At 46.1% G+C, this 57671-nt stretch carries 43 protein-coding genes, 1 pseudogene and 1 riboswitch (1 of these 45 cut by a window edge); of the genes and pseudogenes, 9 read left to right on the top strand and 35 right to left on the bottom strand.

Features of this window, described 5'->3' with window-relative positions:
- Nucleotides 1–141 precede the first annotated feature (141 nt).
- The gene (locus B9N86_RS23175; protein ID WP_208915481.1) at nucleotides 142–438 is read left to right on the top strand and encodes a hypothetical protein; all 297 of its coding nucleotides are present in this window, start codon (nucleotides 142–144) and stop codon (nucleotides 436–438) included.
- A gap of 478 nt (nucleotides 439–916) precedes the next feature.
- Here B9N86_RS23175 and B9N86_RS23180 read toward each other — a convergent pair whose 3' ends face one another.
- From B9N86_RS23180 to B9N86_RS23200, 5 genes are all read right to left on the bottom strand, one after another.
- On the bottom strand, nucleotides 917–1777 hold the full coding sequence (locus B9N86_RS23180; protein WP_208915482.1) for a MurR/RpiR family transcriptional regulator: 861 nt from the start codon (nucleotides 1775–1777) through the stop codon (nucleotides 917–919).
- A gap of 72 nt (nucleotides 1778–1849) precedes the next feature.
- Nucleotides 1850–2506: a hypothetical protein gene (locus tag B9N86_RS23185; RefSeq protein WP_208915483.1), complete on the bottom strand. Its 657-nt coding sequence runs from the start codon at nucleotides 2504–2506 to the stop codon at nucleotides 1850–1852.
- 17 nt (nucleotides 2507–2523) lie between these two features.
- Complete coding sequence (locus B9N86_RS23190; protein WP_208915484.1) at nucleotides 2524–4671, bottom strand: hydantoinase/oxoprolinase family protein; 2148 nt, start codon at nucleotides 4669–4671, stop codon at nucleotides 2524–2526.
- A gap of 74 nt (nucleotides 4672–4745) precedes the next feature.
- Nucleotides 4746–6038, bottom strand: a complete 1293-nt coding sequence (locus B9N86_RS23195; RefSeq protein ID WP_241932434.1) for a citrate transporter — start codon at nucleotides 6036–6038, stop codon at nucleotides 4746–4748.
- 46 nt (nucleotides 6039–6084) lie between these two features.
- A complete protein-coding gene (locus B9N86_RS23200; RefSeq protein ID WP_210190604.1) occupies nucleotides 6085–7443 on the bottom strand; it encodes an FAD-dependent oxidoreductase in 1359 nt (452 codons plus the stop codon).
- 261 nt (nucleotides 7444–7704) lie between these two features.
- Between B9N86_RS23200 and B9N86_RS23205 the strand changes: the two genes are divergently transcribed.
- Together B9N86_RS23205 and B9N86_RS23210 are read left to right on the top strand one after the other, a co-directional pair.
- The gene (locus tag B9N86_RS23205; protein ID WP_244562814.1) at nucleotides 7705–8223 is read left to right on the top strand and encodes a YobA family protein; all 519 of its coding nucleotides are present in this window, start codon (nucleotides 7705–7707) and stop codon (nucleotides 8221–8223) included.
- The gene (locus B9N86_RS23210) at nucleotides 8220–8438 is read left to right on the top strand and encodes a hypothetical protein (RefSeq protein ID WP_208915486.1); all 219 of its coding nucleotides are present in this window, start codon (nucleotides 8220–8222) and stop codon (nucleotides 8436–8438) included. The genes B9N86_RS23205 and B9N86_RS23210 overlap by 4 nt, the downstream gene beginning before the upstream one ends.
- A 38-nt stretch (nucleotides 8439–8476) precedes the next feature.
- Here the strand turns inward: B9N86_RS23210 and B9N86_RS23215 are convergent, their stop codons facing one another.
- From B9N86_RS23215 to B9N86_RS23265, 11 genes are all read right to left on the bottom strand, one after another.
- Nucleotides 8477–9565, bottom strand: a complete 1089-nt coding sequence (locus B9N86_RS23215; RefSeq protein WP_208915487.1) for a carbohydrate ABC transporter permease — start codon at nucleotides 9563–9565, stop codon at nucleotides 8477–8479.
- Nucleotides 9566–10648 (bottom strand): carbohydrate ABC transporter permease, encoded by a 1083-nt coding sequence (locus B9N86_RS23220; protein WP_208915488.1) that lies wholly within the window; start codon nucleotides 10646–10648, stop codon nucleotides 9566–9568. It lies immediately after the preceding gene.
- Between the two features lie 112 nt (nucleotides 10649–10760).
- Nucleotides 10761–12170: an ABC transporter substrate-binding protein gene (locus tag B9N86_RS23225; RefSeq protein ID WP_208915489.1), complete on the bottom strand. Its 1410-nt coding sequence runs from the start codon at nucleotides 12168–12170 to the stop codon at nucleotides 10761–10763.
- 203 nt (nucleotides 12171–12373) lie between these two features.
- Nucleotides 12374–13381: a LacI family DNA-binding transcriptional regulator gene (locus tag B9N86_RS23230; RefSeq protein WP_244562815.1), complete on the bottom strand. Its 1008-nt coding sequence runs from the start codon at nucleotides 13379–13381 to the stop codon at nucleotides 12374–12376.
- A 224-nt stretch (nucleotides 13382–13605) separates the two neighbouring features.
- Nucleotides 13606–14589 (bottom strand): DMT family transporter, encoded by a 984-nt coding sequence (locus tag B9N86_RS23235; RefSeq protein WP_208915490.1) that lies wholly within the window; start codon nucleotides 14587–14589, stop codon nucleotides 13606–13608.
- A gap of 129 nt (nucleotides 14590–14718) precedes the next feature.
- Nucleotides 14719–14876, bottom strand: a riboswitch (FMN riboswitch).
- A 297-nt stretch (nucleotides 14877–15173) separates the two neighbouring features.
- A complete protein-coding gene (locus B9N86_RS23240; protein ID WP_208915491.1) occupies nucleotides 15174–15713 on the bottom strand; it encodes a GNAT family N-acetyltransferase in 540 nt (179 codons plus the stop codon).
- A 24-nt stretch (nucleotides 15714–15737) separates the two neighbouring features.
- Entirely contained in the window at nucleotides 15738–16370 is a 633-nt protein-coding gene (locus tag B9N86_RS23245; protein ID WP_208915492.1) for a TetR/AcrR family transcriptional regulator, read from the bottom strand.
- A gap of 196 nt (nucleotides 16371–16566) precedes the next feature.
- Nucleotides 16567–17403 (bottom strand): GNAT family N-acetyltransferase, encoded by an 837-nt coding sequence (locus B9N86_RS23250; RefSeq protein ID WP_208915493.1) that lies wholly within the window; start codon nucleotides 17401–17403, stop codon nucleotides 16567–16569.
- Nucleotides 17404–17455: 52 nt separating this feature from the next.
- Nucleotides 17456–18322, bottom strand: coding sequence for a 23S ribosomal RNA methyltransferase Erm (gene erm / locus B9N86_RS23255; protein WP_244562816.1), 867 nt, complete (start codon nucleotides 18320–18322; stop codon nucleotides 17456–17458).
- Between the two features lie 255 nt (nucleotides 18323–18577).
- The gene (locus tag B9N86_RS23260) at nucleotides 18578–19255 is read right to left on the bottom strand and encodes a CPBP family intramembrane glutamic endopeptidase (protein ID WP_208915495.1); all 678 of its coding nucleotides are present in this window, start codon (nucleotides 19253–19255) and stop codon (nucleotides 18578–18580) included.
- A complete protein-coding gene (locus B9N86_RS23265; RefSeq protein WP_244562817.1) occupies nucleotides 19252–20124 on the bottom strand; it encodes an aminoglycoside phosphotransferase family protein in 873 nt (290 codons plus the stop codon). The genes B9N86_RS23260 and B9N86_RS23265 overlap by 4 nt, the downstream gene beginning before the upstream one ends.
- A 328-nt stretch (nucleotides 20125–20452) precedes the next feature.
- On the opposite strand from B9N86_RS23265, the gene B9N86_RS23270 reads away from it, so the two are divergent.
- Nucleotides 20453–24382 (top strand): copper amine oxidase N-terminal domain-containing protein, encoded by a 3930-nt coding sequence (locus tag B9N86_RS23270; RefSeq protein WP_208915496.1) that lies wholly within the window; start codon nucleotides 20453–20455, stop codon nucleotides 24380–24382.
- A gap of 78 nt (nucleotides 24383–24460) precedes the next feature.
- On the opposite strand, the gene B9N86_RS23275 is transcribed toward B9N86_RS23270, so the two are convergent.
- Complete coding sequence (locus B9N86_RS23275; protein ID WP_208915497.1) at nucleotides 24461–30571, bottom strand: phosphodiester glycosidase family protein; 6111 nt, start codon at nucleotides 30569–30571, stop codon at nucleotides 24461–24463.
- A 393-nt stretch (nucleotides 30572–30964) separates the two neighbouring features.
- Between B9N86_RS23275 and B9N86_RS23280 the strand changes: the two genes are divergently transcribed.
- Nucleotides 30965–31870 (top strand): TIGR01777 family oxidoreductase, encoded by a 906-nt coding sequence (locus tag B9N86_RS23280; protein WP_208915498.1) that lies wholly within the window; start codon nucleotides 30965–30967, stop codon nucleotides 31868–31870.
- A gap of 51 nt (nucleotides 31871–31921) precedes the next feature.
- Here the strand turns inward: B9N86_RS23280 and B9N86_RS23285 are convergent, their stop codons facing one another.
- The 3 genes from B9N86_RS23285 to B9N86_RS23295 all read right to left on the bottom strand — a co-directional run bounded on the left by B9N86_RS23285 (nucleotide 31922) and on the right by B9N86_RS23295 (nucleotide 33738).
- Nucleotides 31922–32131 (bottom strand): hypothetical protein, encoded by a 210-nt coding sequence (locus B9N86_RS23285; protein WP_208915499.1) that lies wholly within the window; start codon nucleotides 32129–32131, stop codon nucleotides 31922–31924.
- A 114-nt stretch (nucleotides 32132–32245) separates the two neighbouring features.
- Nucleotides 32246–32728, bottom strand: a complete 483-nt coding sequence (locus tag B9N86_RS23290) for a GyrI-like domain-containing protein (RefSeq protein WP_208915500.1) — start codon at nucleotides 32726–32728, stop codon at nucleotides 32246–32248.
- 68 nt (nucleotides 32729–32796) lie between these two features.
- Nucleotides 32797–33738 carry a helix-turn-helix transcriptional regulator gene (locus tag B9N86_RS23295; protein WP_208915501.1) on the bottom strand — a complete coding sequence of 314 codons (942 nt, stop codon included), beginning with the start codon at nucleotides 33736–33738 and terminating at the stop codon, nucleotides 32797–32799.
- A gap of 203 nt (nucleotides 33739–33941) precedes the next feature.
- Between B9N86_RS23295 and B9N86_RS23300 the strand changes: the two genes are divergently transcribed.
- Nucleotides 33942–34427 carry a PH domain-containing protein gene (locus tag B9N86_RS23300; RefSeq protein WP_208915502.1) on the top strand — a complete coding sequence of 162 codons (486 nt, stop codon included), beginning with the start codon at nucleotides 33942–33944 and terminating at the stop codon, nucleotides 34425–34427.
- A complete protein-coding gene (locus B9N86_RS23305) occupies nucleotides 34399–36162 on the top strand; it encodes a PH domain-containing protein (RefSeq protein ID WP_244562818.1) in 1764 nt (587 codons plus the stop codon). Before B9N86_RS23300 ends, B9N86_RS23305 begins: the two co-directional genes overlap by 29 nt.
- 232 nt (nucleotides 36163–36394) lie before the next feature.
- Here the strand turns inward: B9N86_RS23305 and B9N86_RS23310 are convergent, their stop codons facing one another.
- Entirely contained in the window at nucleotides 36395–36802 is a 408-nt protein-coding gene (locus B9N86_RS23310; protein WP_342193208.1) for a TVP38/TMEM64 family protein, read from the bottom strand.
- A 257-nt stretch (nucleotides 36803–37059) separates the two neighbouring features.
- A complete protein-coding gene (locus B9N86_RS23315; protein ID WP_244562819.1) occupies nucleotides 37060–40866 on the bottom strand; it encodes a family 10 glycosylhydrolase in 3807 nt (1268 codons plus the stop codon).
- A 360-nt stretch (nucleotides 40867–41226) separates the two neighbouring features.
- On the opposite strand from B9N86_RS23315, the gene chrB reads away from it, so the two are divergent.
- Nucleotides 41227–41820: a chromate efflux transporter ChrB gene (gene chrB / locus B9N86_RS23320; protein ID WP_208915503.1), complete on the top strand. Its 594-nt coding sequence runs from the start codon at nucleotides 41227–41229 to the stop codon at nucleotides 41818–41820.
- Nucleotides 41820–42359, top strand: coding sequence for a chromate efflux transporter ChrA (gene chrA / locus B9N86_RS23325; protein ID WP_208915504.1), 540 nt, complete (start codon nucleotides 41820–41822; stop codon nucleotides 42357–42359). The genes chrB and chrA overlap by 1 nt, the downstream gene beginning before the upstream one ends.
- Before the next feature lie 45 nt (nucleotides 42360–42404).
- On the opposite strand, the gene B9N86_RS23330 is transcribed toward chrA, so the two are convergent.
- From B9N86_RS23330 to B9N86_RS23390, 13 genes and pseudogenes are all read right to left on the bottom strand, one after another.
- Nucleotides 42405–43106, bottom strand: coding sequence for a hypothetical protein (locus tag B9N86_RS23330; RefSeq protein ID WP_210190605.1), 702 nt, complete (start codon nucleotides 43104–43106; stop codon nucleotides 42405–42407).
- 127 nt (nucleotides 43107–43233) lie between these two features.
- Nucleotides 43234–45489, bottom strand: a complete 2256-nt coding sequence (locus B9N86_RS23335) for an outer membrane protein assembly factor BamB family protein (RefSeq protein WP_244562820.1) — start codon at nucleotides 45487–45489, stop codon at nucleotides 43234–43236.
- 144 nt (nucleotides 45490–45633) lie between these two features.
- Nucleotides 45634–46857 carry a sensor histidine kinase gene (locus B9N86_RS23340; protein ID WP_208915506.1) on the bottom strand — a complete coding sequence of 408 codons (1224 nt, stop codon included), beginning with the start codon at nucleotides 46855–46857 and terminating at the stop codon, nucleotides 45634–45636.
- Nucleotides 46858–46879: 22 nt separating this feature from the next.
- Nucleotides 46880–47572: a response regulator transcription factor gene (locus tag B9N86_RS23345; RefSeq protein WP_208915507.1), complete on the bottom strand. Its 693-nt coding sequence runs from the start codon at nucleotides 47570–47572 to the stop codon at nucleotides 46880–46882.
- A gap of 37 nt (nucleotides 47573–47609) precedes the next feature.
- A complete protein-coding gene (locus B9N86_RS23350) occupies nucleotides 47610–48797 on the bottom strand; it encodes an acyltransferase (RefSeq protein WP_208920670.1) in 1188 nt (395 codons plus the stop codon).
- Between the two features lie 231 nt (nucleotides 48798–49028).
- Nucleotides 49029–50975: a stalk domain-containing protein gene (locus tag B9N86_RS23355; protein WP_208915508.1), complete on the bottom strand. Its 1947-nt coding sequence runs from the start codon at nucleotides 50973–50975 to the stop codon at nucleotides 49029–49031.
- Between the two features lie 306 nt (nucleotides 50976–51281).
- A complete protein-coding gene (locus B9N86_RS23360; RefSeq protein WP_208915509.1) occupies nucleotides 51282–51770 on the bottom strand; it encodes a cation:proton antiporter regulatory subunit in 489 nt (162 codons plus the stop codon).
- Between the two features lie 93 nt (nucleotides 51771–51863).
- Nucleotides 51864–53081 carry a cation:proton antiporter gene (locus B9N86_RS23365; RefSeq protein WP_208915510.1) on the bottom strand — a complete coding sequence of 406 codons (1218 nt, stop codon included), beginning with the start codon at nucleotides 53079–53081 and terminating at the stop codon, nucleotides 51864–51866.
- 305 nt (nucleotides 53082–53386) lie between these two features.
- Nucleotides 53387–53986, bottom strand: a complete 600-nt coding sequence (locus B9N86_RS23370; RefSeq protein ID WP_208915511.1) for a response regulator transcription factor — start codon at nucleotides 53984–53986, stop codon at nucleotides 53387–53389.
- Nucleotides 53983–55119, bottom strand: coding sequence for a sensor histidine kinase (locus tag B9N86_RS23375; protein WP_208915512.1), 1137 nt, complete (start codon nucleotides 55117–55119; stop codon nucleotides 53983–53985). Before B9N86_RS23375 ends, B9N86_RS23370 begins: the two co-directional genes overlap by 4 nt.
- 63 nt (nucleotides 55120–55182) lie before the next feature.
- Nucleotides 55183–56268, bottom strand: coding sequence for a Delta(5) desaturase DesA (desA, locus tag B9N86_RS23380; protein ID WP_208915513.1), 1086 nt, complete (start codon nucleotides 56266–56268; stop codon nucleotides 55183–55185).
- A 250-nt stretch (nucleotides 56269–56518) separates the two neighbouring features.
- Nucleotides 56519–57514 (bottom strand): Gfo/Idh/MocA family protein, encoded by a 996-nt coding sequence (locus B9N86_RS23385; protein WP_208915514.1) that lies wholly within the window; start codon nucleotides 57512–57514, stop codon nucleotides 56519–56521.
- A gap of 142 nt (nucleotides 57515–57656) precedes the next feature.
- A pseudogene (locus B9N86_RS23390) lies at nucleotides 57657–57671 on the bottom strand (ABC transporter permease) (its annotated part continues 276 nt past the right edge of the window); the annotation flags it as partial.

Genomic DNA, 57671 nt, shown 5'->3' on the forward strand with positions numbered 1-57671 from the left:
ATTAATAGAAATTTTGAATGTTCACCGAATATAATAATTCCTGAAAAGCAACATTTTGTAAAAAAACGCGTTACTATTAGTAGACTCATCTCCACAATGACCTTTTCTAATCTATTTGCATATAAGTGAGGATGATTACGGATGAAACCTAAAAATGACCGGATGAGGATAAAGCTAAGAATTCCGTTGTTTATACTCACCCTCGGCCTCTCCATTCCGGTTTCAAAGCTGATCCACATACTCGCACCGGAGTCTTGGTTGAAGCAGTTGGCTTACCCTCTGCTCGTTATTCTGTTAATTTATCTCTTTGAAAAGACCAGGCTGAGCGACAAAGTTGTTCATGTGGCGTTTGGCATTGCGATCGTGATCTGTGGATTAGGGATTGAGATGCTGACAGAGCCAGAGGATTATTGGTGGTTACAAAACTATATTTCTTAAGTTGGGTAACATGGAAGAATCATAGATTCAAACATATTTGATTAATAAAAGCGCTTCTCTTAAAGTATTCCATGCTGGGAGAGGCGCTTTAACTGTATACGCACAAATTTATAGCCAGAAAAAAATCGAAATACCATGACTACTCCTCAACAAGATGATATTAATGGCGGTCGACCACATGCGAAACGGACTCACTTTCAGTTATTTAGAGCAAATTCGTCTATAAAAGTAGGCGGCGGACTGAAAGGCCGCTATTTGCGCCATTCAAGCGGAATTGGGTATGTTTTGAAGAAATAACGGATTCTCAGTCCGTAACGATGGCAAAACTCGTCTATTGTAACAATTAGCGGAATGTGAGTCCGGAATACGTTCCGCCTAGGGCATAGTCTCGTACTAATCACTATCGTACACGCAGCGTCTTACAACAGACAAAGGGGGGTCCCAGGTCAATAGACCTTTTGGGACACCCCCTTCTCAGTTATAAGAAATAATTCGTAATCGATTGGTCGCTCGCCAGAATGGCCTCGCTATCCAGCTTTTTCTTCAAATATTTCTTGTCCGAGGAAATGAATATATTCATGATCAGATCCACAACGAACAGGAACGTGATATGGTTGGACATCAGCGCACTGTTGCTGACTGAGATCTTATCCGGCACGATAATGTCGACGACGGCATTCTCCGTAATCGGCGATGAATCGTAACAGGTAATTGCAATCGTCTTGGCCTGATTGACCTGCGCGATAGATACCGCGTCGATAATCTCCTTCGTTGATCCTGAACGTGAGAACGCAATCATCACATCTTCCGAACTGCACTGGGAAGCGGCAATCTTCATCGCACGGCTATCACTGATCGCTTCGGACATAATACCGATAATCGCCAACCGGTTCTTTAAAGCGATCGCCGCCAGAAAGGAATCGAACAGGCCGACCAAAAAAATCCTCCGTGCACCTTTCAGCAGCTCAACCACCCGGTTCAGCTGTTCTTCCGTAATGAGCGCCGAGGTGTTTACGATCAGTTCATTATAGTCCAGAGCCAGGGCATCAATTGCGTTGATCTCCCGTCTCTCTTTTTTCTTCGCCTGCATATCCCGGTAGAACGCATCCTGGGCAAAAGCAATTTTGAAATCGTTAAACCCCTTGAACCCAACCTTTTTACAAAAGCGGTTGATGCTTGTCTCTGATACACCGATCTCATTAGCGATGGCGGTAATGGTGTTGCGTGTAATAAATTCGGGATTGTGGATAACAAAATTAGCAATCTGATTTTCCCCGTATGTTAATTTTTGCGTTTGCGATACTATTTTTGCTATGACAGCCGGAACCTGTGAAGACATGATACCTCCTCCTGATCTACCTATGGAACTAGCACAATCCATTATATCACACCGAGTAAGGTATTAATAAAGCTACATCCAGGATTTCCAAGAGATAACCTGCTGTCCGAATTGTTCTTCGGAGAGCGTATTGCTCTGGATCAGGTAGACATAATCAAGCACATTCGGCAGACAGGGAAGCCCCATCACTTCCTTGCAAAAGGCGTGTGCCGCAATCTCGCTGGTCTTTACTACACTTGAGCGCTTTACAAAGAATTGCCCCAACCTGAATACCTCAATGGGTTCAAGCTCTTCATTCGTGAATTTCCCCGTTTTATATTCCAGGTAGTGATAGAACTCGTGTGCCAGATGGATATCAATCAGTCTATCCAGCTCCGTACCCTCGGCATCCGTTCCCACCACCTCTTGATAGGCCTGCCTCATCCCCGCCAAGGATGCAGAGTACACGATAATTTCCGGCGTCTTCTTGGCAAAATCGATCTGTGCGCGGAACGATACGTTGTGGAAGGTTCCTGAACGGTTCGTGATTTCATAGCGCAGCCCTTCAGCCTGACACAGCTCCCGGATATCCCTTCCGATATACGGCGCTGCTGCCTCTCTGCCTCTGGCAAGCGACGTTGACACATAGTACGGGATCTTGTCCTTCGGTATTTTATGAAAAAGAGGATCCTGTTCCAGCTCCGCACATGCCATAATCTCGTCAGATAGTATTCCTTCCCGAACCGTCATCCCTTCCCGCCCCTTTCCTACTGATAAGCAATTACGATCATTTCATCTTCCCCGCGCAGCATTTCCGTCTCGATCTCCAGAATCGACATGAGCTGCTCTTTCGTCTGCATCCCTGTCAAATCCAACATTTTTTCCTTATAAAATACAAACACCTTTGGAATCGTTGCATTCGCATCCGAATATATCGTGTTATCGTCCAAAAACTCACTAAGCTTGCCCTGAGACTGGGACTTGGTAAGCTTCGTGTACTGCACGTTGGCCTTCTTGAAACGCACAACGCCTTCTCGGTCCAGAACGCTTACCGCATTGGACTTCTTCTTAATCAAACCAAAGAACGATTTCTTCATATTCTCACTTGCAAAAAGACTCCAGCGGCCGCTTTTCGCCGCAAGCTTCGTCGATTCGAGCGACTGATCCACCGATTGGGCTGCGATGACGGCCATCTCACTATCAGACATTGCCTCACTGCCTAAATCTTTCGATCGGAGCTCGGTCGAACCTGTAGCGACAGCGCGCAAAATATTTTTCTGGCTGTCAATCTCGATCGTAACCTCAACCGTAGCCTCGCTCGCACCTGATTTAACGATGCGCTCCATAATTTCGGCCCTGATCCGCTTAATATCCTCTTCCGTCGGATTCACAACCGTCCGTTCCATCTGTTCCTTTACCATCGCCAGAGCCACGCCGATCGTGGACACGTACGGAGCATTGTTGGCAATCTTGCTCTTCATGTTTTCTCGCTCCGCCATCGCAGGAACAAGAACCGCGCCACTACCTCCGCCGCCTACCAGCGTAACAAAAGAACGGTCCAGTTCATAATCCTCAATCATTTCATTAACCGTCTTCATCGTTTTATCGATTGCGATGTTCATGACCTGTCTGGCGGCTTCTTCCACACTCAGTCCGACATGGGCAGCGAGCGCTTCCCAAGCCTTTACCGCCGCTTCCTTATTCCCTTGTGCATAATCGCCTTCCGGAATATAGCCAAGAATGTTGGCTGCCCCGGACAATGTATAAGAGTAATCTTTACCGTTCTCGCTCTCAAGGATAATGTATTCTGCTGGGTCACCTTGCCGAGGGCTAACAAACTTCACCTTGGGATTTACAATATCCTCCGTCTTAGCGAAAGCCTCATATTCCTTGCCGGCAATGTGCGCGCTTCGCGGGCCTACATCGGTGATCTTGCCGCCCGCCACTTTGATCATGCTGCCCCCCGCAATACCAAGCGTACGCACATCAAGCGATTGAAGGTAAGTCCGGTGTCCACCTACCTGAGCGTTCTTGATCATAACTTTACCGTTCTTGATCACGGAAATGTCGACACTGGTACCGCCGACCTCGAAGAAAATGCCGTCCGAGATTTTCTCATACATGAGCGCACCGGCCACCCCGGCCGCCAACCCGGACAACATCGTCAGAATCGGCCGCTTGCGCACCTCATCAATGCTCATAACCCCGCCGTCACAACGCATGATCATAAGCTGTGATTTAATGTTGGCGTTCTTGACGGACTTCTCCGTCATGTTGGCCGTCTCCATCATCTTCGGTATGAGCGAAGCGTTGACGACCGCTGTTCTTGTCCGTGTCTTAAGCCCATAAAGCTGGGAAATCTCATGTCCGCCAGTTGCATAAATCCCTTTACGGTTGGCAATTTCCACGACACGCAGCTCGTTCGCAGGGTCATCTACGCTGTAGGCCTCGGAAGCCACAATGACTTCCGCCCCCTGCTTCACAAGATCATCGATTGCCGTTTCAATCTGCTCATCCTTTAATTCCTTGGAATCCACATACGTATGATACGTCTTCAAATACTTTCCTGGGGCGAGCTCAATATCACCCGGGTTGGACTCCGAGCGTGCACTGAGACCATCGAGACCGGAACCCATTCCGATAATACCGACAGATGCCACGTCCCCCTCTAGCAGCGCATTCGTTGCTTGCGTTGTTCCGTGAGCGATAAACGTTACATCATCTGGCAGGATTCCCCGGCTAGCCAAAATTTTATTCAAAATTTGCACGATCCCCTTCGCCACGCCGTCTTCATCGTGGTGAGTGGTCGGAATTTTCATTTTCTCTATAACTTCATACGTTTCATTATCAATAACAGCCGCGTCCGTAAACGTGCCCCCGACATCAATGCCTACCCTTACTTTTTTTCTCTCCATTGTTCTCCCTCCTGAAGTAACAGGCGGGGTTCGCACATGCTATGCAACGCCCCGCCCGAGTTCATGTGCCGGATTTAAAAGACCATGAATGATCCGATCAGCATCGAAATGAGTACGGCAACCATCATCCAAGGCAGTGTCTTTTTCAAAATTTCGTTAATGTCACTCTTCGTAAAGTCTGCAACCCACACGTTGTGCGAGTTCGTTGGGTCAGAAACCGCTTGCACGTTACTCACTACACGCAGCGCCAGCATCGCAGCAATCGGAGTCATCCCAGCCGTTACGAACAAGGCAGCAATACCACTTCCGAGGCCCCATACGTTCAGCGGTCCACGATAAATAGCGAGTGGTGACAAGAGAGTAAAGAAGAGAACGTACATGATCGGGTTCGTCGGCAGAACCGCTTCAATCAGAGGCGAGATGAGCGACGACACCTGCGGCGCCATAACAGAGTTCAAGAGAATACCGATACCGATCATCAGCGCCATCGCTCCAGCAATGTCCTGAATCCCTTCCACCAGCGCACTGGATAGTACGTGAACTGGACGCTTAGGCCATGTTAGTAAAATGGTTACCAGAGCACCGATAACAACCGCCGGTACGATATCGAGCTTAAAGGCAAATACGAGAACAACCGGTACAATCGGGCTGATCAGTGCAATGGTTGGAACTTTCTTTCCTTCTCCGCCAGTAGCGTTTGGCATAGCCCATGCCTTACGGCCTTTGCCGTCTCTTTTAATGTAGAAAATAATCATGGCTAGTGAAATAAATATAAGTGGCAGAGCCGCTACAAGTGTGTAGTCAGCAATCTCAGCAACGGAAAGGCCGAGAACGTCCACATACACAGCCCAGTTGGAGACGTTAAACAGAGCCCCCACCCCGACAGCCGAAAGAACGACGATCGAAGCGACAAACTGGGATATACCTGCGGTAAGCATGATCGGAATGACGATCGTACCGACCAAGATGACCATACCAAGTCCGCCTGCTGCGGAGAAAATAATCGATGCGGTCGCAAAGAACAAGACCGCGATCAGAACCGGTTTGTCGCCGGCAAGTTCAGCTGCTTTACGTATAATCGATTTTGTAATACCGACTTTGTTCAAAATCTGTCCGAACCAGGCACCAAACACGAGGCCTGCAATCGCACCAGACAATCTCATAGATCCGGCTGACAAAATCGTTTTTGCTATTGTAGCCGTTTCCGGATCATCAGACATCCAAGGAACGCCCGCAATGACCGCAAACAATACAGCCATTAAAGGCAAAGCCAGAATTGTCGGAAGTTTCCGAGTCATCATCAATCCTACAAAGATCAGGAAGACGAGTAAAATGCCGATGGCTTGAAACCACATTAAAGTTGTCACTTTAATTTCCCCTCTCGATATGGTTACTGCTTATAACGAGTTATCACTAAATTTCCAGAAAAGCACCCTGCTCTTTAAGACTCTGCTGTACTTCTTTGATATTGACATCCTGTACGTCAACTCCGCTCTTGGCAGCAATCGCTGCCGCTACACCCCCGGCATGACCGATGGCACCTGTTGTCGGTGTCGTTCTCATCGCAGACTGTGCTTCAAATGTTGCCGAGATACAACGTCCGATTACGATCAGGTTCCTTACGGACTCTGTTATCATGCAGGAGTAAGGAATGCTGTACATACCGCCCCACTCCAACTTCTGATGCTTCGTTCCTTCCCCGTCCGGACTGTGAATATCAACAGGGTAACCTGAATGTGCAATGGTATCCTCGAACAACCGCTGCTCCATCAAATCTTCAACCGTCAGTGTGTACACTCCCTTAATCTGCCGGGAACCGCGCACACCGATGCTTGGACCGGTCGATTCCACCACGGCGTTCTCAAAGCCTGGAATGTACTTCCGAACAAACAGTTCAAGCTCACGGCATTGTTTACGACCTACCATCTCCGCCTGGCTCAGGCTCATCGCATCCGTTGCGTCATGACCCAGTATACGGGTCGTGTTCATGATGACTTCACCTGGATTGTTCGTCTCGAAGAAGAGGATATTTTCCCGCGGGATGGAGATTTCACCCTTCGCCTTGGCTTCCTTGAACAGGCTGTCAAACCCGCCAACCGACAGTCGCGGCGCTTTCTCTATGATTGATGTATCTCCGTTGTACAGTGGGAAATCATCGGGATGACTATGGATGTATTCTTTAACCTTCGGAATGTCCACATTGTACATTTTCATCTTCAAAGTCATCGGCTGCATCGCCCCGTCGGACTCTCTTCCCTTTGTAAACTCCGCACCTGCTCCAACAGACAAGTCTCCATCTCCCGTACCGTCGATAAATACGGATCCTTGAATTTCGCTCAGCCCCGACTTGTTGCACACTGTTATGCTAACGATCCGGCCATTCTCTGTCTTCACTCCTGCCAACATCGTGTGATACAAAATCTCTCCGCCGCTCTCGGTCACCATCAGCTCAAGTTCATGTTTCATGGCCTCCGCATCAAATGGAGTTACCGAATACGTAAACCCGACGGTATCAAAAATATGTCCCGGTGATTTGCCCAGCTTCTTCAAGCGCTCAATCAACTGATTGGTATATCCCTGTATCGCCAACTTCTCACCCGCATGAAAGGTCATCATCGGACCGACGCCGTTCGCGGTAAGCGTCCCTCCCAAAAACCCGTGGGATTCAACAATCAATGTTTTTGCCCCTGAGCTGGATGCCGCAACCGCAGCCATCGCCCCGGAAATGCCTCCGCCCATTACGACAACGTCATACTTTTGCATACTCTCCATTTCCATATTCGCTCCTTCTGGTAATGATGTATGATGATTTCTTGACCTTAGAGTAACAGACCACTTGGATTATGTAAATGCTTTCAGGAAAATATTTTTCTAAATATCCGGAAATTCAGAAAATGATTTTCCATCATGAGTGAAGGGGTGTATGAACTATTTTTCAGAACAGCAACTTTCTGTAAAAAGAGGACGTCAATATCAGTAGAAATGCTTGATTTATATTATAAATCGGTTTCATAGAGCGGGGAGGCATAACAATTGAATAAATTAATAATCACTGTAATCATGCTATTATTCAGCTTATCGTTAATCGGTTATAATCCGGATACGACTGCTATTGAACCGGGGATTGAAGGATATGTCGTAGGGAAAGCGGACGACCAGATCCTTGTCGTGAGCAGTGTGCCAAAGGATTACAGCTCAACAGGCGGTGTGAAAGAATTCTATAATGCGATCTGGTTTTCGAATGCTCCAAAAGACATTTCAATCGGCCAAAAGGTGCAGGTGTGGTACGATATGGTGCTGGAATCCTACCCGGGAAAATCGAAAGCTAAACAAGTTTCTGTTGTGCCAAGCAGTCAACCGGAACACGCAAACTTGACCGAGCCAGAGGTCATTCGTAAAGCTTTGACGTCACAAGGATTGAGTAGCGCAGAGGTTCCTGTTATAAAAACAGTAAATTATATTGCTGAAAAGGATATTTGGATTGTTCATATCAAACAAGGAGAAGCTGAATTGAACGTACAGATTATAGACGAAAAACAGAATTCGGAATGAACGGTCCACCAAGACACGGGACGTTCCGCGAATACGTCCAATCCATACAAGCTTATGGCTGCACAACACAAATAGACCATGATAAAGGGCATAAACGCCAAGGATCACGATCTATATTCTTGTTATTGCTGTATGAAATGGTTCAGCAGGACACCTCTTTCGCAACCGGTGCCGCGCATGCCGATATATCCGTTACCGAGCTCACGTTATCGTAAAATGTAATACTAACTGCCCGCATTACACCATTACCCGCCTAGCCCTTCACCGAACCACCCATCAAGCCGCGCACGAAATACTTCTGCAGCAGGAAGAAGATGGAGAGCGGCATGAGCATCGATATAAAAGCGGCTGAGGTAAGCAGATGCCAGTCGTTGCCGCGGGAACCGACCAGATCGGCGATTTTCATGGACATCACCTGCACGCTCGGCTGGTTGCCGATGAAAATGAGCGACACCAGATAGTCGTTCCATACCCACAGAAATTGAAAAATCCCAATGGAAGCAAGGGCCGGAACAGACAGCGGAAGAATCAGTTTACTAAAGATCGTAAAATGGTTCGCACCGTCCATAAAAGCCGATTCGAATAGATCCTTCGGCAGCTGGCTGATAAAGTTGTACATGAAATAGGTAACGAGCGGCAGACCAAAAGCGGTATGCGCCAGCCATATTCCCAGGTACGTGCCGTTCAGCCCGAGCGCGGTGTAATCCTTAAGCACCGGAATGAGCGCGACTTGAAGCGGAATGACCAGCATCGCGATGATCAGGACAAACAGCGTTTTGCGTCCCGGAAACCGCAGCCAGGCAAAGGCGTAAGCCGCAAAGGATGCGATAAGCACCGGAATAACCGTTGCCGGGATTGCAATCGTCAGCGTATTCCAGAACGCCTGGGACAAGCCCGTGCCTTTGTCCTTCGTTTCGCTGCCGTCGGCGTTCTTAATCGTATACTCTTTGCCGCTGATCACATTTTTATAGTTGTCCAGCGTCAGCTCAGAGCTGCCCACCCAGCCCTGCTCCTGCACGCTGATTTCACGAGCGCGCCGGTTTTGCCAGATCAGGCGGCTGTCTTCCGCCATGACACCCGATTTCAACTGATCATCGCTGAAGGTCTTCCCATTCACTTCAATCGGTTCCCGGAGATCGATATCCTTGGAGAGCTTGATCGTATCCGCTGTTTTCCATTCCTGATGCGGAAACACGTTCCACCAGCCGGATTGCATAATATCCGCCGCCGGACGGAACGACGAGACCAGCAGTCCCAGAGTCGGAAGCAGCCACATGATGCAGATGACGCCGAGGACCAAATTGACGATCCAATTGCCCTTTCTTTTCTTTTTGCCCGCCATTTAAAATCCCCCCTGCTTGCGGAATTGACGTAGGTTGAAGTAAATCACAGGAAGAACGGCAATCAGTAGCACGATGGCCAGGGTTGAGCCGTAACCGAAATTCCGGTACATAAAGAACTGTCGGTAAAACTGCGTCGCTACCACCTCGGTGCCATATTGGCCCCCTGTCATGACCATGACCACGTCGAAAATTTTCAGCGTAAACACGATAATCGTGGTCGTGACGGTAAGAATGGTTGTCGAGATGAATGGAATGATGATCTTGAAGAAAATCCGGATTTCCCCGGCACCGTCCACCCTGGCCGCCTCCAGAATATCCTCGGGCACCCCTTTGATTGCGGCCGAAAAGATCACCATCGCAAATCCCGTCTGCATCCAGATCAGGATCATAATCAGGAAAAAGTTGTTCCACGGTTGCAGCAGACTAACCCATGCCTGCGGTTCACCGCCGAAAGCGGTGACGATGGCGTTCAGGAGACCGATCTGCTCATCTCCCGGCTGATAGTAGTACACAAACTTCCAAATAACGCCAGCGGCCACAAAAGAGATGGCCATCGGCATGAAAATAATCGATTTTGCAATCCGCTCATAACTGCTCCGGTCTGCAAGAATGGCAATCAGCAGCCCAAAAGCCACGCAGAACAAGGTTCCGACGAATACCCACAGCAGGTTGTTACGCAAAGCCGTCGCGAGCAGCCGGTCGCTGAAGATTGCAATGTAGTTGCCGAGACCGACGAACTTATCAGAAGATGCATTAAAAAAGCTTAAATAAAAGGTGCGCAGCGCCGGAAGCACCAGCAGCCATCCAAGAACAATAACTGCAGGTCCTACAAAAATATACGGCAGCACCCTCCTCCGCACCATATCCGGAAACTGCTCAACCGCCCAGCTCAGGGAGTAATAGATAAGGTAAACCCCGAGAATCCCCCACAATACAGCGAAAAATGCCGTGAGAAGCGGATTAAGCGTGGAATCCCGGAAGAACATAAATATCAGGCCGTTGATTACGATGTTGGCGGCGACCACGCCCAAAAAGAGCAGCACTGCTCTGAGGCTGATCCCCCGTTTGGCTTGTGTGTTCATTGAATAACCTCCTAAATAGACCTGAAGGATGCAAAAAGAGAGGCAGACCTTCTTGCCAAACGACTGCCCCTCTTTTTGTCATACCAAACTTACAGCTGTTATCTCTAATTCGTCAGTTCTTCCAGCCGGATTGGATTTGCTCCAGCACTTCATCCATAGTGGCCGTTCCGCTCACGTAGTCGGTCATCCCCTTCCAGAACGTGCCCGCACCTACTTTACCCGGCATCAGATCCGAGCCGTCAAAACGCAAGGTCGTTGCATCCTGTACAAGCTGCGCCATCCGCTTGTCGGATTCAGAGGAATACCAATCGAGCGAAGCATCGTTCATTGGGGCGATGACGCCACCGGACTGTATCCATGTCTTAATGGATTCACCGGTTGTGAAGAACTCCATTACCGCACGGACTTCCGGACGGTCGTTGAACATGGCGTAAATATCACCTGCTACGAGCACCGGCTTGCCATACTGCTCATCAATCGGCGGCAGATAGAACCAGTCATAGTCTTCATCCACCTTGGCGGTTTCCGGGAAGAAACTTGTAATAAAGTTGCCCAACAGGTTAAACCAGGCTTTAGGCGGATTATCAAACATCGGCTTCACGGCATCCCCGAATGATGTGGTAACGATAGATTTGTTGCCGCCGTATACATAATCAGGATTCATCCAAATTTTAGACATGATTTCAAATGCGTTTTTGACTTCCGGTGAAGTGAACGGAAGCTCTCCCTTCACCCACTTGTCGTAATTTTCCGGTGTGGTCGTACGAAGCATAATATTTTCAATCCAGTCTGTCGCCGGCCAGCCTGTAGCGGCTCCGCTCTCGATCCCGATTGCCCACGCCGGATCGCCGTCCTTGGCAATCTGCTCGGTAAGCTGCATCATTTCATCCCAAGTCTCAGGAACCTTATAACCGGCTTCCTCAAATTGCTTCTTCGGATACCAGACCAGGCTCTTCACGTTGCTGCGATTCCAGATACCGGTCATAATTTTACCGTCTTTGCCGTCCATCATGGACATATCAAGCCAGCTTTGGTTGTAGTTGCCTTTCAATTTGTCCTGGTCCAGCACACTGGTCAGGTCGATGACTTTGCCGGTTTTGGCGATTGAAGCCAGTAGGCCGGGCTGAGGGAAGTCGGCGATATCCGGAGCGTTTCCTCCGTCTACGCGGACGTTGATCGTAGCTTCAAACTCTTTCGAGCCCTCATACTGGATGTCAATGCCGCTTTTTTCCTCAAAGTCCTTAATGCTTTCCTCGAACTTCTTCTGGTCCACGTCCACAAAAGGCCCGTACATCGTTACCTTTGTGCCTTTGTACTCCCCTTTAAGCGCTTTTTCTAGCGGCGATCCCTCAGCTGCATCCGTACCCGTATCCTTGTTCCCTTCATTGCTGTTATTGCTTGGCGCCGGTGGCTCTGTTGTAGGTCCCGCTTCACCCGATCCTCCGCAGGCGCTCAGTATCATTACAAAGGATAACAGGAGCACCATCACCAGTGACATTTTGGATTTTGCAGCTTTTCTCATATTTCCTTACATCCCCTTTGAAATAAATGTTGGAAAACTGACATCCCTTACAGTCCAATTTATGAGATTCTAAGATCAGGAGTTTGCGGATCACCTCCTTAATAGAGCTTTTCGAATGGCTATGTCAAACCAAGCTTGAACCCTTTATAAAAGCGTTTATATTTATAATATGAAAAGCTTTTCAAAACAGCCGAAAAGCAAGGCTATTTTTCCCTGGAAGACTCTCTGACAATGAGTTTATGCGCCATCCGCTCCCTTAGAACGCTAACGTTTCCTGTGGTCGCAAGCTCGTGAAGCTTCTCGGCTGCACGGTATCCCAGCTCATAGATCGGTTGGGCAATCGTGGTGAGCTTAGGAATAAACATATTCGCCATCCGCAAATTGTCAAAGCCTACGACAGACACCTGCCCTGGAACAAGCACATTCCGGTCCTTTAAGTAGGAAATGACGCCCATGGCAAATTCATCGGCTACACAAAACACCGCGGTCAGCTCCGGATAATCCGTAAACAATTCGTGCGCAGCGTCATAGGCGTGCTCGAAGCGGTGTGTTGCGAACCGAATCTTCCCGACATTACGCTCTAGGCCCGCTTCCGTTAGCGCCCTTGCAAAGCCTTCATATCTGGGAGGCCCTGAAATCGAATTGTCATGATTGAACCCGATCATTCCGATTTCCCGGTGGCCAAGCTCGATCAAGAACTTCACCGCATCGTAAGCCGCTGCCTCGTCATCGATTTCCACACAAGGGATATCGTATTCATCCGAATGTGTGGACAGGAGAACAACAGGTATTTTGGTACGGACCAGCTTTTCGTAATATTCGGGATACAGGACATCACTGGCAAATACAATCCCATCGACCTGCTTCTCATGAAAGGTGTCAATATACGAGAGAAGCCGGTCCTTATCGCGGTCCGTATTGCATATCATCAAGCTGTAACCAAATTTAATGCACGCATCCTGCATTCCCCGTATAATCCCGGTATAGTAAAAATTCTCGATATCGGGAATGAGCAGGCCCAGTGTAAAGGACTTCTTATAGATCAGGCCGCGTGCAAAAGAGTTCGGCTGATACTGCAGCTTCTCAATGGCCTCGAGTACCCTGTTTCGTTTACTCTCCGCCACAGAGTCCGGTGTATTCATAACTCTGGAAACGGTGCTTATAGACACCTGCGCCATTCGGGCTACATCTCGGATCGTTGATTTTATCATATTAAACATCCTCTTCTGAAAACCTTTTCAAGGCGATTATAGCAAGGTAGTTAGTCATTAGCAATATATTTTTAAAGCGCTTTCATAAAAAGTTTTAAGGCAGGTCACCCACGGATGAAGTCATGGGACGGCCTGCTTTTTTTTCTCAGAGATGACACTGTTACGAGCCCTCGGATGAAAAAAAGCTGCCGAGTTGCCTCGACAGCTTGTTCATACACATATTCTTATCCCTGCTCTCCCGCCAGAGAGCTGGAATCTGATTGTCTGGAGATCATAAACAGTGCGAACCAGATCAGCAGGAAGCCCGTAATTTGAGCGTAAGTTATAACCTCGCGGAACACGATCCAGTTAATCAGCACCCCTACCATTGGGAAGCTCAGCTCCCCAAGCGTCGCTACCGACGCTTTCGTTGTCGTAAGTCCTTTGTAATACACTAGCAGACTAAGCAATCCCGGCAGCAGTGCTTGACCGATCAGATTAAGCATAACCGCGGCAAAATCCGTTGTTCCGGCAGCCGGCAAATTCCATGCTGCTCCTTCACTCCATGTAATGACGCTGAGCAGTGGAAGAGCCAGAACAAACCGCAGAGACGTGACCGTCTCATATTTCATCTGACCGACCATCAAACGTCCCATCACTGTCGATCCGCCCCACAGTGCAGCAGCACCTAGTGAGAGCAGACTTCCGACCTGTATAAACTCGCTCCAATGGCCAATCGGAAGCGTGAATCCGAAGGTGAGTAAATACGTACCGCCAAGTGCCAAGATAAAGAGAACTGAAAAATGACGTGGAAGCTTTTCCTTAAGTAGCAGACTGGCCAAAATAATGGCAAATAACGGTTGTAGCTTCTGCAGTAATAGCACGGCGTTCAGGTTCCCGCTCGTCAGTCCCATCGTGAACAGGATGGTGGCTATACCCGAGCCGCCCCATGATATGAAGAGCAGCGCACCAACATGCCGCCAACCGAGACTCTTGAACTCGTGACGATTTTTCCAGATAACCGGTATCGCAATAAGAGATATAATAACATGTTCAAGCAGTACGATCTGAGAGGAAGTCATATTCTTCAGAAGAATGATCCGGAACAGGGGATCTACACCCCACAGAGCCGCTCCCAATACAACCAGCCAAAATCCACCTTTAAAGCTGCTTTTCCCTTTCGCCGTTGAGGTCGGCTGCACCTTAACACTTGAGCTTACATTTTCCATCTTGCTGTCTCCTGTCCTGAATACGGAGTCTTACCAGCAGAAAGCCCCCGTAATCGACTATGTCGAAAGATACGGGGGCTGACCAAATAAGCCTGCCGAAAGCTTAAAAAAGCCCGCGACAAACTCATGTTTGATCTTCTCCCATCCGGACTATACCGTCGGCCTTGGAATTACACCAAGTCAGTCGCCATCTCAATCTCGAAACAGCGAGTCGCGGGCTAAAGCACGTTCACAAGTAACGCACCATCACCGCCGGTTAGGAATTTCACCTTACCCCGAAGATCCATATTCATTTATTATATTTTGTAATGCATGATTAACTTGAACTTATGATACTAAAATTTAGGACAATTCGCTGATACAAAGATCACACTGAAATTATATCACGAATAGTTTCATGTAAATACATTTTTTTTTGCAGAAAATCATGATAATTTCATATCATAAGTTTGTTACTGAGAATTATACAGCAAATATCGATAAGTTACCACTATAAAAATTCTCTATTTATTTACAACACTATGGTCGATAGGTCCCTTTTAAATATTCGTACGTTCCCCGTATGGCCTGCTTAACGGTGCGTATTATCTAGCTGTCAGATACTCATGCTGAAGAATCCCCATCTGGACAATGTCGCCCCATGCACCGTCCCGGAAGATCGCTTGCCGGGAAGCCCCTTCATGCTTGAACCCTATTTTTTCATATAAGTGTATCGCTTTCTGATTAAAAGAGAACACCCTTAAAGAGACCCTGTGCAAATTCAGCTCCAAAAATGCATAATCCAGCAGCAATCGGAGCGCCTCGGTTCCATAGCCCTTGCCCCAGTAGTCTTTTTCGCCAATATCGATAATACACTCCGCATTGCGGTTTTTGTAATCCAACTGAATGAGAGAAATGATGCCAATCGGCCGATCGCTTTGCTTGTCCAGGATGATATAGCTTTTGGAAGTGTCAGATCCCAAAATCACATGGCTGACAAATTCGTGTGTATCTTCCTCAGTAAACAAATCTAGTGAAGGACTGGTCGTTGTCATGACCTCAAGGTCATTTCTCCATTGGTTGTACATCTGCACATCATTCGTTGTCATCTTGCGGAATTTAATTCTAGCAGATTCAAATAGCATTGCTTATTCTCCTTCCTAATATGTTCAATCTCCCTTATATCCGTCCCGGAACAACATGGACTTCAAAGAAAACACCAGCATTTCCATCTGTTCATCTACCTTTGTTATGTCATGACCCAGGCGAGCAGTATTAAGTACGATTCCATCCATACATGAAATAAGATAGCGAGCAATATGACCGATGGGCACACTTGGGTTGAATTCGCCTTGCGAAGCTCCTTTTTGAAAAAATGAGGTTAATACCTCAATTAGTCTCTGGTAACGCATGTTCATGTAACTCTCGTTTCCTGAATCCGTTCGATAATGTAACGACAAAAAGTACTCGGCATTAGCCAATGCAAGCGATGGCTCTCCAGCTTCCATCCCCTTCTGCTGCGTTAAGAGCCATCCCGTCAGCTGCTTCCAGTACGTCTGTGTGCCATCTTCGATTTGAAAAGACAGAGCATCTTCTTCATCCTCCAACCGAAGCAGCTCTACATAGACATGTTCAATATTGTCAAAATAGGCATACAGCGCCCCTCTGGACACTCCAGCTGCATCCATCACATCCTGCATCGTAGCGCGATGATACCCTTTGGCAGTAAACACTTGTTTTGCCGCCTTCAGCAAGTCCGTTTTTTTCTGCTGCTTGTATTGTTCGCTCACTCTCGGAGACATCTCTTCCTGAACCCCTTTACAAATTAGACATGAATGTCGTTTTATGAATTTGATTATAACCGACATTGATGTCGGTTTTCAAGAACGAACGAGCTGCAGTTGAATTCAAATGACAATATGGCTTTCTCAGAAAAAAAAAACGGACTGCTCAAAGTAAAATCGAGCAGTCCGAGTCCGTTTATTTTTCAAATTCACCTCAAAACGTAAACCAGTATATCTTATAACGATGCGTTCTTACCAAGCCTGCTTTTTCCGCTGTTTTTTGCGAGGCGATGTTACTGTCCATACAGTCCCACCATGCCATAATCCCATGCTCATGGAAATCGTTCAACAGTAGTTTCACAAGCGAGCTCGACAGCCCCAAGCGCCTATAGTCCTCCAATGTCTCTACACCAATAGTATGAGTCATTCCGAACTTCGCAGAGGATATGGCCAAACTTGCGATAACATTACGGTCAGTAATGGCAGCGTAACCGTGTCCTTCAGCTAAGAAATCGCTCACTGTCCCCCAATACTGCTCAATATACTGAACTAAAAAGTCAGCATTTCCCGCTCCATTTCGTTCCCATTCATCAAGCTGCTGCGCGTCTAACCTGGCAGCCGTAAATGATTCCGGAAAAACAGGGTTTCCGTTGCCTTGATACTGCCCGGCAATTGGATCCGTTTTATATACATATTGATAACTGTCTTTCATCCCTCGGTTACCAAGCGTATCTTGGATAATCGACTGCCACCCCTCACTATCCACCGAAAACTCAAAATAATGAGTATCCTTCTCTTTCAGAAACGGAATGATCTCATTGTCTATCAACCTTTCCAAGGTCGCATTTGATATTCGCGATGAAGGGCACCCCATAAAACAAAAACTCTCCAAACCTCCCGACCAGACGAGAGCTGATGAAGGATGATCACGATCGTCCACCCACACTTTACCGGGATTATGTCCCGTTACAACTCCTCCAAACATGGCATCACTGTCCATACGAAGCAGCTGTTCACCCAATTTTTCATTACGTTCTTTTATTAAAAACATTTGAATACACGTCCTTTATCATAAGGCCGACTCATCCCGCAAAACCTGATGTTTATCGCCTATATTTATTTTTTGGTGAAACGTTATTTCGTAATCTTGGTCGTCGATAAGATTCTACATGCCGCATCATGGAAAGAAATACTTCCCCCCATTGCTGCTCGTTGAGCGTACAAATAGACACATTCCTCTCCAGCTTAAGCACTCTTGCCAGCTTTGTGATCTGTGCAGGTGAGAATACATCTCCCAATGCTGCAGAGAATGGAAGCCGTGGATCACGTAAGCCGTGAACTGCTAGTGCCATAAATTTGGCATGGTCCTGCGGCAGCACCGCTGGATTTTTCTTTTTGCGGATGATCAGCACGGCCGAATCCACTCTCGGACGAGGTGAAAAATGTTCAGGAGAGACGGTCCGTACGATCTGGAATTCAAACCACATTCTCCATTTCAATATGCGTGGATCAGTTATCGGTACCGACGTAAACCTCCTGGCTGCCCCCTTCTCAACAATGAGGATAGCGCACTTTAGAGGCACGCCTGGATAACCGAGCAGCTTGTCGAGAATGGCTGTCGTAATGGAAAACGGTATATTCGATATGACCGAAAACGGATCTCTTGGAAGATCAATCTGCAAAAAGTCGGCTTGTCTTACCCGGATATTCGATATATCTTTCGTCTTCTGGGCAAGCTTCTCGGCATAGACGGGATCGTTCTCGACGGCCAGCACCTTTCCAGCTTTTTCAGCCAATGGAAGGGTAATCGCTCCCGTGCCTGCACCAATATCCATAACCGTATCGTTCGAGTTTATATGTGCAAGGCGGATCATTTCATAGATCAGCGGCTTGTGGATTAACAGATGCTGCGAAGAAAAGTTCGGCGATTGCGCAAACTTTGCTCCGCGGATTTTTTTATTTTTTAACACAAAAAGCACCTCATTCATTCGTATATGAGAGAATGAAAAAGGTACAGATCAAATAACCCTTGTTCATTTCACAAAAAATGAAAGGGCATAAATGTTCTGTACCTTACACTATCTCAAACGAAAAAATGCGATGCAGCAGCACATACAATCAAAGCCTCCGTCCATTTAAATGAGCTAGGTTTTAAAAAAACTACATGATCAGTATACCAAACCAATGTACCGAAAGGTACTATTTTCCATGAATGGACTACTTCATCATACTAATCCAAACAAAGTAAACCCGATGGTATTAATCGCAAGGTTAGCACACATATGAACCATCCACGATGTGTAAATGTTCCCGTTTCTTTCATTCAACCAATTGAATAACAAGCCTGCCACAAACAAACTTACAATTAACACTATGAATAGCGGAACTGTAAACCAGCTCGTCATCATGGCGATGTGATACACGGAAAATGCGCCTGCGCTGAATATATAAGCGAACTTGCGACCGGTCAACTTCTTCAACGTCAGAAAGGCAAAACCACGGAAGAAAAACTCCTCCAGCAACGAATTGACAATGGAAATGTAAATAGCGACGAACACAAAGTTGCCCGCATTTACGCCGATATTGCTCTGTAATGATTCCGTGACTTGAGTGAAATCAAAATACGGCCCGATCAAGAAGTAACTGCCCAAAATAAACACATATACACCTAAACCAAGCAGTATGGAGAACCGCATCTCTTTTTTCTCAAACTTGAATAATGGCCTAAAAGATACCTCTTTACTGATGAGACTATAAACGATCGGCAGCGTTAGAAAAATGAGAATTTTAATGATCGATTTCACCGCATAATCGGGAGATATCACAGCATCTACATAAGCCATTGCGATACATCCAATAACAATCATCGTTATTATTGAAATTATATTTTTTCTTGTATTCATGGAATATCGTAAAACTCCAATTCTTTCAGGTTCGGATTCTCATGGATAAGCCTTCTAACCTTCTTCAGCGTGTTAGGTTCAATGGGCGTACCACCATTTCTATGAAGTAATATCCATCTTAGACATGCCATAGCCTCGAATACGGCGAGTTCATCCGACCGAATATCATTTTGTAATAAATACGCAGAACTAAACACGGAAGCATTCCGCTCTGACAAGTATATCTTCTTCAACACAAGTGACCATGCAAAATCATATCTTGGATCTCCGTATTGTCCGTTCGTCCAATCGATAACAGTCAATTGTTCATTCTGTTCCAGTATATTTCTCAGATGATAATCACCGTGTATGACTCGTTCCTGCTTGATTGAGGTCATTCCAGCAAGTTGAGTGAATGCCTTGTCCAAGTCAGAGTGATTCTGAATCCCCGGATAAAAATAATCCTTAAAATCATACGTTGGAAGCTGGATCGGTCCTAGCTCCTCCACTGGAGTTGTATGTATTTTGGATAAAATCATGGCTATATCCGTCAGCTTCATTTTATTTACCTTGGTAATAGGTGCACCATCAAAGGTGGTCAATAACACGTAGTCAGCGTTTTGATATTTTCCAAAGCCCACCGGCTTCGAAACGGGAAGACCACAATCAAATAAAGCATTCAACAAACTATATTGAAAGGAAATATTCGGTCTAGAGCTTTTGTTCCATACTTTTAATACAAAACTCCCTTGATCAGAATGTAATTTTATTACTTCCGCTTCAAAGCCCTGTTCCATAGGATGAGTTGTAATAATGCCTTCCTGATGCAATAAATGGTTCAAAACATCATTTTTCTCGATCCACTGAATGCTGCGTAAAGGATTTTCCAACCGTAATCTTCCTTCCATTTGATTATTCATGTTCTCAGCTCAATTGGATATATACGTATGGTATCCTGATTGAAACCATTTGGGAAGGTGTCGTGCATGCAGAATAGCAAACCTCATTTCACTTAACAACTCATCTCAAACATTTTTTCCCAATTATGAATAAACCATCCAACAAACTCCTTATTTTGGTGTCTTTTTGCAATACTTTCATCATTTTTCTTAAAATTTTCTTAACACTGCTCAATTGTTGAAACTTTCCATCCTCCTACAGCGTCTTATAGGTGAGGAAAATAATAACAATCGTTTAATTTTGAAGGAGGTCAAGCGTGTGAGGAAGTTTTGGGCTGCTATGCTATCAGCTCTACTTATTTTTCCTATGCTATTCCAGTCACAGGCGCAAGCGGCAGTAAAATTCAACATCTTAATTGATGGGGTGAGATTAACAACAAGTCAGGCTCCGGTTATGATCCAAGGCCGAGTCATGCTGCCCATGAGAGCTATCTTTGAAGCGCTGGATGCTAAGGTTAAGTGGAATCAGAAAACTCAGACGGTCACAGCTGTAAGAGACAACACAAAGATCGTACTGAAAATTAACTCTAAAACAGCAACAATTAACAACAAAAGTGTTAGACTCGATGTTCCTGCCAAAAACCTGAAGGGTGCAACGATGGTGCCAGTACGCTTCGTCAGTGAATCCTTAGGTGAGAAAGTCGGATGGAATTCTAAAACCAAAACCGTATCCATTACTACAACTTCGAACGGCGGCAGACCAGTACCAGTTCCTGATACCGGCCTCTCGCCTGCTTCTAATGTAACTGTAAGAGATATTGCAAATAACGGTGACGGACGGGACCTTCAGGTTAGCTTCTCCAAGTCATATACTGAATCACGTGCAGATCAATACCGGGTCATGATTGTGAAAGCGGAGAAGTCATACAACTTTAATCAATCAGCAGCGCGAATGGTTCCATCATCCAACTATTCCGTAGTATTTCCAACCGGATCCAATAATACGGTTACCCTTACCTCAGGTGCCCGTGACGTCGACGGAGATTACATTCGTGAAAACCAAGCCTATAAGGCCTACGTGTTGACTGCTGGAAGATATAACGGCGAATTCGCGTTATCATCGCCATCATCATCCATTACATTGTCAAATACCAATGCCGTTGAAACAGCCACCAATGTGAAGGGGAACGATGTTAACGACTATGGTGACGGGCGGGATCTTTCAGTAAGCTTCACCCGTGCTCAGAAAGAAGATCTCATTTCCAATTACAGAATTATGGTTGTTAAAACCAAAGATGTCAGCAAGTTTGATCTGGCAGCGGCCAAATCCGTACCAAGCCAGTATTACACAACCGTATATAAAACAAGTGGTAGCGGCACAACGCTGACAAATGCTCTGAGCTCATCTACACGTGATACTTCCGGCGAGTATATTAAGAACGGAGTACCTTATACTCTGTTCGTTATGTCCGTGAGCAGCAATGAGAACACGTTAGCCAGCAAGCTGTCTTCCGGTTCGTCTTCGATCACGCTAGCTACAGGGTCCACCACTGCTCCTGTCATCACTCAAGTAACCGATGTGAGCAATTATGGCGATGGACGCGATTTGCGTGTAAACTTCAACAAGCTATCCGATGAGTCAGGTATCGGGTCTTACCGAATTTTTGTGGTTAAGTCATCTGACTATCACAACTTCAATTTGAACAAAGCGAATTCGGTATCCAGCTCCAATTACACACAAGTGAACAAGACCGGGTATAACATCACTCAGACGTTATCCTCCGGAGCCAGAGATGTTGACGGATCCTCAATAAGAAACGGAGTTTACTACCGGGTGTTCGTCATGTCCGTTGGTTCGGGCAACAATTACGGAAACAATAACCTGTCTTCCGTTTCGAGCGATATTATTTTATCTAATAACAACAGCGGCGGTTCGTATGTCGGCTCCGTCTCCAATCTTTATGTAAGGGACGTTAGCGATAATAATGACGGCCGGGATCTAGAGGTTTCGTTTAACCGCCCATCGGATGAAAATAACATCAGCCATTACCGTGCATTCGTTGTAAAATCGAATAAAGCGGGCAACTTTGATCTGTATGATGCCAACAGCAATTCCTATTACACGGATATCTATAAAACAGGCTACAGCAATATCATCAAGCCCTTATCAAATGGAAGCCGCGATACAGACGGGGACTCTATCCGGAACGGTGTCAGCTACCGCGTATTTATCTTGTCGGTCGGCAATGGTAATTACTCCGGTAACAACGCGTTGTCATCTTCCTCTTCAATCATCACACTCAGTGGCAATAGTAATGTAAACCGCGTTTACAACTTAAATGTGAAGGACATTGGTGATGCTAGTGATGCTGGTGATGGTCGAGATATGCAAATTTCATTTGATCGCCCATCGGATGAAAACAATATCAGCGAATACCGTGCATTCGTAGTAAAATCGTCTAAAGCGGGCAGCTTTGATCTATATAAAGCTTCCAACCTATCCAGTTACTATTACACGCGAATCGATAAAACAGGGTACAGCAAAATCACCCAATCCTTGTTAGCTGGAAGTCGTGATACAGACGGGGATTATATCCGTAATGGCGTTAAATACGACGTGTTTATCATGTCAGTAGGTTATGGAAATTACTCTAGTAATAATGCACTGTCTTCTTCTTATAGCATTGAACTTAGCAACAAAAAGAAAATAGATGCTGTAAGCCGTGTGACTGTTGAAGACGTAAGTGACTATGGCGACGGACGGGATCTGAAGGTATCTTTCCCTAGGACTCCGGATTACAACAACATTAGTTATTACCGCATATTCGTTGTTAAAGCAAGCCAGATACTTGATCCAACAACAGCAAAATCGATAGGAAGCGGTAAATATACCGATGTTACCAACAAAGCAGACAGCACCATCCAAAAAACACTTGATTCCAATGCCAAAGATGTGGATGGAGCCGATATTAAACCTGGCCTCGCCTATCGGGTATATGTCATGTCCGTTGGCGGCGATAGTTATAATGGAAGCTATGCTCTGTCCCCTTCGTCCGACATTATAACGCTGAAAAGCAGCATTTCTCCGGTCAACCCGGTCACAGACTTAAAGGTAAGTGATGACGGAGACAGAAATGACGGTAGAGATATGCTTATATCTTTTAAAAGATTAACCGATGAAGATAGCATCAGTCAGTATCAGATATATGTAGTTAAATCGGGAGTAAATTTCAAACTACCCGATGCAAATAATGCAAAATTCTTTACAACGGTGAATAAAAAAGGATCAGACATCAGTACCAGCTTATCTTCCAACACGACAGATATTGACGGTAAAGAAATCCGTAACTCACAGCCTTATCAAGTGTATGTTCTCTCAGTAAGCAAAGATGGTAATCCGAATAACAATGCATTGTCTGAAGCGCAAGCTATCACGCTAAAAGGAAGCGCGGTCTCAGCTCCTTTGAATGTGAAAGCGCAGATTGATGGCAATAATACAGGTTTTGATATCACATTCGAGAAGTCGCTTAAACCGGAAAATGTGGGAGAATACCGTGTCATGGTTTTGCCGTTCGACGACGCAAAGTCTTTCGGGTGGGACGAAGCGACTCAAGTACCTTCAGATCGTTACAAAAAGGTAGATCCCAAAGGTGAACTGAAGGTGAACATTGAATTAGGCTTTTTAGATGTCGACAAGCAGACCATAGTCAAAAACAAAGCATATAAAGTATATGTCTTAGCTGTTAACAATGGCCAAGGTGCTGATGGGAATGCCCTTTCCAATTTTGCAAAAATTGAAATTACGGATTCTACTCCAGATTCCGCACAAGCCACTAATGTAACAGCTCTGATCAAAGAAACGGACAGCAAAATCCTACAAGTTAAATTTAAAGCGGCTGCCAATAAGAATAACATCAGTTCGTATGAGATTATGCTTGTTCCTGAAAGTGACAGCAGTTTCGATCCAAAAAAAGCGGCTGCCTCCAAAACAGCAGCCCAGGCCATAACAAAAGCTGCAAAAGCCATTAAAGATGTTCCTTTAGAAACAGGTACGGATTATTTAGTAGATCTAGAGATGCCAACCCAAGATTCATACGAAACTAATATTGTAGACGGTAAATACAAAGTATATGTCTTGTCAGTAAATAAAAATACGAATAGAGAAGTAAAAGCAGTATCTACGCCATCAATTATAACTTTGAAAGCTGCTGAGCCTGCTACACCTGTTGCTCCTGCGCCACAGCCTTAAATTTCATTCTTAAAACAGCACAACATCAAACAGCCTTCATCCAAAATGGATGAAGGCTGTTTTCCTTACTTCCCCAGCTTACCTCGCATATCCAGGCATCTTTCTTACCAGATTGTAAATAACCTGTGCGCTTTCCGCACGCGTTGTCAATCCCAGCGGTTTAAACATATTGCTTGAAAGTCCCTTTACCAGACCGAGATCATATGCGGATTGGACCGCTTCCTGAACCCAGATCGGTGAGGTCTTCACATCCGTGAAGTGTGTCTTCTCACCTTGGGAGCCTTGTAGGAAAGCCATGGATTGATACGCTCTTACAATCATAGCAGCCATTTCTTGGCGCTTGATGGAAGCGTCAGGAGCAAATTCTTTGCTGTTGATGCCTGTAACGATGCCGGCCTTCGCCGCAGCAGATACAGCTCCCGCATACCAGGACTCAGAAGAAACATCGGTGAAGTGGGAGTTTCCTTCTTCCTTCAGACCGAGCGCACGAACCAGCATCGCTGCAAATTCCGCACGTGTTACCTGTTTTCCAGGTAAAAATTGATATTGATTGATTCCTTTAATCAACTGCTTGGCCGCCAATTGCTGAATGACGCTGGAAGCCCAATGACCTGCTGGAACATCTGTAAAGGTCTTATTGAACTGAAGAGCAGCATATGTGCTGAAATGATGAATCTCTACTTTCAGCTTATTTTCCTGCCATGAGCCGCCGATGTATTCCAGATTACCGTCTTTTGCAATGTAATAAATACCGGTCAGCTTACGGTCAGCATTACCCGTAACAGGGAGAGTAAGTGTGATCGGTTTAACGAAGCTAGAGAGTTCGCTTGTCTTGTTATCCTTTGTCGTAATGCTCAAACCGAAGGTCAGCAGGTCACTGGCAGCAACAATCTCGGCACCTGACTTACTAGCTGCCTCTGCTATCAGGCGGAGAGCCTCCTGTCCGGTTATTGTCTTGGCACTTAGCTTGATCGTACTGCTGTCCAGCTGGTCGGCTGGGACAAGTTCGCTTAGGGAACGGAGCACATCTGCAGGAATCATAAGTGTCAGATTACCTGCGTTCACCGTCACAGATTTATCTTTCACCAGTGCTGCAGCATTACCTGGCAGCAGCAGCTCTTCAAGATTAGCCTTTGTATTGAATACCACTTCCCCTTTTGCCACCATAGCTGCAAGTTCAGCAGAACTCACTTTAATCGTACCATTATCAGGTTTCGGCTCAGGCAATGGTGGAGGCTGTACCGGTCCGCTTGAACCATCACCACTACCACTACCGCTACCAGGATTTCCTCCTGGCTCACCGCCGTTGCCTTCTCCCGGATTGCCAGAAGCTTGAACGGTCAGATCATATTTGGCACTGTATTCTCCATAGGTTGCAGAAATGACCGTCGTTCCTTCCGTTAATGCTCGTACCAACCCTTTATCATCGATCGATGCGACGTCTGGAGCGCTGCTATCATACACAATGCCTTCCAGCAGAGTGATTCGGGTACCGTCAGCATATACGGCCTCCGTCACGGTTTGATCTTGATCACCTGTCTTAAGTGGTGACTTTCCTTGCAGAGATAATGATTCCATGACGCCATCCGGAATTCTGTCTACAGTGATAGTTGTGTCGGCATGCAACTCCGGTACAGCGTTACTGGTAGCCCGTACGACTGCTGTGCCAAGCCCTTTTGCCGTAACAAGTCCATCAGCAGTAACGGTAACAACCTGTTCCGGTTCAGAACTGTACACGGACCATGTAACGCTCTTGTCTGCTGTATTATCCGGTTTAACCTTAACGGTTAAAGGCTTACTCTCTCCAACCGCAAGCTTCACATCCTGCTGCTCAATTTCGATAGATTCCGGCAGAGCGGTATTTTTGGATAAGATGAACTCATCCACAATACGTCCGCCCACGGTCTTCGTCACCATTTTCAGCTCATTGCCCGAAATTTCAACCGAAGCATACATTTGAGTCTTCTCTTCATCGGTCACTTTTTGCCAATCTCTTGCTGTCAGCGAATAGAATTTAGGTCCCGAGGAACCTGCGATAACGTAAGTTGTGCCTTCACCATCTTCGGAAACTTGTTTGCCTTTCATCAGATGTGTCCGTAAATAAATATGATCATGTCCATTCAGTACCAGATCAACCTTGTTTTCTTCCAAAACAGGCGCCCATAGATTTCTGACCTCCGCTGTATCATAAATACTGCCATAAGGACCGCGGTGGAAAATCGCGATTTTCCATTTCTTCGTCGTGTTCGCCAGATCTTGCTCCAGCCACAGCTTCTGTTCTTCGTACTGATACTCACTGTTAAGTACCATGAAATGAGCATCTTTGTAGTCAAAGGAGAAATTGGTACCCTTGAGGCTCGGCACACCGTTACCCGGTTGGTTGAAATGCGCCAGGAAATCATCGTTGCCTCTGGAGCCCATCACCTCATGATTCCCGATCGCTCCAATAAGAGTTGTATTCAAGAAAGCCTCTTGAGCTTCTTTGAACCAGAGATTCCATTCTTTTTCATTGAATCCCTTCTCCACCATGTCTCCGGCTTGAACGATAAACTCCGCATTCGGGTGCTCTTGAGTAGCCTTTTGAACTGTATTTCCCCATAGCTTAAAATCGGCCTCACTACTTCCTTGAGAATCGGCAAAATACAAAAATTTCAGTTGATCCCCTGCCGTCTCCGCCGTCTGGAATGACCCTTGTGGACCGTAATGCCCTTTGCCATCTCCAACACGGTAAACATAAGTGGTTCCAGGCTCCAAATCGTTAACGGTAGCTTTATGCACCCGAATCGTTCCAACATCCAGCGTATTAAAGAGGTAATTTTCTCCGCTGGTTTGCTTCACATTCGGCCCATCAAAATCTGTAAACTCCGACTTCTTCACAATCTCTACAACGGTCTGATCTACACTTGGGTGAGTATGCCACGCAAAACCTCTCGCACGGGTCGGATCTTCCCCCATATTTACGTTGATGTTATAAGGTGTCTCGCTCCCGGACAGCTTCGATACCGTAAATGCCACAACCGGACTATAGAAGGTTCCCTTAACAGCCTGTAGCTGGTAAGTCTTGACCGACGAAGTCAGCGTGCTGTCTTTCAGCATTCCGCTCGCATCCGTTGTACCGATAACCTGACCGTCTGCCGTAATCTGCGCTCCTTCTACAGGCGCGCCACTCTCATCCTTAACTTGAAAGACCGTTTCATATCCTTCAACATGCCCATGTTCATTCCATTCCAGCGTCAGATGCGTATGAATCTCCGCAACCTGAGGAAGTCCAAAGAATGGGTAGCTAATGTCTCCCGAGCTGACAAAGGAAACCGATCCAGATATGAATTCAAACGTATGAGTGCCCACAGCATCTTTTTTGACATCGTATTGAATTTGTCCAATCAAGTCCTTCTCTGTCAAACCAGCCGAATCGATATCATTCAACTTGAGAACCACGCGACCCGCTTCACTGTCGATGTCAGCCTGGAGCTTGGATTCATCCAATTTGTCTCCTACAATAAGCTTCAGATTTTCCAATTTTGCCGGATCGTAAGCCAATTCAATTTCGCCTTTACGGATATCTGACGGTTTGACTGCCGATAAGTCCAAAGTATAGGTACCTCCGGCGTAAATGTCCTTTGGTGTGCTGTACACTAGCTTGGCAGCGTCGGTATCCACATCAAAAGTCCATACTTTGATACTTTGATTGCCTGAAAGATCCCTTACCGACACCTTAACCTGGTGAACACCATCGGCCAAAGGTATGTCAGGTGTATAGTGAATCTGCCCTTTTGGTGGGTACAGGGTATGTTCTACCAGCTTTCCATCCAGATAGAACCGAATCTTCTCCGGATCAATCAATGTAGTGCCTGGGTGTTTCTCTGGGTCATAGCCGGCATCTTCCGCCGTAATGGAGATTTTCGGCTGATTCGTGTGAATAGTCGTTCCTTCCGCAGGAGATAAATCCTTCAACACCGGAGGGTCCATATCATCTTCGTTTGGCCCATAAAGCGCGCGGATCTGATCTACATAAATGACACCCGCATCCTTTTTGGCAGCCGATGTCTCCATGTATCGTACCGGCATGTCCATCGTCAAAGGCATAAGCCTTCCTTTAGGCACATTTGCCTCCAGGTACTTCCACCCTTCGAAGTCTACACCGACGGATTGATCCACAAAATCAAGCGAAATAATCCCTTTGCTGTCCCGCAATTGTGCACGAAGCCAGTGTTTCTTACCGTCTCCATACACCCACATGCCTATTTTTTCCGGATAACCGGGAATGACAATATTTTGTTCCGGGCTCTTCGTTTGCAGATAGGCTCCTGAAGTTCCGGTTGTACCCGTAAAATCATATTCCAGCTTGAGAGAGCTGTTTCCGAACCGCACCAGATCCTCATTAGTCTCAATACTTGCTTTGACTGATTTATACTGTGCACCAGCACTCTCATGATAAGGAGCTAAACCACTCTCGAAATCCTCCAAAACAACCGGTGGAAGTCCAATGTTCACATCAACAGAGGCTTCAACGCCTTTGTAGCTAACGATGATTTTCCCCGTCTTCTCAGACTCATTGATAGCAGTAAACGTGCCGTTCTTGTCTATCGATCCGATCTCTCCCTCCGTACGCCACTCCAGCTGGCTGTTATCGGCCTGAATAACCTGGCCGTTACGAAGGGCTGTTACTTTCAGCGTTTCCGTCTTTCCAGGAGCAAAGCTCTTCACGACATCACCAAAGCTCAGCTCTGTCAGTTCATCTACGATTTCCACAGTACCCGTTCCGCTCAAACTTCCGGACACAGCCTTTATTTCAGCTGTACCCGCAGTGGATCCGGCTGTAAAGATACCAGCTTCATCCACGGTTCCCAGAGCCGGGTCAACGCTCCATGACACCTTACCGGATAACCGAGCCGGATGCATATTGGCATCGACCGCTGCCGCTTTAAAATCGGCCTTGGAACCTGCCAGCACCCGCTCACTCTGCGGCTTCACCACCAGCTTATCCGCGGCTCCTTCCGGAGCTTGGTTCACGAGCAATATCCCATTAGCCGTCTTTCTCTCACTACCATCTGAAGGGGAGTTTAGCATTTCGCGTACCGGTTCTCCCGGCATACGGGCAACAAATGTCGCCGAGCCTCCACCATCAAGATTCAGGGCGTTTACAACACCCATGTCCTTCATCATCTGGCCGAGCTCATTCAGCGTTACTCCTTCACTGAATCCCGGCTGTCGTCCATCGATGAGAAGCATGATGACTGAGCCATCCTCTTTTGTTCCAATAGCGGTACGAGGGGCTACAGCAGTATCGCTGCTGTGCTGCACAACACCGTCATCGATTAACACGGCACTCCCGCCGATCGCCATCGTAACATCCTGCCACTCTGGCTCAAGTTCCAAGGTCACCGATACCTCATCGCCAAGTTTTAACCCAGTCAATACCTCACGGTACTTCCCGGACGCCGACAAAATCACTTTGCCGTCTGTAATCGGTGTATTGCCCCTATCCTTATGTATATCAGATACTTTCAAACTTAAGGTTTGGCCGCTCTTAACCTCTCCCGAAGTAATATCCAGTACGACTTCATCACCCAAAACATTCGTCATCGTCGAAGAGTGAAACGAAGGTGTATAGAGAACTAACGCGTCTGTCCCCCGCAGCCGATTGATAGCTGTAATATTAGTGTCCTTTCCGGCAATGATCAGACTTCGTGTCAGCTTAGGACTTGGCCCATACAGCGTCGTTCCGTCCTTTTTCATACCGAATGCATACCAATCATCCGGCGGACTGTTGAGCAGTTCGCCTTCTCCCATAAAGAGACCTAAAGGCAAACCATTCGACATATCATAAAAATCCCCGTTCACAGCAGCGATAACCCGATTCCCAACGCTATCTGCATCCGAGGCCATCTTGGAGACCTCCTGCATGCCGTAAATCTTTCCGCCAGTCTTACCGGGTTGAAGCTCAAGAGCGGAATTCTTCGGATTAAACTCCACAGAGTGAACTTTCTCCAATCCCCGTTCCAGCTGCATGTTCTGCCATGTGTATGTCGCTCCTGGTCCAATCTCCATTTCCCTCTGATCCAAAATGATTCCGGTAGTCGGAGACACTTCCTCCGCCATGACTTGCCGCGCGGGCATTAGAAGAGACAGCAGCATCACACCGCTGAGTAAAGAAGATATGATCTGTTTCTGCTTGATACCTACCATTCCATAATGACCTCCATTCTAGTGAAAAATGCTGTCCTCACGCAGGTGACTTCAACGACTAGTTGCCTTGGGACAGTATACCGATACCGTGTAAACTCCACCCCCTCACTGTGTTAAAGCTGTGTTAATTGAAAAACGATTGCCGCCGCTCCAACTATTAAAGCGTTTACATTACTTACTATAAAGAACCTCTCCTCTCTATTAAAAGCATCTTTCTTACCAGATATTTCACTAGATTGCCGGGACAATGGGCCCCATTACATGACTTTTGAACCTGATTAATTAAAAAAATGTCTAAATAGCGCGCTTTATAAGATTTTGTGCAAATTTGATTGGACTCTCCCTCATGCTCTATGATGAGAATATATGGATATTTCGTAAAGGAGGTTATTTATGAAAATTGCCATTTGCGGAGGTACGGGGTTTATCGGTCAAGGGTTATGTACGCGCTGGGTAAAAGAAGGTCATCAGATCATGATCGTCACACGGTCACAGCCGGAGAAGCAGGTACGAGATGATCAGGTCGCGTATGTGACTTGGGATGATATGAAGCAGAATCCGCAGCTATTTGAAGACATGGATGCAGTAATCAACCTGGCAGGCTCTTCGCTCAGCCAGCGTTGGAGCACGAAAGGGAAAGAGCGAATTCTTTCCTCTCGCCAGAAGACCGTAGCGGCCGTCGCCAACCTGATGCGTAAACTGGACCGTAAACCTCCTGTTGTTATACAAGCATCCGCCATGGCCATATATGGAACATCAGAGGATCAAACCTTTGACGAGAACAGCCCGTCACGCGTGATGGACTTTCCTTCGAGTGTAGTTGCTGAATGGGAAGATGCAGCAGATGATATCCAAGTGGACAGACTTGTTAAACTGCGCATTAGTGTCGTGCTGGGAAATGAGGGTGGCGCTTTTCCAAAAATGATTCTCCCTTACAAGCTTGGCTTCGGCGGTAAAATCGGTAGCGGCCATCAATGGATGTCCTGGATTCATATCATGGATATCGTGAACCTGATTGATTTCTGCATTCATCATCCGGATATAAAAGGGCCTGTTAACGCCGCATCACCACATCCCGTTACTAATAATGAGTTTGGACGAACCGTCGCCAAGGTCTATCACCGTCCACACTGGTTCCCTGTTCCAGCCTTCCTGCTCCAAAGCATGCTTGGTGAATTGTCTCTGATCCTGTTAAAAGGTCAACGCATGGTCCCTGTTAAAGCTGAAGAGCGTGGCTTCCGATTCCGATATCCACAGCTGGCCGAGGCGCTGTCAGATCTAAAGAACAACAATAATTGAAAAAGAGGGTCCCAAAAGGTCTTAGACCTATGGGATCCCCCTACGGATTGATTATTCGTCTATAACTCCGTTCAACTTGAGTATCACGATCGTCGTTCTCCAAATGACTCTTATTAAAGTGACCAGCCAGAAAATAATAAACCCGATGAACACTAGCTCAACCGCTTTCTCTACAATCCTATGTCTGAGCTTGGTGTTCTCTGCCGACGGGAGTTCATATTTTGACGGCATTTGGGTATTTCTTCTGATTTTCCTGGCCATTACATACACTCCATTCCATAAAGTATGTGTATGTAGAGTTCTCCATCACCAATGTATAATCCTTCAAAATTTTCCCTTTTAGTGAAATGTCATAAAAAATAGCTCTACTTCACTCTAGGACACAGCGATATAAATCTTCGCGACCGCATTTGAAGGATCAAATTGTACCGCATCATACAGCTCGAAGTCCCCAGTGTATGTTCTGGTTTCGATACTATTTTGAAAATACGTCCATATTTCCTGCCATGCTTCTATCACCACAGACCCTATAGGTCCCTGTTTGGTTGTAAATACCAAATAGTCTGATGCCGGAATATCAACTTTCGTGAAGTTATCCCCAGAACTAGATGCATCTCCTTCAGCGGTTTCACAGCCCAGAACGACCGTATATTCTCCGTTCACATCACTGGCGTAATCTGTATATAACCCATAAATCTTATCCGGCTTTATTGCAGGCTGCTGCATGATCCCAGTTTGAAAAAAGCTTCCCCAAAGACCTGAAATTTTCCCTTCAGGTCCCGCTTCCGCCTGGTTAGACGTTCTTGCGGCCACCCCGATCAACTGTACTGCAGACTTACTTATACGTTCTATTTTCATTTGTCATCCTCTTTTCCATCTAAGAATATGATCTCATTCTAACCTGGAAAAGTGGACATCTATCTGTCTTAGTTCAAATAACGTCCGATAATTTGTTGTGCCCGCCGCACAACTTCCTCAGCTACAAAGTCCGGACTTTCCACCTTCACCTGGTCTCCAAAGCTTAAAATCATGCCGTAAAACCAGTCGTCCGGCTTCCGAACAACCTCGACCCGAAAGGCTCCACCTGGCAGCATGGTCACCTCATCCGGATGGAATACATCGGCTATCCGCTGCCTTGCTTCACTCCTAAACGTCAGGACCAAGGATTCCTCGGGGGTATCCGACCAGGACGTATCCCACTGAAATTGCTCTATTACCGGAGCCTCAAGAGGCTCAAACCTTTCCTCCGTCAAAGCCGCATGCTGAATACGGGATAATCGAAAGACTCTGAAATCCTTCCGTAACGTGCAATAGGCGTGTACATACCAGATCGAGCTTTTCAAAATCAAAGAGACCGGCTCTATGATTCTGTTCTGACTTCTTCCACCCGAAGAGATATATTCAATAGCAGTTCTGCGTCTCTCATCAACAGCCTGTTTAAGCAACTGCATCGTCTCTTTTATTCCGTTCCGCTGGCCCCATGGGTTCATATCCATGATCAGTCTGTCTTCGCGTTTATCTTGTGCGTATCCCCGCTGTGCTTTCTGCAGGAGACTTTTCACTTTTTGCAGCAATGCATCCGTCTCTTTATCGTCCAGAGCACAGTTAATGCCTTTAACAGCCGTAACGAGCGAGCTCATCTCTTCAATCGATAACCAGTGCCTGTCGATCATGAACTGTTCCATAATCTCAAAGCCGCCCGAGATCCCCTGATGAGCAACAATAGGAATTCCCGCTTGATTTAATGTGTCCATGTCCCGGTAAATGGTTTTGCTGGAAACCTCAAACCGTTCAGATAGTTCCTTGGCGCTGACCCGGCCACGATTGAGCAGCAGTACTGTAATCGCCAGCAAGCGGTCTATTTTCATAAGTTAATCCAGCCTTTCATCCTCTACATGGTTCAATTATATCTTAATTCCAGCTAAACACTTACGGATTGTGTTAAACAAATATTAAAGTACCCTTCAGTCGGTATTTATGAATTCATGGTAAAATAGATTGAAACATAATTGAGGTCGGAAACTGCTAGGAACACAGACATCAATGCTTGTTACATAAGGGGGAAATACAAATGAATGATCGGCTTGCTTCCATGCATCGCTGCCATCCCGATTCAATCAAGGCTGAACGTATTGCCGGATTTTTGTTTAATGCTGTATTGATCGCGATATCTATTGCGTACATCATTATTGCGTCGTTAAAAGATTGGACGCTCATCCCCGGATGGATCGCGATTGGGCTGTTTATATTCACACTCGTATGGTACACATGGGTCACTCCAGTACTGTCCTACCGGACATTCGGTTTCAAAGTATCCGAGGAAGAACTTGAGCTCCGCTCCGGTTGGATATGGCTCACAGACACCATCGTACCTATGACACGCGTCCAACATGTCGAGCTGGAGAGAGGCCCGCTGCTGCGAAAATACGGATTGGCTGAAGTGAAGGTCGTAACAGCCGCTAAGACGCACGTCATCATGGCACTCGAATCGGACGAAGCGGAAAAACTGAAACAACAGATCGGAGAGCTTGCGAAAGTGGTGGAACACGATGAATGAACCGGTGGAAAAACGCCTTCACAAGCTGTACATCCTGTTCCCGCTTGCCGGCAGTATCAAGTCTTTCATCCCTCTTATTATTTTGTTTGGCATCAAAATGATAAATGGTGGGTCACTTAAGTCCACACTGGGGTACTGGATTGCAGCCGGTATCACGGCAGTTGTTCTGCTACTGATCATTTATGGTTGGCTACAATGGAGACGTTTGGTATATGTGCTGGAGGATAACAAAATCGTCATTCGGCGCGGCGTATTCTTCCGGGAGGAGCTTTCTATTTACACCGGACGTATACACTCCATGAACATGGAGCAGCCGCTGCTGCAGCGAATTCTCGGATTGACACAGGTGAAAATAGATACACCGGGTAAGACCGATGATGGCGGCAAGCTTCCTGCTATCTCCGGCGCAGAAGCAGAACGTCTTCAACGTTGGCTTAGAGAGCGTACGGCGGCCGGATCAGCTCAGGACCGAACCGAAGAGAGTCACGCGGAAGGGAATGCAAACGTTTTGCCGGATCCAGCCACATGGCAGAATAACGATGTGATTGGAACCGCAGCGAATGACGGTGCTAGTGACAGCAATTCCACGGCTGCCCTGATTACAGGAAACGAAGAGAACCCCGAGAGCACACGAAGAGAGTATGAGATCAGCAGAGACGCAAGCCCTACTAACACTGCCGGGAAAGCCGAAGAAGTCAATACAGCTGGGTCTTCTAACTCTGCAATGATTCCGGAGTCTTCGGGTGTTCCAGAGGAACGCACCGTACTTCTGCAGCTATCAGCAGGCCGTCTGTTGCTTGCAGCACTCACGTCGCTCAATTTATCGCTTGCCTTGGCCTTTGCTGCAGGTGTATTCTCCTTGGCAGACGACGTCCTTCCCAAAAATCTGTATACCAAACTATATCAGGAAGCAGGACATTTTCTTCCCGGTGGTTGGGTGGCTCTCATTGCCCTCGCCCTCGTCCTGGCCTGGCTCTTGTCCGCCGTGCTATATACGATCAAGTATGCTGGATTTACGGTGGAGCGTGTAGGAAAACAGATCGCGGTTACATGCGGCCTGCTGGAACGCAAGCAGATGTTCTTCTCTCCTCAGCGGGTACAAGCTGTATCCGTGAAGGAAGGATTGCTGCGGCAGCCTTTCGGTTATGCCGAAGTGAAGCTCCACGTTCTCACTTCGGAATCAGATAAAAACCTTATGCTTCATCCACTGATTCCGATGAAAGATATTGCGGCACTGCTGGAACGAATTGTTCCGCAGTACACTGCGGATACCGTGGATACCATCCCTCCTCGGAGAGCGCTGTGGTTGTACCTGCGTTTGGAAGTTCTTCTTACAACGGCTGTGTGCACAGGACTCATCTGGTATTTCAAGACACCGGGATTATGGTCACTCCTGTTGTTTCCGGTCTCAATCCTGTGGGCGATTCTAACACACAAGGACGCAGGCATCGCTCTTCGAGGCAAGCAGCTGACGATACGGTCTCGATTGATCACTCGTACCACACAATATATCCGCCGTCCGCAGGTCATCAGCCTGAAGGTATCAGGTACCCGCAGACAGCGCCGGAATAACCTTCGATCGTTCGAGGTAAGCCTCATCTCCAGCCAGTATGATGGCAAAACATACAGCTTGGAGCAATCTGCTGTTGAAGCGGTATGGGAATGGTTCCGACAGCCGAAAGGAAGCTCATCTGCCGTCAAAAAGGATCAAAGTGAAGGGACTCCGATAAGCTAACAGGGGTATTCTCCTTGACTCCCCCATGAACCGCTACTAGTAAATAAAAAAGGTGAACATGTCTGAATCGGGACAGTTCACCTTTTTGTTATTGAGAAAGTATTACGCGATATCACGCGCCAACGGCTGTGGCTGTTTTCTTTTCCAGATACGATAAATCAACAGCGTCAAGAAGATAAACACACCGTAAACTCCTAGCGTCATAGCTACATTACGGGGTTCTTTCATCATACTATTCCCTACGATGGCGAACAGTAGCATGGCCGGTATTTTGCCAAGTGAAGAGGCAAGCATGTACGCTGCAAATGAAACTCGGCTTAAAGCTGTTCCCCCATTCTTGATAACCATAACGAACGAACAGAAACATCAGAATAGAGGCAACCGCGGACCCAATCCATGTGATGATCCCGCCAAATACAGGCCCGTATGCCGCACCAATTACACCGCCGACAAGTGGATATGGAATGACTGGAAATAAGGCCATGCATACAGCGATAAAAGTAACGAGCGGTACATGATTGGACTCTCCAACCCATGCCAGAATATCCTTGCCATAAACATAGATGAAATAGGCGATTCCTGCATACAGCAGCATGAGCCCAAGCTTCTTATACATATCGTACTCCTCTGATGGTTCCATAAATATTTCTAACCATCCAACTATACCGAAATATCTGCCTCTGAATCAATTCCAATATGACAATTAAAGAGGGGGTGTCTCAAAAGGTCCATTGACCCGGGACGCCCCCATCTGTCTGTTTTAAGACGCCACGTGTACTTCTTTTGACTCAATCGTGGCCAACACTCAGTAAAGTTACCTCTTTGTGGACAGCCTCCTTTTGGTTTTTATTCTAATCGATTTAACGCTCTTTCTTCATAGCGTACTTCCGTTATTCGTTATTGGGCATTGAGCAAGTTCCAGATAATCACGGCTGCCTGTGCACGGTTCGCGATACCCTTTGGCGTAAAAAGGTCAGCACCCGTTCCGTTTATAATTCCCTCCTGGGTAAGCAGGGCTATGGCAGACTTCGCGTATGGAGCAATTTTCTCCTTGTCTTTGAATTTCGAGAGAGTCTCCTCTACCTTGTCAGCTGTCTTTTTGTTCTCCAGGTTCAAGGCGTTGGCACTCATGATGGCCATCTCTTCACGGGTAATCGGACGATTCGGTTCAAACTTCCCGCCGCCTACTCCCTGGGCAAGACCAGCCTTCATTGCAGCCGCTATGATGTCGTAGTACCAGTCGGATTGATTAACATCCTTCATGGACGCAGGCACGCTTCCTCCCGTCAGCTCAAAAGTACGAACCAGCATAGCCAAAAACTCGGCACGTGTGACCGGCTTGAGCGGCTTTATGGTATCATCACCAAAGCCCTTCAAAATGCCTCTTGTCGTTAATCCCTCAATCGCTTCCTTCGCCCAAGAAGCAACTTGGTCTGCATCCTTAAACACCGGCGGATTGCTTGGTTCAACTGGCGGTGTGGTCGGCGTTGTAGGTGTTACAGGTGGCGTCACCGGTTTAGTAGGCGTTACAGGCGACGTTACGGGCGGTGTAACTGGTGGTGTAACTGGTGGTGTGACCGGCGGATTAGGATCCGTAGGAGTACCGCCTTTTTTGACATGAACCGTAGCAGGTCCACTCGTATTACTCTCATTGTGAAGCCGATCAACAGCGGTAACAACATAGGTATACTTACTATTTTCGATTACCGTTGTATCAACGAATGATTGGACAGAGCCTTCCTGCTTGCGTAATGTCTTCAACATTTTTGCCGGATTCTGAATATCAATGGTTTCTTTGTCCAAGAAACGGTAAATCGCATAATAAGCTTCATCGTCCTTGGATCTCCAATTCAGCTTTACGCCTTCCTGGTCATTATGCGCTGTTAGGCCTACTGGTGCTGACGGGGCTTTGTTATCTAACCATGGCATGGTCGGAACCAAGGCTGGGTAACGGTACAAATCCTCGCGGAGGCGGTCTGTGAATCCAAGAGGGTTCTCCGCAAACCATTTCGCGCTAAAGTACATACTTCCATCAACCTGTTCAAAGTTTCGGTTGTACTTGATCTGGTTTGGCATTTCCTCCGGATCAAGCCAGCTGTCTACCGAACCAACCCGGTAAATGGCCTGACCGCTGTACAAATGGACGTTCTTGCCTGCGGTTACGCTGCTCCACCACTCAACCAATTTATCGTAGGCTGCCGGGGAGTATCCTCTGTACCAATAGATTTGGGGAGTAATATAATCGATCCATCCCTCATCGATCCACTTTTTGGAGTCTGCATAGATGGAATCATAGCTACTGAGCCCATTCGTCTCGGATCCATCCGGGGCACTAGCACTCTTGTTCTTCCAAATGCCAAATGGACTGATACCAAATTTCACATAACTTTTCTCGGCTTTAATCGCCTCGCTTACTTTCTTCACGAACTGGTTCACATTATCTCTGCGCCAATCTCCCTTGTTCGTGAATGCTCCTCCATATTTAACAAATGTATCTTCATCAGGGAAATCCACTCCCCCTGAAGGGTACGGATAGAAGTAGTCATCGAAATGAACCGCATCAATATCGTAGTTCTCCACGACTTCCATGACCCCGTCCAGGATAAACTTCTGTGCCTCCGGGATACCTGGGTTAAAGAGGAGCTTCCCGCCATAGGCTTCAACCCATTCCGGGTGCAGTCTTGCCGGATGTTCCTCGACCAATTCGTTTATATTTTCATTCATACTTACACGATAAGGATTGAACCACGCATGGAATTCCATGTTCCGTTTATGGGTTTCCTCAATTAAAAATTCCAACGGATTATAGCCCGGATCCTTACCCTGCACGCCTGTGAGCCATGCCGACCATGGGCCGTACTTTGACGGATAGAAGGCATCAGCTGTCGGCTTGATCTGCATAATTATTGCGTTCATACCTGCAGATTCCAGCTGATCGAGCAGATCAATATACTGCTGCTTTTGAGCTGCGGGATCAGCACCTTTTACAGGCCAATCGATGTTCTCCACCGTCGCTATCCACGCCGCTCTCATCTCTGCCTTCGGCATGCCCGATGGTTGGTTAACAGTGATGTATAATGAGCTTGTTTTCCCGCTGTGTGTGGCGGTTATTCTCGATGCCCCAACCTTCAACCCTGTCACCTTCCCGTTCTCGTCTACAGATGCGACTTCCGGTTTACTGCTGCTGTACAGTACACCTTCCGTCAATTCTACGGGCTCATCCATCCACGTATAAGATGCCATCGCAACGGTATCAAAGGAGTCCCCGATGTTTACAGCCGTCAAGCCGCGAAGTTCAATACTTTTCAAAACAGGCACAGGCTTCTCCACCGTGATCGGATGTTCAACGGATACCCCCTTGTAGGATACGGTAATAACCGCTGAACCTTGGGACAAGGCTGTAAGATGCCCTTCATCATTCACGCTGACAATATCAGGATGACTGCTGGTGTAGATTACTCCGTCAGCAAGCGGCAATGGGTATTCATAACCACTATAAATTGCATACGCTTTCATTTTTCCAGAAGTGCTGGTTTCCAAATGTACCGGTCCAGACAATTCTAATTTCTGTGGGACAACCTCTTCGTCAGTTACCTTTAAGTTAAACGTTACAGGAGGCGCATCGCCATATTCTGCCGTAATCGTAACATCGCCTGGTGCTAATGCATCAACGGTGTCATATGTAGCCCCTGTCACTGTGGCAATGTTTTTATCGCTGCTGCTCAGTTTTACTCCATCTGTCACCAACGCAGGTTCTATCATATTCGCATATGTCGCATAGACTACCGCTCGCTGGGATTCGCCCGTCTGCATCGGGGTCAGTCCTGTGATATCCAGGGCATATGCTGCGGAGTTGCCGTACAGAGCTGTCAGACGATCAAAGTAGAGTTCGCCCTTGTTTTTATTGGTTTCTTTCGTTTCTGCCACATAAATTTGTGAAAGTTTCAATGGAGAGGATAATTTGGTAGGGATGTTAAACGTGATGTATTTCCAACCGTTCCAGCTTAGTTTTCCTGAATCGGTGAGATCTACCGTCTCTTTACCGCCGTTCGCCCCCAGTACCACTCCCCGTAGCCAATGATTGCCACCATCTCCGTACACCCATAGCCCCATGCTTTTGGGATTTCCGGTAAGGGTTCTGCCCACACTTCCATCCGGGTCCTTAAAGTTGATGTAAGCCGCGGAAGTATCTTTTGGGAAAGCCGTAAAATCGTATGAAAGCTTTGCCGCGTTATAACCGTAATAAATCGTTTCCGGTCTGCTTACCAGACTCAGATCGGCTGTTGCCCGAACAGCTGAGACTTGCATATACGAAAGATTCTCAAACTCCTCTACGATCACTGACGAAGGACTCAATGCTGCCGGATCGCCTGACTCCAAAGCCAAGGGATCATCTTGGCTATCTGTTGGGATATCTGTTATACCATCGGTGGGGATATCTATTGGATTCTCCGTAGATGAATCCGCCGGAATATCTGCTGGAATATCTGTTGGGGTCTCGGTTGGAGGCTCGCTTGGGGCCCCTGTCGCATTGTCAGCCGGTGGATCTGCTGGGACATCTGTCGTTATTTCAGTTACAGCCTCGGCTGAAACTTCTGGAATCATGCTCCCCCATCCCGATAGGGCTGTGCTGAGCGTCATGAGGAGCGCCATCGTCCAGCATATAACCGTTCTGCTACGCCTGGATTTTCGTTTACTTAACATTCATTAATTCACTCCCTAAATAATATAATGAGTGCCGCTTCACTGCAGATCTTCTTTAGATCAGCCTAACAGAGAAGATTTCCCCACCTCCTTTTAGGTTTATGTGAATTCACGAAGCCTAATAACAAGATGCACCCTTATCATATTGAAATTTTATTTCGAATTTCAATAGTTTTTTAAAATTTTATTTTGTTTTTTTATGCAGGAATTTTAACTTTAGTAGCATATGACATGGATAAAAAGCATTTTGTAAGGAGATATGAATTAATGCGTTGACCAATTTCGTTGAAAACACATGATAACCACTATATATTTATACATACAGTAAACACAGACCAAACCTGAGAAAGGATCCTTACCTTGAGTAAAACCGGCAATACATACTTGCAGCTCACCATCGCCATGTTCCGCACAGGCATTCTCGGTTATGGAGGAGGTCCTTCGGTCATCCCGCTGATCCGTCATGAGGCCGTTACACGTTATAAATGGCTAAGCAACGACGAATTCGGAGAGGTGCTTGCACTGGCCAATGCCCTGCCCGGGCCGATCGCAACCAAGATGGCTGCCTATTTGGGTTATCAGCAAAAAAAGAGTATGGGAGCCATTGTAGCCATTTTAGCCCATATCCTTCCAACCTGTATCGCTATGATCGCCCTGCTGTCGGCGGTACAATATTTGAGCAGCTCCAAAATCATAGCCGGCATGATCGCTGGCGTCACTCCCGTTATCGCTGTTATGCTCGGCACAATGGCTTATGAATTCGGTGAAAAAGCTGTAAAGGGACTCGGTATATACGCAGGCATCGGTTTCTTCGCAGTTTCGTTCCTTCTGCTGGAGACCATCCAAATTCATCCCGCAATCGTCATTGTCTTGTTCCTTGTGTATGGTGCGGTGCATTTTAAAGTTGTAGCCAAGATGAAGAAGGAAAGACGGGAAAAGGAGGGGGCTGAATAATGGAATGGATTGAACTATTCATTAGTTTTTTTGTTGCCAATGTCCTTGGTTACGGAGGCGGCCCCGCTTCCATCCCGCTTATGTATGAGGAGATTGTTACCCACCGAGGTTGGCTAAGCGATCTGGAATTCTCCAACATGCTCGCCTTAGCGAATGCCCTGCCGGGACCGATCGCCACCAAAATCGCCGCTTTTGTCGGATATGGTGTATCCGGCTGGGTCGGCATGGCTTCCGCTCTAACAGCAACCGTAGTACCGTCAGCAATAGCTCTCATACTGCTTCTGAAGCTGCTCCAGAAGTTCCGGTCATCATCGGTCGTTAAAGGGATGACCCTGCTCGTGCAGCCTGTCATTGCCATCATGATGCTCACGCTGACCTGGCAGATGGGCAAAAGCTCCATCGTCTCCGTTGGCGCTATACAGACTCTAGGCATCGCTGCCGTGGCCTTCTGGGCCATGAATATCCGAAAAATCCATCCCGCTCTGGTCATTCTTGCAGCTTTTGCTTACGGTGGACTTGTATTGTCCCATATGGTGTGAGGGTTCATACAAAAAAGCTGCCGATTCCTCGGCAGCTTCATCTTTCTAATAAGGCAGCTTGCTGTTCACATAAATCTTGCCATCAAGTACCCCGATCCATAGAGAAAGAGGGACTTCCGGTAGTGTACCCTCTTGTGAAGCTGACCATGAAATGTTCTGATCCCCCTGGACTGTCCAGAAAGAACGTGCCAATGCGGAGCGATGGCGGTTCGTGTCTTCTGATTCTCTGACAATCTCTGTTGAGATCTGATGGGGCTCATCGAACCCGTCAAGCGAAGCGTCATAGAGCCGGAGAATCTGTGCGCTAGTTCCATAACCATTGTCTGCAATAAACAAATCGGCACAGACTAAAGCTTCTGCTGTTCCGACTCTTTTCCTAATTTTAACACCATCAAGCTTTACACCCTCTGATGCAGGAGCTACCTCACCCGCACTTCCAAACTCTATGCTGATCATAACAAATGAACCATCCTCAAATCGATAATATCTGCTCTGCTCTCCTTCAAGAGGATCAAATTCGTAATAATCGGCAGGAATCTGTTGAACCAACTCCAGTTTGTATGCATCCCATAATTCGTCTTTACTAATTTTTTTTAACAAAACATTTTGGTGTTCTTCCGGTACATCATGCTCCACAAAAAATTGTTCCAGATTAACCAGCTTAACCCCATTGATATCCCGATCGTGTTGAAAATCAGAAAGCATTATTATTACAGCAAGCGCACTCGCCATGATAACGAATACCATAACGTGCAATAACTTCTTCCTCTTCACTTCATTCACCCTCTAAGGCCACATTGACCAAATGATCAAATATAGTGTACCTCAAAGGAGGATTTTGGAAATATAAGTAAGATCACACCTGCCAATTCATTCAGTTCTCCTGATCCAGCATTTGTTCCAATGCCTTAGCATCATAACGCACAAATGCGCCATTGGCCGTACCGACATAAACGTCTTCGTTGGTGGCATTCAGCGCACCGTTTCTGGCCTCTTGCTCGCGAAGCTCGGCACTTCCCGTATGAACATCATGCAATCGTCCGAGAAGACTTCCATCCTCTTTATTCAACACAAGAAGATTGGATGCATGCTGAATAAGCAAATAACGATCCAATACCGCAAAGCTGCTATAGACCAGATGCGATAGATCCTTATTGTTGGTAGATGTCATCCGCATCTTCCACTGCACCTCGCCTGTTTTTTTATGAACAGCAGCAGGCACGCCATTAAGCGCTAAATAGATCGTGTCACCCTCGATCACACCTTTGGTAGCACTGCCCTTAAAAGTCCACAATTCTCGCTTCTCCACCGCGTCATAGAACACGCTCTCAATGCCTTTTATATGATGTTTCGATCCGCGCTGCACCAGAAGGTAACGCTGATCCAGCACTTCAAATAATTCATCAGGATTCGCTGGATATACAGCCTCAGACTTGCCGGTTTTAGTGTTGAGCAGCAACCACTCTTCCCCAAGCAATACCCATCTTGTAGTAGAATCTGCAGGCGCCAAAGGCTCAATCCGTTCGCCTCCAGTGTAATAAGGGTTTCTAGCGGGATCATCCAACTGTGTTCCCTTTACGTTCAAGCTCCAGACCGCTTTTCCTGTTATCGTATTATAGGCTTTAAGCTGTTGGTTTTGCTGAATGAGTACGTACGGATCATCCACCCCTTGACTCAAAATACGATATTCCTCTGAAAGCGTCTTTTTCCAGCGTACATTCCCTGTTTTGCTGTCCAGTACAGTCAGCGTTTCGGTTTTCGAATTGGGCCCCCAGAGCTCATACACAATGATGGATCGATCAGCAGCTGTCATGCCATAAGCGCCGCCGCTCTTCTTCAGCTTTACCTCCCACACGATTTTGCCATCCTCCAAACGGATGTGACGGACACGATCCTCATAATCTTTAATGTCAGGATTATAAGCGGAATACATCGTCACATATTCATTCTCCGAATCCATTTTGGCCGTAAACCCACCAAATCCCGCATTTTGCTGCCACAGCTTTTTGCCGGTCTTCCGGTTCAAAGCATAAAGCGATGAATTATGGTGAAATCCGCTAAATCCACCGTCGTCGCCTTTAAGAAGCAAAGCATCATCATTTCCCCCAATGAGATACGAAAAGTTCAGATCCCCTTGATTTCTCCATACTTGATCAGCTTTCAGGGTACGCGCAAGAGGCGAAGTTACAAAATCATAGGTGAAGTAATAGTCGTCTCCAGAGCTGCGTCTATCTCGATAAGTGTCAATAGAAGGCATTATCCACTCCGTCTGCTTCAGCTTACCTGACTTGGAAAATGTAACAATAAACTGCGCATCATCCCGCTCGTATCTCCATGTCTCGCCGAGTTGCATCGGTCCTCTATCCTCCATCTGCAGATTAACCGATTTTTCTTTCACCTGCGGTGTGCCAAGCAGCTTAAGTATGGATGTTGAATCATCCCCATCTTTTAGCATGTATGTTACTAGTTCCAGTATAGTACCGCTCGAAATGTCCGAATTCTTGTTCCATAACCCTTCTGGAAGTGTCTTCTTGGATTCGATATCCTTTGCCTGTACCCACAACAAAGCCGGACGGTAAATCGTATAATCCTGTTGCCACTGGGCTGGACTTACAAGAACCCCATACCAATCCTTCCACTGAGCAACCGCGGTATATGAGGTGTTGCTTTTCATTTCACTCCACTTCAGATTACTGCCTGGTCTCATGGACAAACTCCGCTTTGATTTCATAATTACCGTCATCGGCGGAATGCTCTTGGTATTCACAGAGTCCTTCGCAAGATACCAGGAAGGAATCCATAAGGTGCCGCGGCTGTCATCCTTCACACCAACCATCTCACCGTCCACAAAATCCACCTTAAACGACTCGCCCTTTTTGCCATAGTACTCAACCTGAAAATTTCTCGGATTGCTGCTCTTGGTTAGTGGAGTCGGAAAATAAGCTGCATTCATCTGCAGTGTTACTTTATCTCCTACCTTGAACATTGGTGAAGTAACGTTAGTTAAACCCCTAACGGAATCGGCTGCTGCCTGCTTCAGCGGTGCAATCGGACTAAACAATAAAGAGACGCTTACCGCTGTCATACATACATAAGTCAGCATTTTGGTGAAGGAAAATTGCTTGTTCAATAGAACCATCCTTTCTGGTATAAGCCGCTTACTGATTAAACGTCACTTCTGGCTCATTTGTTCCATCAACTGGAATTTAAAAAAAGAAAAAGACCTCGTCGTATAGACGAAGTCTCCAAATACAGTTCACCCTGTCGAACAACTTTATGATCGATTTATGAAAAAACGTGTCTCAAAGGTCGTCTTATGACGGTCGCTTCGCACGGTAATTTCCCCGCCCTGAACTTCAATAATGCTCTTCGTAATAGCAAGGCCGAGTCCGGTGCCGCCAGTTTGCTTGGAACGAGAGCTTTCCACCCGGTAAAACCGGTCAAAGATAAAAGGGATATCATTCTCGGGTATGGGTTCCCCATAATTGCTAAAACTCACGACAACTTGATCATTGTCTCTGCCGACAACTACATCTACAACCTTGCCTTCTTGTCCATACCGCATCGCATTCGTCATCAGATTCTCATACGCCCGGACTAGCCGTTCACCATCGGCCATAATTTTAAGCGATTCACCCTCAACCTTCATTACACACTCCATCCCTTGCTTCTCAAAGCTTGGAACAAACTCCTCGATCAACTGCCCGATGAAATCCACCATATCAAGCTCTTTCATGTCCAAAGGAAGCCCATTGTTAATGCGTGTATACTCAAACAGATCATCGATCAGCTTTTTCAAAGCCAGTGATTTTTCATAAGCAATGTTTACAAAATACCTCAGCTCCACCTCATCCTGGTACCGGTCTTCCTCAATTACCTCCAGAAATCCGAGTATAGAAGTCAGCGGGGTTCGGAGATCATGCGAAACGCCGGTTATAAGATCATTCTTCGTTTTCTCCGCGTTACGCTCCTCCTGAATAGAATGGCTCAACTGTCTGCTCATCTGATTAATACTGTCTGCCACCTCGCCGAGCTTACTGCCCGGATCAACCGGTATTTCAATATTAAAATTACCTTTCGCTATCTCCCGCAATCCGTGTGTAATTTCCTCCAAATAAGAATTAAGCTGCTCCGTCATATGGTTAATGCTGTCCGCCACCTTACCGATCTCGTCATGAGACTTGATCTTAATTTGATAGTCAAACCGCCCATTAGAAATCTCCTGCATACCTGCTTCAATCTCTTGCAAATTACGCACGAAACGATTGCTGTTCATATAAATGCTGACAAAAAAGACCACAATGCCGATCGTGATCATCACCGGAAGAGACCCGATATTATTTATGACCCAACGAAGCGGATAATTGATGGGTTCTATCCCAACGATGAAAGTGCTCAGTGAGTACAAAATAAGAAGGAACAGAGCTGTAATAGCGATGCTGGACAACAGCAGAAGGATGAGCTTCCAGCGGACCGTATGGAGTAATTTATTTCTCATATGCCTTCACCTCTGCTTGGATTTACTCAATCTTATATCCGATTCCCCATACCGTTTTTATGTAGTCCGGACGCTGCGGATCCTTTTCAATTTTTTCACGAAGCTTTCGAATATGAACCATGACCGTATTTTTGGATTCCATAAACGGCTCATTCCATACCTCAACATAAATCTTGTCCATACTCAACACAAGCCCTCTGTTAACAGCCAGCATATGAAGCAGGGCAAACTCTCTTGGGGTCAGTTTAATTTCTCTGCCCTCCACGGTTACACGATGAGATGCGATATTAATGGTCAAATCGTCAATCTGGATCTCGTTCTCGTCTTGAACAGGCTTAGTATTAAACTGGTTATAACGGCGTAGCTGGGATTTTATACGCGCAATCAGTTCCAATGGGCTGAACGGTTTGGTAACATAGTCATCTGCTCCAATGCTCAGGCCGGCGATTTTATCGATTTCCTGGCTTTTGGCGGATAACATAATAATCGGTGTATTATTCTCCTCACGAATTTTCATGCATGCCTGTATACCGTCCATTTGTGGCATCATGACGTCCAGAATAATGAGATCGACCTTATGCGTTTTTAGTATATCCAACGCTTCAAGGCCATTGGATGCACTGAGCAACGTGTACCCTTCATTTTTTACGTAAATATCCATTAGCTTAATGATTTCAGTTTCATCATCCACCATTAATATTGTAATTCCAGCCATAGCTCCTCCTTGTTGAAAAATCAATTGTTGCTATCAATTACTGTTTTTCTATAGTTACGAAGCTTTTCTCCCTACGGGTATGACTTCTCTTGGTTTTTGAAATATTGCCAAACAGAATCCATGAGAAAGGAACATAGCGTACCGTAAGTGCCACAACGATCCAGGAACAGCAGAGCGCGAATATGAACCCGCCTGCATACCAAATATGTGAAATAATCGGACTACCGCTTAGCGGCGGGTACTGCCTGTACAGAAGCAGAAAGAACGGATGGATCAGATAAATACCGAACGAAAGCGCGCCAAGCCGTTCCAACGTGGAAGTAAGTCCACGGGGTGCTTTCCGGTACACGACAAAGGCCAATTGCAGCAGTGTGAGCGTCCCTAAATACGTATGCAGGTTCCACATCAGCTCGTATAGCGTGGAATTGTACATAGTACCGTACAAGCGATAGTTGTAATATAAGTATACATGAGTTAATCCGGCCGTAGCCCAACAAGTCCATAAAACAATCCAGCCAATCATACGAGACCATGTAGTGTTATCCCGGCTCAGGATCAGCCAGCCCTTAAGCTTCGGATAATAAATACCGATGCAAGCGCCCAGCATGAAATAGGCCATGTAAGATAGAGACCAACTCCCCTTATTCGGCACTTGCCAGTAATATTTATTCAGCAAAACAAAAGCCCATTGCACGGCAAGTCCGATTGGGATCGCCCATCGGGTCAGCAGCGGAACCTTTTTAAACAGCCATAAGATAATCGGAAATAACACATAGAACTGAATGCTGATGAATACAAAGTATAGATGTGTATAAGCCTTTCCCGTCAACAACTTGCCTATAAAGCTTTCAACTGTATCCTGTAGTGAGCGATCTTGATAGTGGAGCATATGCAGCAGTCCGAAATAAAGTGCAGAGAACACGATGTAAGGAATGATTATAAATAGCATTCTTTTCTTAAAAAATCCGCCAATCAACTCTTTCGTCAATGGCCGTTCGTAATAATTGTAGAACAGTACAAAGCTGCTCAAGAAAATAAACGTTGGTGTCCCATATTTCATAAATATGTTCATGAAATTGTAAAGGAAGAAGTAGTTGGATCCCACCATTGCTGTTGATGCATACGAGGTGGAATGGACAGACAGCACCCCTAGAATGGCGAATGCACGTACCAACTGTAGCTCAGGAATATTTTCCCGCTTCTTCTGTAGACCAGACTTATTCATCATAGCTTATTCCCTCCGGTATAACTAGGTCGTCCGCTTCAGGATGAAGCAGCTTAACCTACTATACAGGACAGTTCTTAACGCTATACTTCCTAAGTTCTTAACAATTGCTTAAGTTTTTACTCACATTTTCGGTTAATTGTAATATTTCATGTATTTCACAAATTTAAAACGACCCAGGATAAACCCCAGGTCGTTCCTTATGAATAGCAGTGGTATCATCCCCTGTATTTACTCAAATTCAGCTTCTGGCGTTAGTGTGACATTAGATCCGTATGGCTTCATCTGGCCTGTCTCGATCAGATATTCCTCTACGATCCCAGCAGTATCCACTAATGTTGACGCCAACCAATCCTCATACAACTTTCCGAATTTCTTTAACAGCCACTCGGCTGTAAACTCGTTCGTGTAAGAGAAGAGGTGATATATTTCCCGAATCGTATTTGTTCTTTTCAGGCCATAATCGTCTGTCCAGGTTACCTTTTGGTTCAGATTAACCTTCCGGATATCTTCTGTTTTGGTCGCCAAATTTCCATTCTTATACTGGAAGTAAATACGAAGTGATTTCTCATACTTATGACCTTTCAGCACTTTCCAACCTGCCATGCTTCCGGTTGCCGGCACTTCGTACATTTTGCTTGAACTCTTGGACGGCTTAGATTCTTGCGCTTTCTTCTGATCTGCCTTAACGACGAATTGAGCAGCTCCTAAAGACACGTTCATCTCCTGCTTTGCTGCGTTCCATTTCAGCTTGGCGCCAAGTGCAGCCGTCAGGAGATCCGATGAAACGAGTGTCTCCCCCTTATGCTGAATCGGGGCAGCCTTCATCGTAATCGTCTTATCATTAATCTGCGCTTTCTTACTTCCCGATATAACACGGATATCGGTCGTTCCTACTTTAATGTTAAAGGTCTTAGACGCAGCCTCATACTGCACCGTCCCACCTAATGCTTGAAAGACCGGCTTCAACGGCAGATAAGTAATGCCCTTCTCCTGTTTAGCGTTCTCGATTGGTTTGCCAAGACCTGATACAATCGTTACCGATTGCTTCAGTCCACCTACATTCACGCTTAAACTTGCTTCGCCTACTCCCTGAACCTTAATTTTTCCGTTGTCTAACGGATGCAACAAATGCGGCTTATCGGTTGAGAGCTGAACGACCCCCTCTGGAATAGCTGCCTTTTTACCGTCGGCATACTGGAATTCGAGCTTTGGCGTAATAGAATCCCCGACCTTAGGTTTGCTGTTTGATACCTTTAATGTGATGCGGTCAATCTGTGGAATTTCAACCTTATACAGCTGGCCATTGTCATATTTAACCCAAGTTCCATTTTGCTGACGGGCGTAAAACAACTTGCTTCCGCTGATGGCTACAACCTTATCAATACCCTCAATTCCACTCAGACGGACTGTATCAAATTTCTGTGTAAATACATCCGTTCTGGCACTCCATACGGTACCGTCTTTCTTGGCGAAGACCAGCTTGTCTTCCTTGCCTAATGAAATATCTACACCGTCTGTAACCAGTGTTTGCGATATATAAGTCTTGCTTCCATTAACGATCATTGTGCTGAAAAGTATCACACGCCCGTCATTGTACAAAATGGCAGCGTAATCTTCTGAAACTTCAAATTTAACAATCGAGGCCGTGTCCGGTACTTGGCCAAGAACGACCGGCTCTGCACGATACTTCCCGTTGTAATGCAGTACGGATCCAGAGGAGGTAACGCCTCCAATAATTCCGTTAAACTCATCAAAAACAGATACACCACTGAACCCTTTTACTGCCGCAGGTTTAGAATTCTCCAAACTCCAGACCGTTCCATCCGAGGAAAGCCAGTATCCATCCCCCACCTGCTTTACGCTGCTGGTACCCGGCACAATTTGAAGACCGGATTTGCCCCACTTTACCAATTCTCCGTTGTTATTGATACCGTTGCCGGACATTCCGCTGCCCGCGACTGCCTTCAAATTTCCATTCACAGGAACCGCTATTTGTGTCAGGGGATTTGAGGAATACGTTACCCATATCGACCCATCTTCAAGCAAAGGGGTTCCGTCAGGCAGCATCGTCACGATCTTATCTCCACCCGCTTTGGAATCACCATACACCGTCCCCGCGGCTGCTGGAATTACCAAGCACACTGCCATTAATAATGCGAACCATCTTTTCAACATTGTTTGGACACCCACTTCTATTATATAGTTATTTAGGAGCAGGAATATTATACCATCTCGGTTCGATAAAGCTCTATTAAAATTTACAAAATTCTACGTCATTCGCCACCACTCTTATTTCCCAAAAAAATACAAAAACCGATCATCAGAACGATGATCGATTTACCTGCAATCCGGCTGTCCAATTTACTTATTTTGAAAAACGGAACGATTCGTACGCGCAGCGTCTCACAACAGACAGAAGGGGGTGTCCCAGGTCAATGGACCTTTTGGGACACCCCCCTTGCTTCATGCATTCAAATAACATTAGCCATTGGTCAAAAGTTCTTTCACCTGCTTAATCTGCTTACGCTCTCCTGCGAGAACTAGTGTGGATCCGGCTGTTAGCCGATCCTCCGGCCCGGGATTTATCTTCTGCTCATTCTTTTTCACAATGGCCAGAACATTAGCTCCGGTACGTTGGCGTACTTGCAGCTCTGCGATCGTCTTATCCACGGCTTTATAGTGGGGTTCAATCCGGAACCATTCAATAATCAAATCATCAAGAGATACCTCAATTGTCTCCAACGCTTTCGGTTTATACGTCATTCCTCCGATAATTCCCGCGATCTGACGAGCCTCATCGTCCTCCAGCGAAACCATCGAGATGCTCTCATCCGGATCATTATCTTCAAAATGATACAGCTCTCTGCGGCCATCATCATGTATAACAATAACCAGTTTATCTCCAGATCTCGTATTCACTTGAAATTTCTTACCGATCCCAGGCAGATCGGATTCTCTGATCATACTCATTCTTTGAATCCTCCCGTTCAACTGCATATTCTGTGCCTTCATCCAAAACTCATACCATGAAGATAACACACTTTAGTAGTCTCGTAGCACTTATTAGCCATTTTCTTTTACGTTAATTTTTGGCTCGCTCCATTTAAACACCTTATTCAGTACTTTGTAAATATGTTTTGATTCTTTTGTTAACAATGGACCGACTATAGCGAGAACCAAAACATATAGTGCAGAGAAAGGTTTTAGTATAGGAGCCAATCCACCGGCTATCCCCAAGTTAGCTACGATAATTGTAAATTCTCCTCTTGCCATAATTGTAAGTCCGATATTAGCGGAAGACTTATGAGACAAACCTGCATTCCTTCCTGCCATCATCCCAGCTACAAAGTTGCAAATGACCGTAAGTAGAATAGCTCCAAGTGCCATCCATAACGCATCTCCAAGCGCCAGCGGATCTATACTCAATCCGAAGCTGAAGAAGAAGATTGCACCGAAGAAATCCCGGAATGGTACAACGAGATGCTCAATTCGTTTGCTATGCTCCGTTTCCGATAAAGCGAGCCCGAACAGTAGCGCACCGATCGCTTCTGCCACGTGCAGCGTCTCGGAGAAACCAGCGATAAAGAATAGTGAAGAAAACACAACGATGATAAATATTTCACTCGATGAGATATTAAGAATTTTATTTAAAATCGGTGTACCCTTTCTTGCAATCAAGAAGAACAGCAGCATGTATCCTATAGAGATGGATACCGATAAGAGTGTTGCTCCTACTGAAGTAGCTCCTCCAAGCAGCAGTCCCGACATGACGGACAGAAATACCGCCAGAAAAATATCATCGAACAAAATCATTCCGAGTATCAACTCGGTTTCCGAGTTACCGGTACGTCTTAAATCAACCAGAACCTTCGCTACGATAGCACTTGATGAAACGGAAAGCATACCTGCAATAATCAAAACTTCATACAGTGGCAGACCGAATAAGAAACCATATCCGATCCCGAGTACAAAATTCAATATTACATAAACAGTTCCACCATATACAATATTTTTGCCAGACTTAATTAATTTCTGAACTGAGAATTCCAAGCCCAGATAGAACAATAAGAACAAAACTCCAATCCGCCCTAAAAACTCGATAATACTTTGACTTTCAATGAACTTAAAGTCAAATATTCCGATAGTTGGTGCGTGAGGGCCAACCAACATTCCAAGTACGATAAGAAATGGAATGATCGAAAATTTTAACTTGCCTGCCAGAACTGAAGCAAGGGCAATAAGCATAAGGGCCGTACCGACTTCAAATATCATGTGGTCCATACAACGTTCGTCCTCCTCCTTAATGGTGACTTATCGGCAATCATTCTATATTATACAGAAATAATGCATACATTTACAGAGCAAGCTCATTAATTCGAACGAAAATTATTTTATTGATAATAAAATCGCAGAAAATAAAACACCTTATTTTTTCAATCATTTTATTATTCCCAAAATTTACGTGTCCTATTCTCATAAATGTTTTTTCATCATGATACCTCACCACGAATACAAAAAAATGTATAAAAATTCATTTAATTGACAAAAAAAAGAACCGTTAATCGGCTCTTTATGGCAAATGAAAATTATTTAAACCAGCCCTTTTCTTGGAACCGGGTGATCGCCTCAATCCGATTGCTGACACCAAGCTTATCAAGAATGACAGATATGTAGTTGCGAACCGTACCTGTCGTAATAAACAATTCACTTGCAATTTCCTTCGTGTTCTTGCCGTCGGCAATAAGCCCAAGCACTTCCTTTTCCCGCTGTGTCAGAGGGTTCTCTTCGCCGTAAGCCTCATCCACCAGCTCTGGAGCATAAATGCGGCGTCCGTCCATGATGCTGCGGATCGAAGTAGCCAACTCTTCACTGGGACTGTCTTTTAACAAATATCCGTGAGCGCCAGCTTTTAGAGCCCGTTCAAAATATCCGGGACGCGCAAAGGTCGTAAGAATCATAATCTTACACCCCATTCCCCTAAGTTCCTCAGCTGCTTCAAGTCCGCTCTTGATCGGCATTTCGATATCCATGATGCATACATCCGGCTTATGCTGATGAACAAGCTTAACGGCATCTTCACCGTTATTCGCTGTTCCTACCACCTGCATATCGTCTTCGAGATCCAATAAGGAGGCAAGTGCTCCAAGCAGCATCCGTTGGTCCTCCGCTATGACTACTGAAATCATATCCCTGCCTCCTTCTCTGGATGTTTCAGAACATTTGGCACTTTTATCACCAAAATGGTTCCTTTATCGGACTTCATCTCCATACTCCCGTTCACGAATTCAAGCCGTTCCCACATGCCTCTAAGCCCATTTCCTCGGGTATAAGCCGTTTCACTAGGAATACCAATTCCATTGTCTTTCACAGTAACGATAAGATCCGTTCTGCCGGGTTCAATCGTAATGGAGCAGGCCGAGGCACTGCTGTGCTTCACAATATTATTGACGGCTTCCTTTAGGCACATGCTAAGCACATTTTCATTCATTAGCGATATGTTGGTCAGTTCCGAATTGCCTTCGAGTGTAAACTCGATTTGGGCCGCCTTCAGGATCTGAGAAATACGGAATATTTCATCCTCCAGACGGGTACCACGCATTTCAGTAACCATTTCCCGAACTTCCTTGAGCGCACTTCTGGCCGTTTGTCTTACATCATTGATCTCAGCTTGAGCCCGAGCCGGATTTTTCGTAATGAGCTTGCTGGCGAGATCACTTTTGAGGCCAATTAATGATAACTTTTGACCCAGCGTATCATGCAAATCACGTGCAATACGCTGCCGCTCCTCCAGTTTTACCATCTCCGATATCTTCTTGTTCGCGTCTTCAAGCTGGAGCTGAAGCATATCATTCTTATTCCGATTGTACGTGGTGACTGGCAGCAGGATAACGGCTACTACACTGATGATCACAAAGGGAAGTTGGGTAATAAACCAGGGAGTTTTCGATACAAATCCGTAATTAATCGAAATAACAGTTGTAACTAAATGAATGGAGTACAGCGTGAAAAATCCGATCCGGTTTTTAATATTCCCGATGAAGAATGCCAGAAACAGTGCGAAATAGACATAGCCGAATACCAATGTCATTGTAATCGAGATCAAGATTTGAACACTTGTCCAGAAGTATACGAGCCAACCCTTGGATACAAAGGAGAGCACATAACAGACGAAAAAGACAAGAATGATGATGATTCCGATCACAACTTCGTAGGTGGATGAAGAACGGAATATAAAGTAAAAGGGAAGGATATAAAAGACGACCCATACGTACGGGTTAAGGCCCGTGTTTCTCTGGAAAATTTGATGCCATTTCTGCATGGGTCGCCCACCTTTGTTCATCTTTGTTACCTGTATTTTATCATAAACGTGCTGACCTAACCGTTACTTTCCTTGTAGACCCGGATTCGGTCGATGTATAGGCTCGGTAGCTGACACTGATTTGTCATGCATGAGCTTTGTATGCTTTATGCGCTTCATATCCTTGAAGCTGATTAAAGACTTGCTGCTCTCATCCCACAACCGGAAGTTCAGCGCCTTCAGGCTGGTACGGATCGTGATCGTTGTTGCCTTTTGAAGAGGCGGAGATGCATCATGGGCTTTCTCCAAGTTATAGTTCGGAACTTTCGGACTCAGGTGATGTACATGATGGAAACCAATATTACCGGTAATCCATTGCAGCATCTTAGGCAGCTTATAGTACGAGCTTCCTTCAACAGCCGCATTAACATATGACCATTCTTCGTCATGCTCAAAATACGTATCCTCAAACTGATGCTGCACATAGAACATCCAAATGCCCATCATACCGGAGAAAAAGAAAACCGGAGCCTGTACCAATACAAAGGCCTGCCATCCAATCAACCAGCAGAGCAGCGCATACAGCGCTACAATAGAAACGTTCGTGATATAGGTGCTGATCTTCTCCTTGCGCTTCGCACCTTTCCGGTTAAAACGATAGGTTAGCAGGAATATAAAAATCGGACCCAGTCCAAACATTACGAGTGGATTTCTGTAAAAGCGGTACGAGAGCCGTGTCCAGAACGAAGCTTCCTCATACTCTTCTACGGTAAGGACCCACATATCACCCGTTCCACGTTTATCGAGATTGCTGCTGGTAGCGTGGTGAATGGAGTGGCTGATCTTCCATTTTTGATATGGAACAAGCGTGATCACACCTGTAATGGTGCCGAGAATTTCGTTCGCCCGGCGGCTCTTAAAGAAAGACTGGTGACAGCAGTCGTGAAAAATAATAAATGTCCGAACTACAAACCCAGAGGTTACGATAGCTATAGGAATCGTCAACCAATACGATACGGACAAACTTAAGTATGCGGCATACCATAGCACAACCAGAGGCACTAGAGTATTAAACATCTGTCTGACACTCGATTTCGTCTCTATCTTTTCGTAGGGAGCTACATTTTTTTTCAAGCTGGATAGGTTATTGGTGTTATTGGGTTGGGCCATTGCAGGTTTCCTCCTCGATATGACACATGAGTACGTTGTGACACCTAATACGTACTATTCTATTTTAATTATAGATAGCTTTTGTCATACGCTGTAGTCATAAACGTCAAGTCGAGGGTATGACAAACGTCATATATAGAGTGGAAATATCAGGTCAAGTTGTTATATTTTGTGACAAAAAGAGAAAAACCCAAGCTCTCTGCAGCTTGAGTTATAGGATGGGTATGAGATTTTTGTTATTTTTCCAGACTCATGCATTGTCGTCAGCGGGGAATCGAAGCCCGATCTGCTTCCTCGCTTCCGCGGCTATCTCGGCCGTAATCAATGAATTTTCAAGGGAGTTGATGACACTGTCTCTCTTATCAGTTTCCAGCAACTCAATGAATTCCTTAACCTCATAATACATGGACTCATGACTTTGTGATTGTGTAATATCCTCTATCGTACCATCTCTATAATGTATCTTCACATCATAAGGCTGGTTGATCTTATCAATGACCATCGTACCATTCTCACCCTGAATCTCGGCAGGCACATAGGAATGGCTGATTTTGGAGTGCATAATCACTGCGTCCATCTTCGGGTAACGAAGCACCATACTACCTTCTCCATCCACTCCAGAGGACAGCAACACCCCTACAGCTTGTACTGCATCGGGCCTTCCGAACAAAGCCACCATCGGATAAATACAGTAAACCCCCAGATCCATCAGTGAACCGTTCGAAAACTTGGGGTTAAAGGCATTAAGAACCGTACCCTGCTTATAGGCATCATACCGTGATGAATACTGGCAGTAACTTGCAAAATAACGGCGTACCCGGCCGAGCTTATACATATTATCCTTTATCGCCTTAAAGTTCGGCATGAGTGTCGACTTCATCGCTTCCATAAGCAGCACATTGTTTTCACGGGCAGCGGCTATCATTTTTTTTACTTCATAAGGATTAGAAGCAAGCGGCTTTTCGCACAGCACATGCTTCCCATGATTCATACACAGGATCGCTTGCTCTGCGTGAAAAGAGTTGGGACTCGCTATGTACACGGCATCCAGCACATCGCTTGACACCATCTGCTGCAGGTCAGTAAACACAGTGGGGGGATGATCGTACTGTGCCGCAAAGGCTGCGCCCTTCTCCTCCGAACGGGAGTGCACTGCTGTCAGGACAAACTGCTCGGTTTCCATGGCAGCCTGTATGAAACGTTCCGTAATCCAGTTAGTGCCGATAATGCCAAAGCGTACTTTCATGATTCATCGCCTTCTTTCCTGTATGATATTAGATGTACTTGCCGTCTGTTTATTCCCATCCTTCAAAAGTGGATATGATCTTGCGTGCTTCATCCGGAATCGGCATGCTTTTCCCGCTCATCGTATCAATAAGCACAATCGTTCCGCGCCACACAAA

This window comes from Paenibacillus uliginis N3/975, from assembly GCF_900177425.1.
Taxonomy (GTDB): domain Bacteria; phylum Bacillota; class Bacilli; order Paenibacillales; family Paenibacillaceae; genus Paenibacillus_AQ; species Paenibacillus_AQ uliginis.

What these genes read in the sequence shown, in the direction of transcription:
- B9N86_RS23330 (WP_210190605.1), bottom strand. Translation starts at nt 43,106, where the DNA reads ATGGTATTCGTTATCATGGCGAGTGCGCTTGCTGTAATAATAATGCTT.
- chrA (WP_208915504.1), top strand. Translation starts at nt 41,820, where the DNA reads ATGGAATGGATTGAACTATTCATTAGTTTTTTTGTTGCCAATGTCCTT.
- B9N86_RS23230 (WP_244562815.1), bottom strand. Translation starts at nt 13,381, where the DNA reads ATGATAAAATCAACGATCCGAGATGTAGCCCGAATGGCGCAGGTGTCT.
- B9N86_RS23240 (WP_208915491.1), bottom strand. Translation starts at nt 15,713, where the DNA reads ATGCTATTTGAATCTGCTAGAATTAAATTCCGCAAGATGACAACGAAT.
- B9N86_RS23280 (WP_208915498.1), top strand. Translation starts at nt 30,965, where the DNA reads ATGAAAATTGCCATTTGCGGAGGTACGGGGTTTATCGGTCAAGGGTTA.
- B9N86_RS23235 (WP_208915490.1), bottom strand. Translation starts at nt 14,589, where the DNA reads ATGGAAAATGTAAGCTCAAGTGTTAAGGTGCAGCCGACCTCAACGGCG.
- B9N86_RS23300 (WP_208915502.1), top strand. Translation starts at nt 33,942, where the DNA reads ATGAATGATCGGCTTGCTTCCATGCATCGCTGCCATCCCGATTCAATC.
- B9N86_RS23250 (WP_208915493.1), bottom strand. Translation starts at nt 17,403, where the DNA reads ATGTTTTTAATAAAAGAACGTAATGAAAAATTGGGTGAACAGCTGCTT.
- B9N86_RS23365 (WP_208915510.1), bottom strand. Translation starts at nt 53,081, where the DNA reads ATGGACCACATGATATTTGAAGTCGGTACGGCCCTTATGCTTATTGCC.
- B9N86_RS23290 (WP_208915500.1), bottom strand. Translation starts at nt 32,728, where the DNA reads ATGAAAATAGAACGTATAAGTAAGTCTGCAGTACAGTTGATCGGGGTG.
- B9N86_RS23275 (WP_208915497.1), bottom strand. Translation starts at nt 30,571, where the DNA reads ATGGTAGGTATCAAGCAGAAACAGATCATATCTTCTTTACTCAGCGGT.
- B9N86_RS23385 (WP_208915514.1), bottom strand. Translation starts at nt 57,514, where the DNA reads ATGAAAGTACGCTTTGGCATTATCGGCACTAACTGGATTACGGAACGT.
- B9N86_RS23185 (WP_208915483.1), bottom strand. Translation starts at nt 2,506, where the DNA reads ATGACGGTTCGGGAAGGAATACTATCTGACGAGATTATGGCATGTGCG.
- B9N86_RS23225 (WP_208915489.1), bottom strand. Translation starts at nt 12,170, where the DNA reads ATGAGAAAAGCTGCAAAATCCAAAATGTCACTGGTGATGGTGCTCCTG.
- B9N86_RS23355 (WP_208915508.1), bottom strand. Translation starts at nt 50,975, where the DNA reads ATGTTGAAAAGATGGTTCGCATTATTAATGGCAGTGTGCTTGGTAATT.
- B9N86_RS23215 (WP_208915487.1), bottom strand. Translation starts at nt 9,565, where the DNA reads ATGGCGGGCAAAAAGAAAAGAAAGGGCAATTGGATCGTCAATTTGGTC.
- B9N86_RS23245 (WP_208915492.1), bottom strand. Translation starts at nt 16,370, where the DNA reads ATGTCTCCGAGAGTGAGCGAACAATACAAGCAGCAGAAAAAAACGGAC.
- B9N86_RS23315 (WP_244562819.1), bottom strand. Translation starts at nt 40,866, where the DNA reads ATGTTAAGTAAACGAAAATCCAGGCGTAGCAGAACGGTTATATGCTGG.
- B9N86_RS23175 (WP_208915481.1), top strand. Translation starts at nt 142, where the DNA reads ATGAAACCTAAAAATGACCGGATGAGGATAAAGCTAAGAATTCCGTTG.
- B9N86_RS23210 (WP_208915486.1), top strand. Translation starts at nt 8,220, where the DNA reads ATGAACGGTCCACCAAGACACGGGACGTTCCGCGAATACGTCCAATCC.
- B9N86_RS23200 (WP_210190604.1), bottom strand. Translation starts at nt 7,443, where the DNA reads ATGGAGAGTATGCAAAAGTATGACGTTGTCGTAATGGGCGGAGGCATT.
- B9N86_RS23370 (WP_208915511.1), bottom strand. Translation starts at nt 53,986, where the DNA reads ATGATTTCAGTAGTCATAGCGGAGGACCAACGGATGCTGCTTGGAGCA.
- B9N86_RS23340 (WP_208915506.1), bottom strand. Translation starts at nt 46,857, where the DNA reads ATGAGAAATAAATTACTCCATACGGTCCGCTGGAAGCTCATCCTTCTG.
- B9N86_RS23345 (WP_208915507.1), bottom strand. Translation starts at nt 47,572, where the DNA reads ATGGCTGGAATTACAATATTAATGGTGGATGATGAAACTGAAATCATT.
- B9N86_RS23295 (WP_208915501.1), bottom strand. Translation starts at nt 33,738, where the DNA reads ATGAAAATAGACCGCTTGCTGGCGATTACAGTACTGCTGCTCAATCGT.
- B9N86_RS23190 (WP_208915484.1), bottom strand. Translation starts at nt 4,671, where the DNA reads ATGGAGAGAAAAAAAGTAAGGGTAGGCATTGATGTCGGGGGCACGTTT.
- desA (WP_208915513.1), bottom strand. Translation starts at nt 56,268, where the DNA reads ATGGCCCAACCCAATAACACCAATAACCTATCCAGCTTGAAAAAAAAT.
- B9N86_RS23350 (WP_208920670.1), bottom strand. Translation starts at nt 48,797, where the DNA reads ATGAATAAGTCTGGTCTACAGAAGAAGCGGGAAAATATTCCTGAGCTA.
- B9N86_RS23220 (WP_208915488.1), bottom strand. Translation starts at nt 10,648, where the DNA reads ATGAACACACAAGCCAAACGGGGGATCAGCCTCAGAGCAGTGCTGCTC.
- B9N86_RS23375 (WP_208915512.1), bottom strand. Translation starts at nt 55,119, where the DNA reads ATGCAGAAATGGCATCAAATTTTCCAGAGAAACACGGGCCTTAACCCG.
- B9N86_RS23310 (WP_342193208.1), bottom strand. Translation starts at nt 36,802, where the DNA reads ATGGAACCATCAGAGGAGTACGATATGTATAAGAAGCTTGGGCTCATG.
- B9N86_RS23180 (WP_208915482.1), bottom strand. Translation starts at nt 1,777, where the DNA reads ATGTCTTCACAGGTTCCGGCTGTCATAGCAAAAATAGTATCGCAAACG.
- B9N86_RS23285 (WP_208915499.1), bottom strand. Translation starts at nt 32,131, where the DNA reads ATGGCCAGGAAAATCAGAAGAAATACCCAAATGCCGTCAAAATATGAA.
- B9N86_RS23360 (WP_208915509.1), bottom strand. Translation starts at nt 51,770, where the DNA reads ATGAGTATGATCAGAGAATCCGATCTGCCTGGGATCGGTAAGAAATTT.
- B9N86_RS23260 (WP_208915495.1), bottom strand. Translation starts at nt 19,255, where the DNA reads ATGAATACAAGAAAAAATATAATTTCAATAATAACGATGATTGTTATT.